This is a genomic window from Pseudooceanicola spongiae (assembly GCF_014899185.1).
GTDB classification, from domain to species: domain Bacteria; phylum Pseudomonadota; class Alphaproteobacteria; order Rhodobacterales; family Rhodobacteraceae; genus Pseudooceanicola; species Pseudooceanicola spongiae.
The window spans coordinates 169334-224545 of the sequence record NZ_CP045201.1; the positions used below are offsets into that span (position 1 = coordinate 169334).

Below are 55212 nucleotides of genomic sequence, written 5' to 3' on the forward strand. Positions count from 1 at the left end.
CTGTGGTGGCTTGCAGGCCTTAGTTGCCGCAGATGCTCTGCAGGCGCAGCCAGTCGGAATCGCGCAGCACCGGGGTCGGGGCGCCATTCGGAAAGGGGTCCGCTTCGATGAGCTTCAGCATGTCGTTGGCACGGGTGCCTTGCACGCCAAGGTCGTGCGCCGTGGCGTAGGGGCGGGTCTGGATGCCCGCTGCTGCAAACCCTGCGATCAGCGTGTCATCCGAGAGTTTCACCGGAATCGCCTTGAGCAGAGAGCTGGCGTGCAGGCGCAGGATGTCGTCTGAGATATCGCCGGTGGTCAGCAGGCGCAGCACGGCGGCGGTGCCCGCTTCGTCCAGCAGCCGGTCGATGGGATCGCGGGCATCGGCGCGCAGACGCTCGGCGACGATGAACCCGGCCGTGACCTCAGGATCCTCAAAATCCTCGACCATCTTGCGGTTCAGCAGGATGATGCCACCGGGCAGATGCGCGGTGTCGGGGACGCCGCTGCGCACCACAAACAACTTGGGCAGGGCGCCCGAGGGGCCGCGCAGGCGCTCTGCCAGCCGTTGCAGGGCGATATCACCACCGCCGGCGCTACAGGGCGGGCCGGTCAGCGCCTGAACCTTGGTGAACAGCTTGGCCCCGATCTCGTCCCGCTTGACCTGCGGCAGCACCGCAAGGGCCTGCCGCTCCAGCGCTTCGGGCAGCCAGATGAAGCCGCAAGAGGCGATCACGCCGAGAAACGCCAGAACCATCCAAAGGCGCAGGCGGCCTTTGCGGGGGCGGCGGCGTTCGACGGTGCTGCGCAGTTTCTCAAGCGCCTCGATCATCTCGGCCTCTTCGGGCGCGAGGTGCAGCGTCTCGCCGGAATCGCCGTCGGGGTGATAAATTGCTGGGGTTTCCCCGGGGTTGGCACGCGCCAGAGCGGCTATCGACCAATGCGTCAGGGGCCGATCCTGAAGGTCCGAAATGACCACAGTCGCCTCGCCGATGGAAACAATGACGTCCCGAGGCTCGGTGCCCGCAGCCTCCCGCCACTGGGCGGCGGCTTCCAGCCGCTGATACTTCTCCAAGGCTGTCATTCAGGTCTGCTCTTCCGGATCGTTCTGCGGGGGCTCTGTCTGGGACATGTGCCAGCCTTCTGATTGCCCGACAGATTAGCACGGGGTTTGACGGGGCCGCAATCATGCGAAGAAACGTAGGCAATCGGACTCTTGTTTACCTAGCGTTAAGGTCTGAGCGGTCAGGTCACTGTCAGACGGGCAGGGACGTTGCGCACCGAGGTGGTGCCATCCTTGCCGGTTTTATCTGCAGGAGGTGGGTCTTGGATCAGGTGCTGACCGTTGTTGTTTCAGGTCTGGTGTGTGGTGGAGTGATGCTGCGTTGGGGGTATCCGCAATTTCGGGTGCGCACGAGTGCATTGCGGCGTTTGCGGTCGCGGGCCCGATAGCGCCTGGGGCGCTCGCTTGTACACATTCTATGGCTCGCGCACAGGCGGAGCGCTCTGCCTGTATGGGCGACGAGGGCCGCTCCGCCAGGCCACAGGCGATTCGCGGAGCATAAGAAAAGCGAAGCCATTTTTGCGGTTTCGCTATGCTTGTCGACATTGTGACGCTTTTTAGCGCCATTTCCTACGTATTCGATGCCGGCGCGCGCTACCCCACGACGCCGGTTTGATGGATGCAGACATGTCGAAATCCGGCTTGAACGGAATTTTAGGGTCTCTTTTGGAGTAATCGGCGTAAATCGTTCTGAATCCTGACTGACCTGTCGCAAAAGCGATGCAGCTTACTCGACAGACTCTCATCCTAATGCGAAAATCTGAGCAAGTGATGAAGGGGCCCTGTATATCTGCCCCGATGTTGTCTGTGCGGCTGGCGTTCCAGCCGGTCCTTGTTCTGTACCGAGTTCGGGTTTTGCGCCAAGAGAGCCACTGACGTGGGCGAGCCAGACGGGATTGCCGGACATGTTTGATATCAGTTTGCTGCGAATCCAGAGCCATGAGGCCCGGCCAGACGAAAACGTCCGGCTGCCTCATCACACGTTTGCCCCTGAAATCCGCTTTCGCGACCATGAAAGCGCCCTGTCGGGGATGCTGGCAGGCACCCGCGTGGCCACGGTTGTCGGCTGGCAAAAGATCGAAACCCTGCAGGTCGGGGACGCGGTTCTGACCTTTGACAACGGGCTGCAACCGTTGCGCGCCATCACCCGACTCGATCTGTGGAGCGGCGCTGGCGACTGCCCCAAAGAGCAACATCCGCTGCATGTTCCCGCCGCAGCGATCGGCAACCGCGAAGACCTTATTTTGCTGCCCCGCCAAGGGGTTCTGATCGAGAGCGCCACTGCTGAGCGGGCCTTTGGCGACCCGCTTGTGCTGTTGCGTGCAGAGGTGCTCGACGGGCTCTGCGCCACGTCGCGGCGCCGGGCAACGCCGGGCCGTCAGGTCTATCTGCTGGAGTTCGATGATGATCAGCTGGTCTTTGCCAGCACCGGCGCGCTGTGCATCTGTCCGGCGGGCGGAGACCTGCTGAACCGCAGGTTTGCGCGCCCGACCGGCACAGGGGGTCAGTACACCGTTCTGAGCATGGAGAGCGATCCTGCGCTGATCGCCGAGATCCTGTGGGAGCTGGATGTGACCTGGGCCGGCATCGTGGCGCGCAAACGCCAGCAGGCGGACCGCAGGCCCGCTCAGGGCAGCCGTCTGGTCATCTGACCCGGGGTCTGGTCCTCACTCCCGCCATTTTGAATGGTTAACGGCTCGGAGCGGCGAAATCGCAATGTCGGTATTGCGTCGGTAACCCGTCGGTATTTGAACGGTGCGACATCCGCCCCCGGACCAAAGGTTAACGCAGCAGGACCATGGGCTGAACAGCAGTCGGGCCGGCCCGCAGTGCGGCGGCCCGGCCCGTTCGGTGGTCCTGTTCGGGGTGCCTCAGCTCGAGGCGGGCAGGGGCTGCATCCCGGCTTCATCGGAGAAGGTGGTCAGCGCCAGCACCAAAGCTGAGACCGTGGCCACGGTGATCACGACCACCAGTGCCATCGCGCTGCCGTCGGTCAGTAGGCCAACCGCCAGCGCGCCGAGGGCGCCAAAGCCAAAACCGCAGGCGCCCATCAGCGCCGAGGCGGTCCCGGCCAGCTTGCCCTGACGATCCAGCGCCAACAGCGAACAGGTCGGCATGACCAGCCCGAGGCTGCCGACGAAGAAGAAGCACGTCACCAGGAAGGCAGGCAGAGTCAGCTCTCCGATGACCAGCAGCAGTGTCATCACCAGCGTCACGGCGGCGCGAAACGCCATGGCGCGACGGGCGAGGGTCACAGCGCCGTAGCGCGCGATCAGCTTGTGCGAAAAACGCGCCATTAGTGTCAGCCCAATGGCATTGACGGCGAAGGCGGCCGAAAACTCCAGCGGGGTCAGCCCGTAGTAGCCGATCAGCACCACGGATGCCGAGGACAGATAGGCGAAGAACCCACCCTGGGTCAGCGCCATCGCCCCCGCGTAGGGCACGAAATCACGATTCACCAGCAGGCGACCATAGTTGCGCAGGGCGTGGCGCGGATTGCTCTGGGCGCGGGCCTCGGGCGAGCGCGGCTCGGGCATGAAGCGCCAGACGATGACGAAAACCACCGCCGACAGAAAGGCGAGGGCGTAGAAGATCCACTGCCAGGGGCCGAAGGTCAGCAGCGTCGCCCCAATGATCGGCGAGATGACCGGCGCAAGGCCGAGCACGATCACCACCATCGACATCATCCGGGCCGCCATCTGGCCGCTGAACTTGTCGCGCACCGATGACATGGCGATGACCATGCCGATCGAGCCGCCGATGCCCTGCAGCAGACGCCAGAGCATCAGGTCGTGCACGGAGCCGGCAAAGATGCAGCCGATGGACGAGATGAAGAACATGGCGAGGCCGAAATAGACCACAGGCTTGCGTCCGGTGCGGTCCGACAACGGCCCCAGCACCAGCTGCCCGCCGCAAAAGCCGACGAAGAAGGCCATGACCGACAGTTCGATCTCGCCTTCGGCGGCACCAAGGTCAGCCGCCATCTTGGGCATGGCGGCCAGATACATATCCATTGCAAATGGCCCGAGCGCTGCAATCGCCCCGAGACAAATGGCCAGGATGCGCGTTTCGCGATCCATGAAAAACTCCTGAAAAATACGTGACGACGTCCATTGCATGATGGACGCATGTGTTGTCACTTAAGAAACACTTGCGTTTCCTATAGTCAAGACTATTCTGCGCCGCAGCACGGCAAGCGGCTATGCAAGAACAGGGATGCTGAAGATGACGACATCAGGCACCGGGGACAACGCCAGCGCAGAGACGCTCTGCCCCGGGCAGGACGACGGCGCCCCCACGTCGCGGGACGCCCGCATCGGCCGCCCGCTCGCGCTTAGCCCGGAAGACAGGCGCATGGCGCTGGTGCGCGCGGCGGGGCAGGTGTTCCGGCGCGACGGGTTCTCGGGCGCCACGATGCAAAAGATCGCCGCCGAAGCCGGCATGTCCAAGCGCACCCTCTACCGGATCTTCCCCGACAAGCGTGCCGCCTTCGAGGCGCTGCTGGGCGTGCAACAACACGGCACCCCGCTCTCGCCCTATGGCTATCGCCCCGGCGACGACCCGCGAGCGGAACTGCAGCGTTCGCTGTTTTCGCTGACCCGCTACATCCTGTCGCCGAAACGGATCACCCTGACCCGACTGGTGATCGCCGACTCCCAGCAACACCCCGAACTCTCCGAGAGCTTTCATCGCCTCGAAGTCGCCGCCCTGATCGCCCAGAGCACCGAGCGCTTCAAGCGCTTGCGCGCCGATGGCGCCATCCTCACCGATCAGGCGGTCGACCTCTCCCGCCTGATGATCGGCGCGATCATCGGCTTCCGCCAGGTCGCGGCCATGTCGACCCATCCCACCCCGGAGCAGGACCCCGACGACCTCGCCGCCCGCGTCGCCCAGGTGATCGAGATCTTCGCCCCCGCCCTCGGCCTCTCGCCCCGCTGACCGGCTCTCTCATCTTGCCCGAAATACTTCGGGGGGCCGCAGGCGGGGGCAGAGCCCCCTCCGCACGTGCCACGAAAAAACCGCCCGAAGGTCTCCCCCCGGACGGTCTCAAATCAGCCAAAACCCTCAGATCACGCGGCTTTCGCCAAGTCTTAAATCACGCGGCTTTCGCCAGGTCTTAAATCACGCGGCTTTCGCCGCTGGCCCGAAGCGCTTGTAGAAGCTCTGGTTCTTCTCGGCCATCTCACGCAGCAGATCCGGGCAGGCGAACCGAGCGCCATAGCTCTCAGTCAGGTCGTCACAGCGCTCGGCCGCATAGGCCGCACCGATCATGTCGAGCCAGCTGAACGGCCCACCGGACCAGGGCGCAAAACCCCAGCCGAGGATCGCGCCGACATCACCTTCGCGGATGTCTTCCAGCACGCCCTCCTGCAGCGCCCGCACCGCTTCCAGCACCTGCGCGAACATCAGGCGATGCTGCACTTCGATCAGGTCGGGCTGTTCGTCTGCCAGAGGATATTTCTCCGCCAGACCCTCCCAGATCCCGGTGCGTTTACCCTTGTCGTCATAGGCGTAAAAGCCCGCGTTGGCCTTGCGTCCCAGACGGCCCTCGTCGAACAGCCAGAACATCAGATCATCGACGCCCTTGGAGTCTTTCGGATAGGCATCGCCCATGGCGGCTTTCGTCGCCTTGGCGATCTTCACGGCCAGATCGATCGAGGTTTCGTCGATCAGTTGCAGCGGGCCGACAGGCATCCCCAGCATCCGTGCGGCGTTTTCCACCAGCGTTGGCGACACGCCTTCGCTGACCATCCGCGCGCCTTCATTCAGGTAGGGAATGATGCAGCGGTTGGCATAGAAGAAGCGCTCGTCATTGACCACGATGGGCGTCTTGCGGATCTGGCGCACGTAATCCAGCGCTTTGGCGACGGCGATGTCGCCGGTTGCCTTGCCCTTGATGATCTCGACCAGAAGCATCTTCTCGACCGGCGAGAAGAAGTGGATGCCGATGAACTGCTCGGGGCGCGACGAGGCCTTGGCGAGTTCGGTGATCGGCAGGGTCGAGGTGTTGGAGGCAAAGATGCAGGTGTCGGGAATGACCGCCTCGACAGCCTTGGTGACTTCGGCCTTGATGCTCGGGTCCTCGAACACCGCTTCGATGATCAGATCGGCGTCGGCGAGGGCGTTGTAGTCGGTGGTCGCGGTGATGCGGCCCAGCACTTCGGCCTTCTTCTCGGGCGTGCCTTTCTTGCGGGCGATGCCCTTGTCGAGATAGGCCTCGGTGTAGGCTTTGCCCTTGTCGGCGGCCTCCTGCTTCTGGTCGATCAGCACCACTTCGATGCCGGCCTGAGCAGAGACCAGCGCGATGCCGGCCCCCATCATGCCGGCGCCCAGCACACCGACCTTCTTGACCCGTTGATCGGGGGCATCGGGGCGGTTGGCGCCTTTTTCCAGCGCTTCCTTGTTCAGGAACAGCGACCGGATCATGTTGCCCGAGGACGGGTTCATGATGACAGAGGTGAACCAGCGCGCCTCGATCTTCAGGGCGGTGTCGAAAGGCACCATCAGCCCCTCATAGACGGCCGAGAGCATTGCCTTGGGGGCCGGGTAGGCGCCCCAGGTGTTGACCATGATCATCGCATTGGCGCCGACGAAGGTCTGGAAGCCCGCCGGAGTATAGGGCGCGCCACCGGGCACCTTGTAGCCCTTGGCATCCCAGGGCTTGAGGATATCGGCGTCGGTCGCGCTCAGCACCCAGGCCTTGGCGGCGGCGAGCGGGTCTTCGACCACCTCGTCGATGATGCCAGCTTTCTGGGCCGCTTTCGGGTCGCTGAGTTTCGCCTGCAGCAGGAAGGGCGAGGCGTTCATCACGCCGAGCTTGCGCACCAGCCGCGTGGTGCCGCCCGAGCCGGGGAAGATGCCGACCTGAATTTCCGGCAGGCCGATCTTGGCCTTGGGAGTGTCGGCGGCAAAGATGCGATGGGTGGACAGCGGCAGTTCCAGCCCGATGCCAAGCGCGGTGCCGGTCAGGGCCGTCGCAATCGGCTTGCCGCCCTTGTTGGTCTTGGCGTCCATGCCCGCACGTTCGATTTTGCGCAGCAGGTGGTGCAGGGACATTATGCCGTCAAAAACGCCCTCAACCCCCTGTTCCTTGAAACCCGCAAGGACGTTCAGGTCCATCCCGGCGGCAAAGGTGTCCTTGCCCGAGGTGATGACGATGCCCTTGACGGCGTCATCGGCCAACGCATCGGTGATGGCGGCGTCCAGCTCGGCTGCGCCGTCCATCGTCAGCACGTTCATCGATTTCCCGGGCAGGTCCCAGGTGATCACGGCGACGCCATCGGCGCCTTTTTCCATGGTAAAGTCGGTCATGTCTCGCTCCCTTGAGCGGACCCTGATGCGGGCCCTTCAATCTCTGTGCCATCGCGGCGGATCAGCCGCCGCGTGCCGTTTTCGCGAATGAGGATCTTGTCGATCTCGGAGTAGTGGACGACGTCATCGGCCTTGCGCGTGCCCACGATCAGGAAAGAGCAGGGGGCATCGGAGGTGTTCACCACATGATGCCCGTTCGCCACCCCGGCAGGCCAGCAGGCAGAATCGCCCGCGTGCAGGGGGTAGCTTCCTTCGTCCTCGATCAGCGTCGCGGTGCCGGTCAGCATGTAAAGGAACTCGTCCTCCTGCTCATGCCAATGGCGGTCAGACGAGCGTGCGCCCGGTTGCAGCACCTCGACGAAGGCGCCGAACTGGGTCAGCCCGCCGGTGTCGGAGAACAACAGGTCCTCATACTCGCCAAGGACCTCGCGCGCCTCCGGCGTACCGGAGTCGCGTCTGACCATATCGGGGGTGACGCGCATGCCGGTTACACCAGTTCGATGATCGTGGCCGCGCCCATACCGGAGGCGACGCAGAGCGTGGCGAGGCCGGTGCCTTTGCCGGTCCGCTCCATCTCGTCCAGCAGGGTGCCGATGATGATCGCGCCGGACGCCCCCAGCGGGTGACCCATGGCGATGGCACCGCCGTTGACGTTCAGCTTGGCGTGATCGACGTCAAAGGCCTGCATGAAGCGCAGCACGACGGCCGAGAACGCCTCGTTCACCTCGAACAGGTCGATGTCGGCAATCGTCATGCCCGCGTCCTTGAGGATCTTCTGCGTCGCAGGCACGGGGCCGGTCAGCATGATCGTCGGATCGGTGCCGATCTTGGCGGTGGCGCGGATGCGGGCGCGCGGTTTCAGCCCGTGGGCTTCGCCGAATTCCTTGGACCCGATCAGGATCGCGGCAGAGCCATCGACGATGCCGGAGGAGTTGCCCGCGTGGTGGACGTGGTTGATCGCGGCGAGATGCGGGTACTTCAGCATCGCCACCTTGTCGAAGCCGGGCATGACTTCGCCCATGTCCTTGAAGGCTGGTTTCAGCCCGCCAAGCGCCTGCATGTCGGTGCCGGGGCGCATGTATTCATCGGTGGACAGGATCGGCAGGCCATTGATGTCACGGATGGTGATGATCGACTTCTCGAAGCGGTTGTCGGCCCAAGCGGCACCGGCCCGCTTCTGGCTCTCCATCGCGAAGGCATCGACGTCGTCGCGCGAAAAGCCGTACTCGGTGGCGATGATGTCGGCGGAAATGCCTTGCGGCACGAAATACCGCTCCATCGCGACGGTCGGATCAACGGCAACTGCGGCCCCGTCACTGCCCATCGGCACGCGCGACATGCACTCGACACCGCCCGCGATATAGGCCTGACCGGCGCCCCCCTTGATCTGGTTGGCGGCGAGGTTCACGGCCTCCATGCCGGACGCACAGAAGCGGTTGATCGACAGGCCCGGGATCGCCTCGTCGAGGTCCGAGGCCAGAACGGTGGTGCGCGCAAGGCAGCCGCCCTGTTCCATGGCCTGCGTGGCATTGCCCCAGATCACGTCCTCGATGACGTGACCCGACAGGTCCGAGCGTTCGCGGATCGCGTTCAGCATCTGCTTGCCGAGCGCGACGGACGTGACTTCGTGCAGCGACCCGTCAGCGCGGCCCTTGCCACGGGGGGATCGCACGGAATCGTAGATATAGGCTTCGGTCATGATGTCCTCAGTCCTCCTGGTTCTTCGGGAAAGCTCCTCCGCCCCCCGTTCACGTTTCAATGTCGTCAGCCTGCGGTGGGATTGCTACCGCGACGTTGCGTTCTGAAGGGGCGTTCCGCGACGTTGCGTTCAGGCACGTTCGGAAGGATTGCCGGGCATCAGATCATAGGGGTGCTTCCAGCCGGGCAGAGCTTCGATATTGCTCAGCCAGCGGTCGATGTTAGGCCAGTCACTGCGGGTGAAGGTGAAGGGCTCCGGGTAAAAAAGATATCCGCAGTTCGAGAAATCGGCATTGGTCGGGCCATCGCCCACCAGCCAGTCGCGCCCTTCAAGGCCCGCATCGAGGGTCTTGAAGGCACTTTTCAGACGGGCGGCAATGAAGCCGATGATGTCGGGGTTGCGCTTGTCCTCAGGCAGGAAGTTCATCTGAAAGCGCAGCATGCCCGCCTGGGACGAGACCTTGTGGTTGTCAAAGAACACCCAGCGCATGACATCGCGCGCCTCGGCAGGCGTTGCGCCGCCGAACTTTCCGGATATCTCGGTGATATACATCTGCATCACACCGGATTGGGTCAGGGTGACATCGCCATCCACCAGGACCGGAACTTCGCCCATGATGTTGAGCGCCTGATAGTCGGGGCTGCGCGTCTCGCCGCCGAAAAAGTCGACCTTCACCGGTTCCCAGGCAAGACCCGAGAGTTCCAGCGGCAGGGCCGCCTTGTAGGCATTGCCGCTTTCCCCGAAGCAGTAGAGCTTGATCGTCATGGTGTCCTCCCAGTTGACCTGTCGAAGCCGGGGGTTTCACACCCCCGGACCCCCGTGAAGTATTTCCCGCAAGATGAAGGAGCTTTAATCGAAAAGTAATCAAAGATTTGAAAAGTGATCTGACGTTACAGGCTGAAGAGCCGATGGGCGTGCAAGGTGACGCCCCGTCTTGATATATCTGGTAGCCAATCCGGTGAGGCGAGACGGGGTGGAGCTACTCTCAGGGGACACGTGTCGGATCTGAAAGCTCAGCGGCTCAACTCATCTTGCCAAAAATACTTCCGCCGGAGGCATCGGGCGGTTTTTGCCAGCGCAACGGATCCTGTTTTTTGGCGGCGGCGCAAATCGTCTTCGGCTTTGCTGGTGGGGGAGGCACTGAGAGGTGCGCTCCCCCTTTCCCTGCGGTGACGATCTGATCGCGCCGCCGCCGCTTCAGAAGTTGGCTGCGTCCAGAGCCATCACCGTGTCGGCGCCAGAGAGGATCCGTTGCAGGTGCATGGCGGTCGCGGGCAGTCGGCGGGCCATGTAGTAGCGTCCCGTCGTGATCTTGGTTTCATAGAAGGTTGCATCGCCCGTGCCCTCGGCAAGTTTCGCTTTGGCGGCGATCGCCATCTGAGCCCACATGTATCCAAGGCAGACGTGACCGAAAAGGTGCATGAAGTCGTAGGAGCCTGCGAGCGCGTGGTTGGGGTTCTTCATACCGTTCTGCATGAAGTACATCGCCGCCTCCTGCAGTTGCTTGGACGCCCCTTTCAGCGGCTCGATGAAGTGCTTGGCGATCTCCTCGTCCTCTGCGTTGTCCTTGCAGAAGTCCTTGAGGATCGCGAACAGGGTCATCGCCGGTTTGCCGCCCTTGGCGGAGAGCTTGCGGCCCACCAGATCAAGCGCCTGCACGCCGTTGGCGCCCTCGTAGATCATCGCGATGCGGGCGTCGCGGGTGAACTGCGACATGCCCCATTCCTCGATATAGCCATGGCCGCCGTAGACCTGCTGGGCCTGCACGGTCATGTCGTAGCCCTGATCGGTGAGGAACCCTTTCAGCACCGGGGTCAGCAGGGAGATCAGGCCCTCGGCTTCGTCATCGCCCATGGAGCGGGCCTTGTCGATCAGCGTGCCGCCCCAGAGACCGAAGGCGCGGGCGCCCTCGATGAAGCTCTTCTGGTCCATCAGCATGCGGCGCACGTCGGGGTGCACGATGATCGGATCGGCGGGGCCTTCGGGGTTTTCGGTGCCGGTGACGGCGCGCCCCTGCAGGCGGTCGTTGGCGTAGATCACCGCATTTTGGTAGGCGGCGACGGCCTGGGACAGGCCCTGCATGCCGACGCCGAGGCGGGCTTCGTTCATCATGGTGAACATGGCGCGCATGCCCTTGTGGGCCTCGCCGAGCAAATAGCCGGTGGCGCCGTCGTAGTTCATCACGCAGGTGGCGTTGCCGTGAATGCCCATCTTCTCTTCGATCTTGCCGACCGAGAGGGCGTTGCGATCACCGAGGCTGCCATCTTCGTTCACCATCAGTTTCGGCACGATGAACAGGGACACGCCCTTGATGCCGTCAGGGCCGCCGGGGATCTTGGCCAGCACCAGGTGGATGACGTTGTCGGCCATGTCGTGATCGCCGGCAGAGATGAAGATCTTCTGCCCGGTGATGAGGTAGCTGCCGTCGTCCCGGGGTTCGGCCTTGGTGCGCATGAGGCCGAGATCCGTGCCGCACTGCGGCTCGGTCAGGTTCATGGTGCCGGTCCATTCACAGGAGACCATCTTGGGCAGGAACATCTGTTTCTGCGCATCCGTGCCATGGACATGGATCGCGGAATAGGCGCCGTGCGTCAGGCCGGGGTACATCATGAAGGCCTGATTGGCAGCCGAGAACATCTCGCCCGTGGCCACGGTCAGGATGTAGGGCATGCCTTGCCCGCCGTACTCCGGGTCGCAGTCGAGGCCGGTCCAGCCGCCGTCGCGCAGCTGGTCAAAGGCCTTCTTGAAGCCCGTGGGGGTGCGCACGACACCATTCTCCAGGTGCACGCCTTCCTTGTCGCCGACCACGTTCAGGGGGGCGATGACCTCGGACGATATCTTTGCCGCTTCGCCGAGGATGGCAGCCGTGAAATCACGGTCCAGTTCCTCGTAAGCCGGGACATTCTGTTCCGTGATCCTGAGAACATCGTGAATGACAAATTGCAGGTCATCGACCGGTCCGGTGTAGCTAGGCATCGTTCCTCCTCCCGAGGTCTTTCAAATGGGCCCTGCGGCTTACTCAGCCGCCTTTTTCGCCTCCTGCATGGAGCCGATCATACGGGCCACCCAATCCATTTGCTCTTTCAATTCCGTTATCGCCGTATCAAGTTCTGCGCGCTGCGCTTCCATGATCTGGAGGCGGTCCTTGGCGACCCCGTAGGTGCGCGCCAGCTGGGTCTGCTGCTGGTCGCCCATGTCGTAGAGGTCGAGCAGCTGGCGGATCTCTTCCAGGGAAAAGCCGAAGCGCTTGCCCCGAAGGATCAGTTTCAGCCGGGCACGGTCGCGTCGCGTGAACAGGCGTTTCTGGCCTTCACGGATCGGAAAGAGCAACTCCTTCGCTTCGTAGAACCGCAGCGTGCGTGGGGTGACGTCATAGTCATCGCACATCGCGCGGATCGTCATGAGATCGTCTGTGTCTGGCATAACATACCCATCCAAATATTTATCGAGTGGTCAGGAATGTAGCGCACATTCACTGGATACAAGTCTCGGGAGGTTGACGTAAGTGATACGTCACGTCACTTTCGTGTTGACGTAAGATAAGGGTCGGTGACGCTGAGGCAGGCGCAATTTCGTTACCTGTAAAAATCCGCATTTGTCGCTCAGGGCGCGCGCCGTGCCCTCGGGGTGGTGTTCTGCGGCAGAGCCACGATTCGTCAGGTTTCGCGCCATAGGCCCGGAACTGCGCTGGAGCGCCGGACATGCCGCTGAACAGGCTCCGCCCGGCGCGCAAGGGCAGGCCGGGCAAAACCATGTCGGCCAAATTGTCAAAGATGCCCGGTCGGCACAATCGGAACGTGTGGAGTGGCGCCATAACGGCATAAAGACGCCTGTTGGACAGGGGCGTTGAGCGGGCAGTGCCGAGGGCGCGTCAGTTCTCGCTGAGCTCGCTGGCGGCGGTGTCGCGCAGGCTGCGCAGCTCGTCCATGGCCTCGTCGATCTGGCGGCGCTGTTCGGCGAGCTGGGCCATCTGACGGTCGGCCATTTCGACCCAGATCTTCAGCTGGGCCTCGGACCCGGCCTGTTCGCGCATCTCAAGCCACTGGCGCATCTCTTCCAGCGAGAATCCGAAGCGGCGACCGCGCATGATCAGCGTCATGCGGGCGGTTTCGCGTGGGCCATACCAGCGCGCACGCCCATCCCGCTCGGGCTGAAGCAGCTCGATATATTCGTAATAGCGAAGGGTCCGCGGCGTCACCTCGAACTTTTCGCACATTTCCTTGAAACTGAGTTTTTTCTCGGACATCGCTTCGGCTGAATTTATGGCCAACCGGGCGACGGTACGCATTGTCAGCGCGAAGGGCAACCGTTCTGAGCGGGACATCTGCGCGCACTGCCTTGCGGGGCGGGGCGATCCGTTATTCTATGCCGGGACAAGGAAAGTGATCATGACAAAAACAAACCAGTTGGAAATTGCCCGCCAGTTCGTGACAGCGCTGCCCCATGCCCGTGCGCTGGGGCTGGATGTCGAGTCGCTGGAGCCGGGGCGGGCCGTGTTCACCATGCCATACGACACGAAACTGATCGGCGACCCCGAGACCGGCGTGATGGCGGGCGGCGCGGTTTCGGCGCTGCTGGACACCACCTGCGGGGCGGCGGTGGCCAGTCATGCGCTGTCTGGGGCACCGACGGCGACGCTGGATCTGCGGATCGACTACATGCGCACCGCGACGCCCGGCCAGACCATCCGCGCCGAGGCCGAGTGCTATCACGTCACCCGCAGCGTGGCTTTCGTGCGCGCCGTGGCGCTGGATGATGATCGCGACAACCCGGTGGCGACGGCCACGGGGGCCTTTACCTTTCGCATGATCGAGGGAGCGCGCTGATGAGCCGGACCCGTCCAGAACCCGTTCAGGTGATCAAGCAACGCCGCGATGCCGCGCTTGAGGCGTTGGTCAGCGGCGTGCCCTATATCCAGTTCCTCGGCATCAGGTTCGACCGGCGCGGGGATGAGCTGACGGCAATCCTGCCGTATTCCGACATGCTGATCGGCAACCCTTTGCTGCCCGCCCTGCATGGCGGTGCGACGGCGGCGTTTCTTGAGGTGACGGCAGTCATCGGCCTCAGCTGGTCGATGCTTTGGCAGGATCTGGAGACGGGGGTTCTGGATCCGTCGCAGGTCAGCGAAGGACATCTGCCGCGCCTGCCCAAGACCATCGGGCTGACGGTGGATTACCTGCGCTCGGGCCTGCCGCGTGACGCTTACGCGCGGGCTGAGGTCACGCGGTCGGGGCGGCGCTATGCCAGTGTCCGCGTCGAGGCCTGGCAGGACAATGTGGCGCGCCCGATTGCGCAGGCGACGGGGCATTTCCGGATGCCGGTGCGCGGCGAGGACGCCGAGTGAGCCTGGCGGCCGAGGCTCCGCGCACCCGCCTGACCCATGGCCGGGTGCTGCGGATCGCGGTGCCGATCGTGCTGGCGAATGCGACGGTGCCGATCCTCGGCGCGGTTGATACTGGCGTCATCGGGCAGCTGGGGCAGGCGGCGCCGATTGGCGCAGTCGGCATCGGCGCGGTGATTCTGGCGACGTTTTACTGGGTGTTCGGATTTCTGCGCATGGGCACCACCGGGCTGACGGCGAATGCCGCCGGGGCCGGGGATACGCCCGAGGTCGCGGCCCTGCTGACGCGGGCTCTGATGATCGGGCTGAGCGCGGGCGTGGTGATCATCCTGGCGCAGGTGCCGCTGTTCTGGCTGGCGTTTCAGGCCAGCCCGGCGTCCGCCGAGGTGGAGGCGCTGGCGCGCAGCTACATGGGTATCCGGGTGTTTTCCGCCCCCGCCGCGATTGCGCTCTATGGTCTGACCGGCTGGCTGATCGCGCAGGAGCGGACCGGCGCCGTGCTGGTGGTGCAACTGGCGATGAACGGGGTGAACATCGGCCTCGACCTGCTGTTCGTGCTGCATCTGAGCTGGGGTGTCGAAGGCGTCGCGCTGGCGACGCTGATTTCGGAGTGGGCGGGGCTGGGCCTTGGTTTCTGGCTGTGTCGCGGGGCGTTCCGGGTGCCTGCGTGGCGTGACTGGGCGCGGGTGTTTGACCGCTTGAAGCTGACCCGGATGGCGCTGGTGAACCGCGATATTTTGCTGCGCTCGCTGATGCTGCAGGGGATCGTGGTGTCGTTCATGTTCCTCGGGTCCGATTTCGGCGATGTGCAGCTGGCCGCCAATCAAGTGCTGATGCAGTTCCTGATGTTCACCGCCTTCGCACTGGATGGCTTTGCTTTCGCTGCCGAGGCGCTGGTCGGGCAGAGCATGGGGCGGGGCGAGCGCGACAGCCTGCGCCGCTCGGTTCTGCTGAGCGGCGGTTGGGGGCTGGTGATCTGCGCCGTGATGGCGCTGGTGTTCTGGGTGTTCGGCGGCATGATCATCGACCTGATGACCAGCGCCCCGGATGTGCGGGAGGGCGCGCGGCGCTTTCTGCCGTGGATCATTGCGGCGCCGGTTGTCGGGGTCTGGGCCTGGATGCTGGACGGCGTGTTCATCGGCGCGACCCGTGCGGGCGACATGCGCAACATGATGGCGATCAGCCTGTTGGTCTATATCGCCTCGGTTATCGTGCTGGTGCCGATGTTCGGCAATCACGGGCTCTGGGCCAGCTATCTGATCAGCTTTGTCGCGCGCGGCGTGACGCTGGGCCTGCGCTATCCGGCGCTGGAGGCGCAGGTGCGCCGCGGGTGATCAGAGGAGCTCGTGCACCCGTTCGGGTGGGCGGGCGATCACGGCGCGGGTGTCGGTGATCAGCACCGCGCGTTCGATCAGTTTCGGGTGCGCGGCCATGGCGGCGAGCAGGGTCGCGTCATCGTCGGTCTTGCTGAGGGCGAGCTCCCTGAACAGCGCCTCGCCTGTTCGCATCATCTCGATCGCGGGCAGGTCGAGTTTGGCCTGCAGGGCGGTTAGCTCCTCCAGCGCGGGCGCGTCGTCGAGATAGAGGCGGGTTGTGAAGGGCTGGCCCGCCGCCTCGACCAGCGCAAGGGCGGCGCGGGATTTCGAGCAGCGCGGGTTGTGCCAGAGGGTGATCACAGCCAGTGCCCCCTTTGCGTGCCGACGGCCTCGGCCACGGTGGCGAAACCGTCGCGGGCCAGCAGCTCGTCGAGGCCATGCACGATGTCGGCGGCCAGAGACAGCCCACCATAGACCAGCGCGGAATAGAGCTGCACCGCAGAGGCGCCAGCGCGGATCTTGTCGTAGGCCTGCTGCGCGGTGGCGATGCCGCCAACGCCGATCAGGGGGATCTGATAGTCCGTCAGCTGCGACAGGCGGGCGAGCACGCGGGTCGATTTCTCGAACAGCGGGGCGCCGGACAGGCCGCCGGCCTGATTGCGGTGGGGGCTGGCAAGGTCGGGGCGATCCAGCGTGGTATTGGTGGCGATGATGGCGTCGATGCGGTGGGCCAGAGCGACCTCGGCCACGTCGCACAGGCCCGCATCATCGAGGTCCGGCGCAATCTTGAGGAAGATCGGCACGCGGTTGTCGAGGGCATCGCGCATCTCGATCACACGCGCCAGCAGCGCCGAGAGAGCGGCCTTGCCCTGCAGGTCGCGCAGCCGCTCGGTGTTGGGCGAGGAGACGTTGACGGTGGCGAAATCGATGTGCGGCGCACAGGTTTCCAGCACAGCGCAGAAATCGTTCGCACGGTTGCCGCTGTCCTTGTTGGCGCCGAGGTTGAGGCCGATGATCGCGCCGTAGGGGCGGTTGGCCAGACGGCCTGCAATCACCTGCATGCCCTGATTGTTGAAGCCGAAGCGGTTGATCACGGCGCGATCTTCGTTGAGGCGGAACAGCCGGGGCTTTGGGTTGCCGGGCTGGGCGCGCGGCGTGGCGGCGCCGACCTCCAGAAACCCGAACCCGGCGCGCGACAGCGGGCTGAGCGCTTCGGCGTTCTTGTCGTAGCCCGCGGCGAGGCCGATGGGGTTGGGCAGGGTCAGCCCGGCAACGCGGGTTCTGAGGCGCGGCGAGGTGATCTGGCGCGGCAGCGGTACAAGGCCGGCCCGCAGCGCGGCCAGCGACAGGGTATGCGCACGCTCGGGGTCAAAGCGATGCAGCAGACGCAGGCCAAGGCTTTCGTAGCGACGCATCACAAGGCCGGGCCATGCGGCATGGGCCGGGTTGCTCACAGCAGGCCGTCGGGGAACAGGTGTCGCCCGCCAGAGAGCGCCAGCGGCCAATGTTTGGTGACGTCTTCCAGCTTCAGCGCGCCATAGAGATGCGGGAACAGCGCGCCACCGCGGCTTTCCTCCCACTTCAGCGCCTCGCCGAGGGGGGCGGGGTCGACGGCGGCGAGGATCAGCGCGTCCTGCTCGGCGAAATGTTTACTCGCGGTCTCGGCCACCTGATCGGCGGTCGAGAAGTGGATGAAGCCGTCAGCAAGGTCGATGGGGGCGCCCAGAGTGGTGCCTTCGGCCTCAAGCTGATGCCATTGCTCGGTGGTGAAAATCTTGTAAATCATGATGCGCTCCGGATGCCCGTTTTGGGCCTAGGGGTCAAGGTAGTGCACGGCGGAGGTCTGGCGAATTGCCTGAGCTTACACGTCGCCGCAGATATGTAACAAAAAGATGACAGCTTGGGCGACGGTCCGTTTTTGGGCGCGGTGTCATCAGGGTGACGTAGAGATCGGCTTTGACATGGGGGGACGTGCCGGGGCAGCATCCTCGGCACAACAAAGAAACGAACAGAGAGGATTCCGCGATGCATGTCCGCCTGCTGACAAGCGCCGCCGTGCTGGCCCTGAGTGCCGGTTCCGCAATGGCCGATTACGACCTGACCATCCTGCACACCAACGACTTTCATGCCCGCTTCGAGCCGGTCAGCAAGTATGATTCGAGCTGCGGGCCCGAGGACAATGCCGAGGGCAAATGCTTTGGCGGCTCGGCGCGTCTGGTCACCCAGATCGCGCAGGAGCGCAAGGATTCCGGCAACTCGATCCTGGTCGACGGCGGGGATCAGTTTCAGGGCACGCTGTTCTACACCTATTACAAGGGCAAGCTGGCCGCCGAGATGATGAACAAGATGGGCTATGACGCGATGACCGTGGGCAACCACGAATTCGACGATGGCCCCGAAGTTCTGCGTGGCTTCATGGATGCGGTGAATTTCCCGATCCTGATGTCGAACGCCGATGTCAGCGCAGAGCCGCTTTTGGCCGACAGCCTGATGAAATCGACGGTGCTTGAGATCGGTGGCGAAAAGATCGGCCTGATCGGTCTGACGCCGCAGGACACCGACGAGCTGTCGAGCCCCGGTGAGCATGTGACGTTCACCGACCCCTCTGCCGCTGTGCAGACCGAGGTCGACAAGCTGGGTGCCGAGGGCGTCAACAAGATCGTCGTGCTCAGCCACTCGGGCTATAGCGTCGACCAGAAGGTTGCGGCCAATACCGTGGGTGTCGACGTGATCGTCGGCGGCCACTCCAACACGCTGCTGGGCGATATGGAGGGGGCCGAGGGGCCTTATCCCACGATGGTCGGTGATACGGCGATCGTGTCTGCCTATGCCTATGGCAAGTTCCTCGGTGAGCTGAACGTCACCTTTGACGACGATGGGCATGTCATCAAGGCCGTCGGCGCGCCGATCTCGCTCGACGGGACGGTGGCCGAAGATGGCCCTACGGTGGAGCGCATTGCCGAGGCGGCGAAACCGCTGGAGGAAATCCGCACCAAGGTTGTGGCCGAATCCTCTGAGGCGATTGACGGCTCCAAGGATGCCTGCCGCGCGGCCGAATGCCAGATGGGCAATCTGGTGACCGATGCCATGCTGGCGCGGGTTGCCGATCAGGGCGTGACGGTGGCAATCACCAACGGTGGCGGTCTGCGGGCCAGCATCGACGCCGGTGAAGTGACGATGGGCGAAGTGCTGACAGTGCTGCCGTTCCAGAACACGCTGGCGACCTTCGAGACGACGGGGGCCAATCTGGTCGCGGCGCTGGAAAACGGTGTCAGCCAGCTGGAAGAGGGCGCGGGCCGTTTCCCGCAGGTCTCTGGCCTGAAGTTCACCTTCGACAAGGCCGCCGAGGTTGGCAGCCGCATCAGCGACGTCATGGTGCGTGAGGGCGAAGGCTGGGTGCCGATCGATCCCGAAGGCACCTATCTTGCGGTCACCAACAACTATGTGCGCAACGGCGGCGACGGCTATGCGATGTTCAAGGACTCGCCCAAGGCCTATGACTTCGGCCCGGATCTGGCGGATGTGACGGCGGAGTATCTGGCGGTGAATTCGCCCTATGCGCCCTATCTCGACGGTCATATCACTGCGAAGTAATCGCCGACTCGTCGGTGAGGATATCCCCCGTCCGGGCAACCGGGCGGGGGTTTTTCGTGGCAGCCTCAGCTGCTGGGTTGCGCGCCTTTGGCGAACGCGAGCCCGAGCGCCCGGTTGCGCAGGCCCGCGTCGCCATGGCTGAGGTCCGCGATGGTCGAGGTCAGGCTGGCATCGCTGAAGCCCTGAGCCTGCAGGGTGGCGACAAAGGCATCGGGCTGTTTGCCGACCAGCTGCGCCAGCGCCGACACGGGCGCCGTGGTCAGTGCGCCGAACACCATCCCAGGATTGACGGTGGGCACATCGGGGTCCGTGGGGGTGAGGGTGACGCTGCTCAGCACCGTTGCCACGACGCCAAGGGCGAGGATCGCGGCGGGCAGCGGGCGTTTCAGATAGCCCTTGACGGGGCGCCAGTTCATCACGATATGCAGCACGGCGACGGCCAGCACCGCAAATCCGACCCAGATATGGGCATCGCGGCTGAGCGTGCCACCGCTATGGAAATAGAGGGCGACGCCGGTGACCCCGGTGATGAGGAAGGTGGACGCGACCATGGGCGTGGCCCATTTGCGAAGGGCAAGGTGCATTGGCTGAACTCTCCTGAGATGTGGCTTTGGGTTTGATACGGGGCGGCGCGGCGTCTCCGTCGCGGGAATTTGCGGTCTCTGGCGGATTGACCCGCGCGGTGGATTTCGGGACACTTGGGGCAACGACAGGAGCGCTTTCATGGATCACCCGCTGTTAGAGCTGATCAACGCCCGGATCGCGGAGGCCGAGGCGCGCGGCGATTTCGACAATCTGCCCGGCGCGGGCAAACCGCTGCCTGCTGAGGACGACCCCGAAAACGCGCTGATGAACCGTCTGGTGCGCGAGGCGGGGGGCGCACCGGCCTTCGTCTCTCTGTCGCGCGAATTGCGCCGGCTGCGCGAGGAGCTGCTGGGCGAGGGCGACCGAACGCGGCGGCGGGAGATCCTGAAGGAGATGTCGATGATGGAGGCCCGGATCGAGATCGCTCGCGCGGCCTGGGTGAAGTAGCGCGATGTGCGGGCGCTTCGCCATCACCCTGCCACATGACGCCATGGCGCAGCTGTTCGCGGCGCGCCTCGATAACACCTTGCCGCAGGCCGAGAGCTACAACGTCTGCCCGACGGCGCAGATCGCGGTGGTGCGCGCGGGCGAGACCGGGCGGCGTCTGGTGTCGATGCGCTGGGGCTTCGTGCCGAGCTGGTACAAGGGCGTCAGCGACGGGCCGCTGCTGATCAACGCCCGGGCCGAGACGATTGCCGAAAAGCCTGCCTTTGCCGCAGCTTGCCGGGCGCGGCGCTGCCTTGTGGCCTGCCGGGGATTCTATGAGTGGAACCGTGACGGCGCGCAAAAGCTGCCATGGTTCATCGCGCGCCGCGACGGCGCGCCGCTGGTCATGGCCGGGATTTGGCAGGACTGGACGCAGGGCGACACGCAGCTGACCACCTGCGCGCTGGTGACGACCGCCGCGAATGCGCTGATGCAGCCGATCCATCACCGGATGCCGGTGATCGTCGAGCAGGTGGACTGGGGCCTGTGGCTGGGCGAGGCGGGCAAGGGGGCCGCGCCGCTGATGCGGCCCGCCGCAGAGGACGTGCTGCAGAGTTACCGCGTCGCGCAGGACGTCAATTCCAACCGGGCGACGGGCGCGGGACTGATGGCGCCGCTGCAAGAGGCGTGACGGGCAGGAAAGGCGTGCAAGTGACACGTTAAGGTGGAACAATGCATCAGGCGGTGCGTTGATACATGAATTCAAATGTCTCCAAGGAGGATGACACGATGGCAACTTCCAACACGTCCAATGACGCTAAAGCCACCCCTGCAGCCGATGCGAAAATCAATGCAGAATCCGCGACCATTCAGATGCAGCTTGATGCTGTGCAGAAAGACGTCGCCGAGCTGACGCGCGCGCTGACCGAATACGGCAAGGCGCAGGGCGCACATTTCAGCGGTGCGGCCCGTGCCAAGGCTGAGCAATTGCGTGGCGAGGCCGAAGCCGGTCTGTCCTACGCCGATGCGCAGGCCCGTCAGGCCTATGCCACGGCAGAAGATCGGGTGCGTGAAAACCCCGCCGCTTCGGTCGCGATTGCCAGCGGTGTCGGCTTTCTGATCGGCATGCTGATGGCGCGGCGCTGAGGACTGAATGTTCGGATCCCTCAGATATTCACTGTCGCGGATGGTGCGCCGGGCGGGATATTCGCTCGGCGCGCTGATCCTGATGTCGATCGGCGCGGGCTTTCTGACCGTCGCGGGCTGGATCTATCTGGCGCAGACGCATGACACGCTGTTCGCCGCACTGGTGATCGGCTGCGTCTATTTCGGCCTTGGGCTGATCCTGCTGGCGTTGAGCAGCCGCACCCGTCCGGTGCCGATGGCACATCACGCCGCAGCACCGCCGCCGGCAGCGGCGTCGATGACCGGGCTGATTGCGGCGTTGATGCAGGGCGTCGGGGCAGGGGTCGCGGCAGGTGCTGCGCGCAAACCTGCGCCACCGCCTCCTCCGCCACCACCACCTCCCCCGCCGCCGGAATACCCCTACCGCTGAGGCTGATCCGAGCTGATGATCTGAAAACCGCCCGCGCAGCCAAGACTGCGACGGGCGGTTTCGTTTGTGTGGGGTGGCTTGAGCATGCGCTGCTCAGGTGCTGAAAGAAATTCGGCACGGACTCAGAGGGATGGCGCAAGCCGACTCTGTGTCCGTGCCGTCAGACTGTCAGGAGGGAAATCCTGGAGCGGGTAGCGGGAATCGAACCCGCGCGACTAGCTTGGAAGGCTAGGGCGCTACCATTACACCATACCCGCTCTTATGAGTTCGACATATTTCATGGGCAAAGCACGGTCAAGAGGCTCTCCGCGCGCTACATGCTATTGGGCAGAAACAAGACCAGTCCGGGGACCAGAATAAGCAGGATGATGCGCACCACATCCATCAGCACGAAGGGCACGAGGCCACGGAAGATCGTGCCGAGCTGGACGTCCTTGACGACAGAGCGCAGCACGAAAGCGTTCATGCCAACCGGCGGGGTGATATAGGAAATCTCGGTGATCACGACGACGAAGACGCCGAACCAGATCAGATCGAACCCCTGTGCTGCGACGACCGGATAGAAGATCGGCACCGTCAGCATGATCATCGACAGCCCCTCCAGCACGCAGCCGAGGACGAGGTAGATCACGAGGATCGTCAGGATCACGGAGGTCGGGCCGTCGCCGAAATAGGTGACGAAGGCCTGCATGTCGCCGGTCATGCCGCTGAAGTTGACGTAGTTGGTGAAGGTCAGCGCGCCGAACAGGATGAAGAACATCATGGCCGTCGTCTTGGCCGCGTCAAACAGCGTCACGAAGGCCGAGGAGATGGTGAACTTGCCCGACAGGATGGTCAGCAGCAGGGCGCCTGCGGCCCCCATGCCGGCGCTCTCGGTTGGGGTGAAGACGCCGAGGTAGATCCCACCCATCACGAAGATGAACAGGATGATCGCGCCGAGCGTACCCTTGAGCGCGCGCAGACGGTCGCGCAGCGGCAGCTTGGGTTCGGTCGCAAGCTCGATGCCGCGGAACCGGATCGAGAGCCAGACGGCGGTGGTATAGCCGAGGATGCCGAGGATGCCGGGGATGATACCGGCCAGGAACAGCTTGCCGATGTCCTGCTGGGTCATGATGCCGTAGAACACCAGGATCACCGAGGGCGGGATCAGGATGCCCAGCGTGCCGCCCGCCGCGATCGAAGCAGTCGAGAGGTCATCCGGATAGCCATAGCGACGCATCGAGGGCAGCGAGATCCGCGCCATCGTTGCTGCCGTCGCCATCGACGAGCCACAGACCGAGGAGAAGCCACCGCAGGCGATCACAGTGGCCAGTGCAAGCCCGCCTTTGCGATGGCGCAACCAGGCATGGGCGGCCTCGTAGAGTTCCTTCGCGATGCCCGATTGCACCACGAAATTGCCCATCAGCAGGAACAGCGGCAGGACGGAGAGCGAATAGTTCTTGCCCTGATCGAAGAAGGTCGTGCTGAGCAGCGAGAGCGCCGGGTTCCACCCGATGATGGACACTGTTCCGAGCAGGCCGATCAGCGTCAGGGCGATGGAGATCGGCAGGCCCACAAGCAGCAGGACAAACAGGGCGGCCATGCCGACAGGCCAGTTGGCGAGGAGTTCCATGGGGAAAATCGTCTCAATATGCAGGGCGTGAGGGGATCAGGACCCGAAGCGTCAGGTCCTGAGGGCGCGGCGCAGATCGCGGGCAGCGACATAGAGCGTCAGGATCACGGCGACACCGGCGCAGACCGAGCAGAGCCAGGCGACCGGACCGACCGGGATGCGCAGCGAATTGGTGACGCCGTTATAGGCGTAGATCTGGCTGCCGTAGACCCAGAGACGCCAGGAAATGACGCCAAAGATCGTGGCTGAGATCAGCGCCAGCAGCGCCTTGCGGAACGGCTGAATCCAGTCCGGCATCTGCGAGGTCACCAGATCGACAGTGACATGTTCGTCGTCCATGCAGACGGCGGGCAGGCCGATGAAGATCACCGAGACCAGCAGCACTTCGGTGAGTTCGGTTGCGCCGATCAGGGGCGAGTTGAACAGGTAGCGCCCGATCACGTCGACGACGGTCAGCGTCATCAGCAACAGCAGGATCAGCCCGCAGACCCAGGCCAGCACACGGCGGGGCCAGTGGCTGAGTGCGCGGGAGCGCTTGCCGGAAGCCGGAGGCATTGCTGCCTCCGGTCCCGCTGCGAAATGTTCGGCAGGATTGGGGCTCATTCGGCCTCGACCTTGGCAATTTCGTCTTTCATCATCTTCATCGCCGCGTCAGCATCCACACCGGCCGAGGAAATCTCGTCCATCTTTTCCTTGATGACGGGGGCGAGGGCATCGGTCCAGGCGACCATCTGCGCGTCGGTGGCGGTGGTCAGCTCGATCTTGCCGTCCATTGCAGCCTTGCCCTTGGCGTCGGCGCTGTCCCACATTGCACCGGCCATACGGGCGAGGGATTCACCGGTGACGCTGTCGATCTGGGTCTGCTCTTCCGGGGTCAGGCTGTCCCATTTCGCCTTGTTCATCACCACGAAGAACGAGGTGTTGTAGAGGCCGCCGGGGACGTCGATGCCCTTGGTCAGCTGCGGGATCAGACCGAAGGAGTTGACCGATTCGTAGGGAAAGAAGATCCCGTCGGCCACGCCCTGGCTCAGCAGCTCATAGGCCTTGGAGGAGGGGCCCTCGACCGGGACTGCGCCCAGTTTGGTGGTGATTTCGTTGATCAGCCCGCCGCCGACGCGCATTTTCTTGCCGTTCAGCACTTCGGTGGCAGAGGCGTCGCCTTCCTTCATGAAGATCTCGCCGGGGCCGTGGGTGAAGACGCCCAGAACCTTGACGCCGTCATATTCGCCGGCCTGTTTCAGCATCGCGTCCCAGGTGCGCCAGTAGGCGACGGACATCGCGGTCGCGCTGTTGCCGAGGAAGGGCATTTCCGCGACGCTGGTGGTCTTGAAGCGACCGGGTGTGTAGTTCTGCACGCCGAAGGTGATGTCGGCCACGCCATTGACGGCAAAGTCGAAATGCGCCGGGGGCGGCCCCAGGGGGGCGGGCAGGATGTTGGTGGTGACCGAGCCGCCGGTGGCTTCCTTGATCGCTTCGGTCATCGGCACGATGACTTCGGAGACGAGGGGGTGCGAGGGCGGCAGCCAGTTGGCTACGGTCAGCGTCGTATCGGCCATTGCGGCAGCGGCAGACAGCGCCAGAGCGGCCGTTGTGGTCATCGTCAGCTTCTTGAAGAGCATGTTTGGTTTCCCTGTTGAGTTGCTGTTGTTCTGGTAATTGTCGTAATGTTCACGTGACTATTCTTGGTTTTTCTGGCGAAAGTCAGCGACCTTCAGCAGATTGGTGTCACGATGCACGGTGCGCGGGTGTTAAGGGCGAGAAAAGAGGCAGTATGAGCGATCCCATCAACGACAAAGACGCAGCCGAGGGCGAGGGCCGGTTTCGCAAGCAGGACTGGCCGTTCTACTGGCTGACCCGGACCTCGGCGCGCTATTTCATGACGATGGAAAAGCGGTTGAAAAGCGTCGGTCTCGACGTGCCGCGCTGGCGTGTGCTGATGTCCCTGTTCGAGGACGAGCATATGAGCGTCTCGGAGATTGCCGAGGTCTGCATCATCAAGCTGAACACGGCCACGAAGATCATTCAGCGCATGGTGGCCGATGGTCTGGTCACGACCCGCGCCCGCCCGACGGATGCCCGCGTCACCGAAGTGACGCTGACGCCGCTTGGCGATGCGCGCCGCCGCGAGGCGCGCGCGATTGCCGATGTGGTGTTCGCCGGGGCGTTTCAGGACCTCGACGCTGAGGAACAGCGCGTCCTCAACACCCTGATGGAACGCGTTTTTCACCGATTGGGGGATTACTGAGCGCGCCCGGGTCATCAATCAGACGGCCGTGATGTGGTGGAAGTCACGGCCGAACCAGATCAGCGTTTCGGCCTGACCCTCGGCCAGCTCCATCGCCTGCACCTCGCAGAAGAACACGGTGTGCGAACCAACGGAGTTGCTGTCGGTGATGCGGCAGTCAAAGGCGACCGGTGCATCCGCCAGCAGCGGGCTGCCGGTCGCCATGGTGCGCCAATCGGCCCCGGCAAAGCGTTCTTCCTCATCTTTCTTGCTGGCGAACAGGCCCGCGACGTCGCGGTGACGCCCGCCGAGGACGTTGACGGCAATGACGCCGTTCTTCTCGATGATGTCGTGGCTGCGGTTCGATTTGTTGATGCAAACCAGCAGGGTGGGCGGGCTGTCGGTGACAGAGCAGACAGCCGAGGCCGTCATGCCGTGTTTGCCCGCAGGCCCGTCCGTGGTCAGGATGGTGATGGCCGCACCGAGGCGGGCCATGCCTTCGCGAAAGGTCTGCACCTCTGCAGCGGTGGCTTCGGTCTTCGCAGGTTGGGTCATGATCATTCCTCAGATATCCAGTACCAGTCGCGCCGAATTCGCGCGCGAACAGCACAGGCACATCTCGCTGTTGTCTGCCTTTTCGTCGTCCGTGAGGAAGTGGTCGCGGTGATCCGGCTCGCCCTCAATCACGTCGGTCAGGCAGGTACCGCAGATGCCTTCCTCGCACTTTACCTCTACCGAGACGCCGACGCGTGCAAGGGCCGTCACGATGGATTCCCCCTCGCCCACGGTGACGGTCAGGCCAGAGGCGCGGGCCTCAACCTCAAACGTGTCGCCGGTGATGTCGACATCGGCCGAGAAATATTCTCGGTGGATGTGGTTGGTGGCGTGGCCACGGGCCTCGGCTTCGCCAATCAGCCAGGACATGAAGCCCTCTGGCCCGCAGATATATAGATGGGTGCCGGGGGCGGCGTCGGGCAGGGCCTCGGCGCTGAACTTGCTGTCGGCGTCGTCGTGGTGCAGGTGGATGCTGTCAGCGAAGGGCGCGGTGCTGAGCACATCGTCGAAAGCGGTACGATCGGCGCTGCGGGTGCAGTAGTGCAGCTCAAACGGTGCGCCCTTGGCGTGCAGCTCATGCGCCATGGCCAGCATCGGGGTGACACCGATGCCACCGCCGAAGAGGTAGGTCTTGTCGGCCTCGACCAGCCCGAAGTGGTTGCGCGGACCGGTGATGCGCAGCTCGGCGCCCTTGCGGGCGATGTCGTGCAGCGCGACGGAGCCACCACGGCTGGCGGGTTCCTTGAGGATACCAAGCTGCCAGACAGCGCGGTCCGCGGGATCGCCCGCCAGCGAGTACTGGCGCCACATTGTCTCGCTGTCGGTGGCAACCAGCACGTCGATATGCGCGCCGGCAGTGACGGCGGGCAGGGGCGCGCCAGTCGGATCCGACAGGGTCAGCCGCATGATATCGCCTTTGTCATCAAGGCGTTCTGCGATGGTCAGGGTCAGGGTCTCGGTGGTCATGGGGTTCTTTCCGCCTCAGCGCATGAAGAGGCCGCCGTTCACGTCCCAGCAAGCACCGGTGACGAAACTGGCAGCGGGCCCGGCAAGCAGGGCCACGAGGTTGGCGACGAAGGCCGGATCGCCCAGCTGACCGGCCGGGATATTGGCCAGCATCCCGGGCATCTTGTCCGCCGGGACCAGGTCATGCACCATCGGGCTGTCGAGTGGGCCGGGGGCGATGGCGTTGCAGGTGATGCCAAAGGGCGCGAGGTCACGGGCGAACACCTTGGTCAGCGTCATGATCGCCCCCTTCGAGGCCGCGTAATGCGCCCCGGTGGTGGTGCCACCGTTCTGCCCGGCAAGCGAGGCCATGTTGATGATACGGCCATAGCCGCGCTCTTTGAAGTGCCGCCCGAAGATCTGGCTGCCGGCGAAGGTGCCACCGGCGTTGACGGTCAGGATCTTGTTGAAATCCTCAGGGGATATCTCCAGCACCGGCTGGGCCTTGGTCAGGGCGGCGTTGTTCACCAGCACTTCGCAAGAGCCCCAGCAGTCGACGACCTTATCCAGAACCTCTTGAAAATCCTCAGGCTTACTGACGTCGAGCGTGGCTGTGACGGCGGTTTCACCAGCCATGTCCAGCTCGGTCGCGAGCGCCGAGGCGCCTGCAGAGTCGATATCGGAAATCACCACCCGGAACCCTGCGGCGTGCAGGGCGCGGGCGATCTGGGCGCCGACGCCGCTGGCGGCCCCGGTGACAACGGCGGTCTGGATGACGTCTGGCAAGGGGGCCCCCATTTCAGAAAAGGTAGCTGATCGAGGTCAGCATGCCGTCAGAGTTCAGCAGGCGCACGACCTTCTGGGTGATGCGGATGCCGTTTTCGGTCGCGATCAGCTTGTGCTCGACGTTGGCCGCGAACATGCGCTGACGACCGAACTTGTCCTCGACCACATGCAATGCGGAGCGGATGGTGATGGCGCCCGGCGCTTCCTCGGTGATGACGAAGCGCGACACGGTGCGCACGGTGCGCGCAGGCGGGGCGGCGGAGATCGAAAAGCCCCCCGACAGACGCGCGGCGCGGGCCTTGCGCATATCGGCATCATCGTAAGCGATGTTGAGATTGTTGGCAAAATCCGTGACGTCATCGCCGATCGGGATGATGTAATGACCGCCATGCCAGAGCGGCAGCCAGGCGTCAAAATCGTTGCGATCGAGGATGTCGGCCTCCATCCAGAGGAACTGGACGGCGGCGTCGAGGGTGATCTTGCTGTCTGTGGTCATGTCTTTCACGCCATCATCTCCTGCCATTTGCGGTAGGCGGCACGCATGCCGGTTTCCGCGCTGATATCGCCTTTGGGCAGGCCATTGGGCGAGGTGTCTTCCAGGCCAACGCCACGGTTGACCATGACGTCAAGGTCGCCAGCCCCGGCCGAGCCGCGCTGAACCCGTTCCCAGACTTCTGCGTCATCGGGCGAGCCAAAGCCCATAGGGCCTTGAAAATGCTCATGAAGGCGCATGCGCATCTGGTTGGCAGCCTCGGGGCCGCCGTCCATGCCGAGGGCGATGTGGCGGATCTCGGTCTCTTGCACCGAAACCGGGCGCAGGATGCGGAAGAAGCTGAGCGAGCAGGCGGCATTGGGGAAGAGGTTGAGGTTGAAGCCACAGCCCCCCACAGCGCGCACGATGCGGCGCACCTGCGCTTCGTCGTAGTCGGCGCGCAGGGTCTCGGCCAAGGCCTCGAACCGCTCGGGGATCGGCGCGTCGAGGTTGTCGTCGAGGTCGTTCAGCTCGGGCATCATGACCATGACAGAGTGACCGTTGCCGAGGTCTTCGACCCAGCCGTCATCGTCTTCGAGGAAGGAGAACTGCTGCGTCGCCTCACCGTCGAGGGATTGCATGAAGCTCTTGTGAACAACGGGAAAATGGTAGGCGTCGGTGGTGTTTTCGAGCTGGATCTTCCAGTTCATCGGCACCTTGAACTGATGCTCGCCCAGGGTCTTCACCGGGAAGCCGCCGCCCTGTTTCATGAACAGGTCGATCCAGAGTTTGGCATTGCCGAGGAAGTCTTCCAGAGGCTCGACGTCCATGTTGAAGGAGGCGAAGATCATGCCCTGATAGGTCTCGACCTTCAGCTTCTTCAGGCCGTAGTCCTTCTTGTCGAAATCGGTGTTGTAGCCTTCGGTGTAGGGCACGCCACGCAAGCTGCCGTCGAGAGCATAGCCCCAGCCGTGGTAGGGGCACTGGAAGGAGCTGGTCTTGCCCTTCTTGATCTCGCAAACGGTCGCGGCGCGATGGCGGCAGCGGTTGACCAGCACGTGCAGAGCGCCCTTGCGATCGCGCGAAATGATCACCGGCTGGGTGCCGACGACGGAGAGCTTGAAGTTGCCCTTGTCGGGAACCTCGGACTCGTGTCCGACCCAAACCCATGTTTTGCCGAAGATTTTTTCCATCTCGACGTCAAAGATGGCGGGGTCTTCGTACATCGGCGTGGCAACGCGGTCGCCCTTCACCAGCGGTGCGTAGCTGGCGTCTTGCGGGCCTTGGGGGAAATGATCGAGGGTCATGTCCTGTCCTTCGTGAGAGGCTGGGAGGGGATGGTGCGCAGGGGCCGGAAGCGGGTTTGCGCGCTGGAAAGAGAGACGGAGTGGAGCGGACCTGCCGAATGCGTGCCGCCCGCAACATGGGCCAGAGCCCCGCGCAAAAACCGTGCGCGGGAGGCCTCGACAATCTGGCGGCGTTGGTCGGATTCGGCAAGTTCGGTCACTTTTTCCGTCTCTTTCTAAAGGCTTAGAGGTCGGGGATTTCGAGGGCGCGGCCCATGCGGGCCTCGACGGTCATGTACTTCCAGAGGCGGTCATTGCCTTCTCCGACGACAATCGTGCGCAGGAAATTGCAGGCGCCTTGCACGGCTTCGCGGTTGGGGAAGTCGGCGAGGATGTACCAGGTGTAGGGGAAGCCCTGCGACGCGCCGACCATGGTCTGATCGTCGTCGAAAGTGCCTACGATTTCAACGCCATCCATTTTCGCGATGGAGGACATCAGCTCTTGCGTGGCCTTCCAGACCGGGCCGATCTGATCGAAGGGCAGGCTGAAGAAGGTCGGGTGGTTGTTGAAGCAGAGCAGGGTGCGGAGGGGAGCAGTCATATCTTTTCACCGTGATTTGGGGTGTCGGTATCAGAGCGGTATCGCGTCGGTATTGCGTCGGTGCGATTTCGGGGCCGGGGCGGCCCCTCAGGTCATGGATAGCCCGGCGGCGTGGCTTCGCCAAACATGGCAGCGCCCGCGGCGGTCCAGGTGCCCTCGTTCATGAAGGCGTGTTGCGCGACGCAGGCGGCGTCGATCATGCAGCGACCCAGCGTGTGGCCGGTGCGCATGGCGTTGGAGCCGCCCATGACGAAGGCGATGCGGGCGGCCTCGGCGCCGTCACGCGCGGCCTGGCTGGCGACAAGGCGCAGACGGACGCGCACCTCGGGCTCGACCTCGCCTTTGGTCAGCAGCTGGTCCCAGGCTTCCTCGATCGTCTCATAGAAGTGGGCGCGGGCAGAGCGCAGCAGGGCCTCGGCGCGGGCGAGGTCCGCCTGCACATAAGGACGCGCGCCCGGGCTGGGAGCGCCGGTGATCGAGGCCTTCTTGGCGGCGTCGGATTTCACCCAGTCGAGGGCTTCGCGTGCGGCACCAAGGGCGACGACGGCCAGCACCTGCGCGGCCAGCGCCATGGCTGGGAAGCGGAAGATCGGGTCATCGAGTTGCGGCGCGGAGCCGCGGATGAAGGTCCAGTCCTCGTCCACCAGCTTGCCCTCGACCACGACATCATGCGAGCCGGTGGCGCGCAGGCCGACGGTGTCCCAGGTCTGGTCGATGTGCACGTCCGAGACGGGGAAGATGGCAGAGCGCGGCAGCGGCGAGGATTCGCCCTCGATCTTGATGCCGACGCCGATCAGCGAGGCCCCCATCGAGCCCGAGCACCAAGGCCAGCGGCCCGAAACGCGCAGGCGGTCGCCTTCGCGGGTGGCTTTCTGCGGCGGGAACATCGCGCCGGCAAAGACCGTGTTGGGGTTGGTGCCATAGATCTTGGCGAAGGTTTCAGGCGGCAGCGCCGCGAGATAGGTCGAGGAGACGCCGAAGCTGGAGACCCAGCCGGTCGAGGCATCCGCCATCGAGATCTTCTCGATCAGCTTGCAGAATTCGGCGGGCGACAGGGCGTCGCCGCCAAAGCGTTTCGGCACGAAGGCCCGGTAGACGCCGATCTGCTGCAGCTGGGCGACCATATCCTTGGGGACATGGGCGAGGCCTTCGAATTCGGCCCGGCGGGCGCGGATCTGGGTCAGCAGGTCGTCGAGGCTGAGGGCTGCGACGGGGGCTGCTGGGGCGTGTTCTGCGAGAGCTTGGGACATCAGGCTGTCTCCTCTTCAGGGGTGCGGGCGGCAATCCATTCGGCGATGGCGCAGAGGTGGGCATCTGCCCCCTTGGCACCGATCAGTTGCAGGCCTGCGGGCAGGCCGTCGGTCGTCAGGGTCGGGATCGCCAGCGCGGGGTGGCCGGACATGTTGAACTGGCGGATAAAACGGGTCATCGGCAGCACGGCTGTCGGATCGGCGGCTTCCTCCCACGTCGGGGGCGTGCGCGCGAGCAGCGGCAGCAGGATCGCATCGTGGGTTTCGAGCAGAGCGTCGATTTCGGCGACAAAGCGGGTGCGCACGGCCTCGGCTTCGGCCAGCTGCTCAGGTGTGATGCGGGTGCCGTTGAGGATGCGGGTGCGCACATCGGCCCCGAGCGTGGCGTCAGAGGCGGCGAGGGCACCGAATTCGGCGGCGATCTCATAGCCGATGATGGTCATGGAGGCGTGATAGGCATCCATCAGGCTGGGCAGCGTCGCCTCGGTGATCCGGGCGTCGTGCAAGAGTTTGGTGGCCGCGTCGAAACTGGCGGAAATATCCGGCGCGGCCTCGGGCGTCAGCCGCGCCAGCGAGGGGGAACTGGCGAGGCTTTCAGCCTGAAAGCTGGGGTCCATCAGCGTCATGGCGCGGGTCAGCATGGCGGCTGTCGCAGCAAAGGGGCCGATGGAGTCAAGGGAGGAGGCGACGGGGGTGGCACCGCGGCGGCTGATCCGCCCAAAGGTCGGTTTCAGCCCGAAGACACCACAGCAGCCCGCTGGCTGGCGGATCGAGCCGCCGGTGTCGGTGCCGACGGCGAAATCCACCGCGCCCTGTGCCACCAGAACGGCAGAGCCAGACGACGAGCCACCGGGAATGCGGTCGGGCCAGCGCGGGTTCTGCGGCGTGCCGGTGTGGCCGTTGGCGCCGGTCATCCCGTAGGCCAGTTCATGCATATTGGCGCGCCCGACGATGTTGCAGCCTGACTCGAGCAGGCTTTGCACGACGTCTGAATGGGCCAGAGCGGGGGGCGCGTTTTCCAGCGCGGCAGAGCCGGCGCGGGTCGGCAGGCCTTCGATGGCGAGGCATTCCTTGACCGCGACGCGCGGACCGCCCGGCGTGCCGAGGTCCAGCGACACCGTCATCGCGGCGTCTGGACTGAGACCTGGAGGGAAGTCGGGGGTCATGGAACGCTCCGTCTGTTGGGTCAGGATTCTGTCGTCTTTATTACGTCAATATTACCGTATTAATTCTGATTCACGAAGGAAAATCGACAGCCGGCGCCAGATAAACGGGAATATGCACGTTTTTCAGGCGCCGGGTCGTGGGTCAGCTGCGCCCCTGATCGCGCTTCATCTTGCGCACCATGCCGTCGAACAGCAGCGTGGCGAAACTGGCGCTGTCTTTCAGCCGCTGGGCATCTTCGGCGCACTTCTGCTTGATGACTTCGGGCAGCGTGGTGTTGGGGCCGGGGATGCCTTGCGAGGCGCACTGGATCTCAGCCGCGCGCTGCACGGTCCAGAGCAGGAAGAAGGTCAGGGGGATGTCGGACTCGCACACGGCGATGCCATGGTTGCGCAGAACGAGGACGTGCTTGTCGCCGAGCGAGTCGAGCATACGGGGGCGTTCGTCGTCATAGAGGGTGATGCCCTCGAACCCGTGATAGCCGACGCGACCATAAAGCTGCGCGCCATAAAAGCTGTCGTGGTCGATGCCGAAAGCCTTCATGGTGATGGCGGAAATCGGCGTCGTGTGGGTGTGGGCGATGCAGCCGACGTCGGGGCGGTTTTCGTGGATCGCACCGTGCAGGGCAAAGCCGGCGGGGTTGGCGTTGTAGGGGCTGTCCTCGACCTTCTTGCCGTCGACGCCGACCTTGATCAGGTTTTCGGGCGTCACTTCGTCATAGTGCAGGCCGAAGGGGTTCACGAGGTAGGCGTGGGTTTCGCCGGGCACGCGCACGGAGATGTGGTTGAAGATCAGCTCGGTCCAGCCAAGGTAGCTGACGAGGTGATAGAAATCGGTGAGCTGGACGCGCAGCTCGGCCTCGGTCTTGCCCGCGAGGCGGTCGTTGGTCTGGATGTTCATCACAAGGCTCCTTGAGAGAGGGCGGGTGCGGATGTGCCCAGTGTGGCACGAAGTTCGGTGAGCAGGGCAAGGGTTTCGGGCATGGGGATGCCGCGGGCCTCGGCCAGTTCCAGTGGGGCGTCACAGATCGGTGCCAGCTCCAGCGGGCGGCCCGCCTCGGCGTCTTGCAGCATGGAGGTGCGGAACGCCCCGGCCTTGGCCAGTTGCGCGGGCATGTGGCGGGCGATGTCGATCGTGCAGCCCCAGGCGGCCGCGAGGGTTTCGGCCTCAATCGCGATGGCGGTGGCGCGGGCCATTGTGGCGGGGTCGGCGGCGATCTGTTCCAGCGTCATGCCGGTGAGGGCTGAGAGCGGGTTGGTCGCGAGGTTCAGCGCCAGCTTCTGCCAGACCAGCGGGCGGATATGATCGGAGCGGTCGAGCGTGATGCCTGCGGCCGTGATCTCGTCCGCGAGGTCGACCGGGCGGGGGCCATTCAGCGTGGTCGGGCCGAGGGCGAGCTTGTGCGGGATGGTCGAGACGACCGTGCCGTGTTCGTCAAACGCGCCGGTCATCATGGTGACCGAGCCGACGATCTGGTCGAAGGGCACCAGCTCGAACAGCGCCCCGTCGGGATCGACGGCGCGGACCGGGTGGCCGAGGTCATCGAAGAACCACCACGGGATGCCATTGACCAGCGGCACGACGCGGGTGTCAGGCCCCATCCCGGCGAGGTTGTCGCGCAGAGCGGCCTCGATCGCGGGGCCTTTGACGCAGAGGAACAGCACGCTGACCGGCGCGTCGAGGGCGGCGACGGCGGGGACATGTACCGTCACCTCGCCATCAAGATCGCGGATGTGCAGGCCATGTTGCTGAATATGAGCCAGACGTGCGCCCCGGGCAACAAGGCGCACATCGGCGCCAGATTGCGCGAGGCGCGCGGCGAGGATCGATCCGATGGCACCGGCGCCGATAATGGCGATGGAGGGACGCAGCATGGAATCTCCCTGAGAAAGTGAGTTGCAAGAAAAGTAACGTGATTATTGAAGTAAATTCCATGAAGGGCCTTTGACGCAAGGATTTTCACGCCGAAGGGTGCAAATAAATGCCCCCGGGCCTTGGGAATTGTCCAAAATTTCGGCTGCGGGGGCCGGGGGCGGGCCTGTGCTGCCGCTAGTCCCAGGCGGGCAGGTCAGGGGCGTAGCGGGCGCGCAGATAGCGGGCGAGGGCGGCAATATCGGCCTCGCTCAGCTCAGCAGCAAAGCCGGGCATGTCGCGCAGGGCGGTGCCGGTGGGGGCGCGCAGGCCGTCGCGGATTGTGGTCATGGCCGCTGCGGGCGAGGGCGCGCGGACCGCCGGGGCGCGGGTCAGCGGGATCTGCGCGGCGGTCAGCATGTCGGGGAACGCGGGCTCGTGGCAGCTGGCGCAGGCATTGGTGAAGATCCGGTCAATCCGGTCTGGTATGGTCGCGGCCTGCTCTGGCAGGGGCGCGGGTGCCTCGGTCGGCAGGGAGGCGAGGTAGGTCGCCATGGCGGTGATGTCGCCCTGTGGCAGGGTGGCGAGGCCGGCAATGACCTCGGCCATCGGGCCGGAGGCAGCGGCGCGGCCGGGGGCGACTCCGGTCGAGAGGTAGGCGGCGATGTCGTCGGTGCTGCGCAACTGCGCGGCAGGTCCGGCGAGGGCGGGGGCGAACCAGTCCTGCACCATCGCGCCGGTCAGCGCGGTCTTGGCCTGCGCGCCGAGGGCGGTGCGGGGGGTATGACATTCAGCGCAATGGCCGACGCTTTCGACAAGGATGCGGCCCCGGTTCCAGTCGGCGCTTTGCGTCGCGTCGGCGGTGAGGGTCTGCGGCCTGTGGAAGAGCGCGTTCCAGACGGCGAGAGCGGGGCGCGGCACGCTCATCTCAGCCTTCGGGGTGGTTTGCGCCACGGCGGGCAGGGTTTGCAGATAGGCGTAGAGGGCGAAGAGGTCGTCCTCCTGCATCTTCGCGAAGGAGGTGTAGGGGAAGGCGGGATAGAGGTTGTGGCCATCGCGGCTGATCCCGGCGCGCATGGCGCGGGCGAAGGCGGCAAAGGACCACTGGCCGAGGCCGGTGTCGGGATCGGGCGTCAGGTTGGTGGAATAGACCGTGCCGAAGGGCGTCTGGATCGCGCGGCCTCCGGTGTTCGCGGTTCCATCCGGGGCCGTATGGCAAGAGGCGCAGTTGCCGAGGGCAAAGAGGGTTTCGCCACGGCTCAGGGTGTCGGTGGAGAAGTTGGCGGCGGCGGGCGCGGGCGTCTTGGGGATCGCACGGGCCAGTGGAAAGGACAGAGCGCCGAGGCCGAGGGCGGCGGTCAGGCCGAGGGTTGTCGCCAGCAGGGTCTTGCGTTTCTTGCGTCCCGGCAGGGCGAGGGGCGCGGCTGTGCGCGGCTGGATGCCGAGGGCGTCGCGCATCTTTTCCGGGGTGAAGGGGGCTTCGCGCATGCGCACGCCGGTGGCGTCGAAGATCGCGTTGGCGATGGCGGCGGCGGCGGGGACGGCGGCGCTTTCCCCGACGCCGAGGGGCGGGTCATTGGGTCGCTCGATCAGCAGCGTCTCGATCTGCGGGGTCTGCGGGAAAGTGGCGAGGGGGTAGGTCGCCCAGCTTTGATCGGTGACGGTGATCTGGTCGAAGCTGACGCTTTCCTGAAGCGTGCGCGAAGCGGTCTGGAGGACGTTGCCATGGATCTGCTGGCGCACGTGATCTGGGTTGATGACGAGGCCCTGATCCTGGCCGACAAAAACGCGGGACAGCGTGACCTCGCCCGTGGTCATGTCGACGGCGACATCGACGACCCATGCGGCCGAGGCGGCGGCGGTGCCGGGAAAGGGCCCATGGACGTAGGTGGCGAAGGCGAAGCCCTGACCGTAGGCCATGCGCCCTTCGCGGCGGAGCTGCGGCGTGGTGCGGGGCTGCCAGTCGGCGGCCTCAGCCGTGCGGGCGATCAGGTCGGCCTGACGCGGGTCATCCATATGGCGCAGGCGGAAGGCGACGGGGTCTTCCTGCGCCTCCGCCGCCAGCTCGTCGACAAAGCTTTCATGCGCGAAGGTGTTGGGCAGGGCAGAGACGCCGCGCAGCCAGGCGGCGCGCACGATGGGGGCCATGTCGTGGACGGTGATGCGCTTGTGCGGGATGCGGTAGGGCGGGATGATCGTGCGGTCGCCCATGTCGGAGGGGCGCGGCTCAGGCGTGATCACTCCGGTCAGCAGCAGGGCGAGGTTGGGGCCGCGGTTCGAGGGATACCAGCTGTCGTAGGCATAGGCGTGGAAGTCTGCAGTGGCGGTGAGGCCGCCCGAGACCTCCATGATCTGCGCGGCGCCTTTCGGCTCCCACAGGTTTTCCTGCGCGCGGGTCAGTTGCACGCGGACGGGGCGGTTCAGGGCGCGGGCCAGCAGCAGCGCATCGCCGGCCACGTCATCGGCGCAGTTGCGGCCATAGCAGCCGGCGGCTTGGTGGCGGCGCACCTCGATCTGCTCGGGCGCGAGGCCGGTCAGGGTGGCGAGGTCGGCGCGCAGCATGTGCGGGTTCTGGGTGCCGGACCAGACTAGCGGCGCGCCTGCGTTCCAGTCGGCCACGGCGCAGGACGGCCCAATGGAGGCGTGCATGTGCCAGGGCCAGACATAGCGGCGATCCATACGGGTGGTGCATTCGCCCAGACCCGACGCGATGTCTCCGGTGGTGTCGAGGGTGCGCGGGGAGGAGGGCTGATCCTTGATCGCGGCGACCGGATCGGAGAGGTCGGGCAGGTCGGGGGGCTGGTGCCACTGGACGGGCAGCGCCTCGGCAATGGCTTGGGCGAGGTGGGCCTTGGTGGCGACGACGGCGAGGAAATCGCCCTGCTGCACCACGGCGACGAAACCGGGCATCTGGGCAACAGCGGGTTCGTCATAGCCGATCAGGCTGCGCCCGATGAAAGGGCCGGAGTCGCGGCCCGCGTAGGGGGGCCGGATGACATGGCCGTGCAGCATGCCGGGCAGGCGGATGTCGTGGATATAGTCGAAGGTTCCGGTCAGCTTGGCGGGCAGGTCGGTGCGCCCGGCCTTGTGGCCGACGACGCTGTAGCTGGCGGGGTCCTTCAGGGGCGCGTCGTCGTCGAGGGGCAGGGTTTCGGCGCCAGTGAGCAGGGCTGCGTAGGGCAGGCGTTGATCCTGCCAGAGGATATGGCCGTGCTCGGCGCGGACCTCCGAGAGTGGCGCGTTCAGGCGCAGGGCTCCGGCCTGCAGCAGCCAGGCGCGGGCGGTGGCGGCAGCGGCGCGCAGGGGGATGGCGGCGATCTGGATCGACTCCGACGCAATCGTCGGCCCCTGATCGGGGGTGCGGGCGGTGTCGCCGAGGACGATCTGCACGGCAGTGAGGGGCAGCTCCAGCTCCTCCGCCACGATCTGGGCGAGGGCGGTCTGCAAGCCGGTGCCAAGGTCGACGTGGCCGTTATAGCCGGTGGCCGTGCCCTCAGCCGAGAGGGTCAGGAAGGTGTCGCCGTCGCGGCGGATGGTCAGCGCAGCGGTCATTGTGGGGCGCTCTGCATCAGTTGGGCGGCGCGTTTCACCGAGGCGATGATCTCTAGCTGGGCACCGCAACGGCAGAGGTTGTGACGCAGGGCGTCGCGGATCTCGTCCTCACTGGGGTCGGGGGTGTGGCGCAAAAGGGCGAGCGCGCTCATCACCATGCCATTCAGGCAGTAGCCGCATTGCGCGCCCTCGGCCTCAAGAAAGCCTTGCTGGACAGGGTGCAGCGCGCCGGTGTCAGGGTGGGCGAGGCCTTCGAGCGTGGTGACGCTGCGCCCCTCGGCCAGAGCGGCGCGCAGCACGCAGGCGCGGGCAGGCGCGTCATCGACCAGCACGGTGCAGGCGCCGCATTGCGCCATGCCACAGCCGTATTTCGCACCGTTCAGGCCCAGCTCGTCGCGCAGAAGGTCCAGCAGGGTGCGCTCGGGGTCGACATGCAGCGTCACCGCCTGACCATTCACCACCAGCGCGAGATCGCGTGTCACCTGCTCTGCCCCCCATTCATCTGTGCGCGTCATTGAGGCACGGATTGCCCCGGCACCTCAAACGCTATTGTGCGATTTCGTATGTATGGAAACAGTTAAGCGGGGCGCGCCGTCAAGGGGCTGTCTTGAGGCGCGGCGCTCTGCGCGACAGCTGTTGAGGCAAATTGACCGTTTCGGGGGCATTTCCGCCCGGTGCCTTGACCGCAGGGAAGCGGGGGGTCATGTAGCCATGGCCCGCACAAGGGCCGCAACAGATGAGGTACGGCGTGGCCCGCAGACCGGTACGAGACAGTGAAGCGCAGAACCGAGAAACCTCTCGCAAGGTCGGAGCGCTGAGCGATCTCTGGCCTTTCGTCGCGCCCTACCGGGTGATGATGGCGGGCGCGATCTGTGCGCTGGTGCTGACCGCCTGTGTCTCGCTCGTGTTGCCGCTGGCGGCGCGCCGGGTGATCGACAACTTCAATTCCGGTCAGGTCGAGCTGCTGAACCAGTATTTCGCTGCCGCCATTGCCATTGCGGCGCTGCTGGCTGTCGGCACGGGGCTGCGCTATGCGCTGGTCACGCGGCTGGGCGAACGGGTCGTGGCCGATATCCGCATGGCGGTCTTTGGCCGCGTCATCGGGATGAGCCCGGCCTTCTACGAGACCACGATGACCGGCGAAGTGCTGAGCCGGATCACCACGGATACGACGCTGATCCAGTCGGTGATCGGGTCATCGGTGTCGATCGCGCTGCGCAACATGCTGATCTTTTCCGGTGGCTTCGTGCTGATGATGCTGACCTCGGCCAAACTGACCGGGCTGGCGCTGCTGATCGTGCCGCTGGTGGTGGTGCCGATCCTGACGCTGGGCCGCAAGCTGCGCCGCCTGAGCCGCGAAAATCAGGACTGGATCGCGCAATCCTCGGGCAATGCCAGCGAGGCGCTGCTGTCGGTGCAGACGGTGCAGGCCTATACCCATGAGGCGCTGAGCCGGGCCAAGTTCGACCGCGTCACCGAGGCGAGCTATCGTTCGGCCCTGACGCGGATCTGGACGCGGGCGATGATGACCGTCATCGTGATTTTCCTGATTTTCTCGGGCGTTGTCGGGGTGTTGTGGATCGGGGCGCATGATGTGCGCGCGGGCGCCATGACCACCGGGGCGCTGGTGCAATTCGTGATCTATGCGATCATGGTCGCAGGCTCTGTCGCGGCCCTGTCCGAGATCTGGGGCGAATTGCAGCGCGCCGCCGGCGCAACCGAGCGTCTGGTCGAGCTGCTGCATGCCGAGGACCGCGTCAACGATCCGGCCCAGCCTGTCGCGCCCCCCGCAACGGTGCGCGGCGAGATCACGTTTGAAAATGTCACCTTCCATTACCCCTCACGTCCCGATGCGGCGGCGCTGGAGGGCATCAACCTGACCATTCATCCCGGCGAGACGGTGGCGGTTGTCGGCCCCTCGGGCGCGGGCAAGACCACCATCATGCAGCTGATGCTGCGCTTTTATGACCCCGAACAGGGGCGCATTCTGCTGGATGGCGTCGATCTGGCGGCGATGTCGCGACCTGCGTTCCGCCGCTCGATCGCGCTGGTGGCGCAGGATCCGGTGATCTTCGCCGACACCGCGCGCGAAAACATCCGCTTTGGCTGGCCCGATGCGGGCAACGACGAGGTTGTCGCTGCGGCGCAGGCGGCGGCGGCGGAAGAGTTCATCCTCGCGCTGCCCGAAGGCTATGACAGCCCGGTGGGCGAACGTGGCGTGATGCTGTCGGGCGGGCAGAAACAGCGCATCGCCATTGCCCGCGCCATCCTGCGCGACGCGCCGGTCTTGCTGCTGGACGAAGCCACAAGTGCGCTGGACGCCGAGAGCGAGCGTCTGGTGCAACAGGCCATCGAGACGGTGGCCGAGGGGCGCACCACGATCATCATCGCGCACCGCCTCGCAACGGTGAAGAAAGCCGACCGGATCATCGTGATGGAGCAGGGGCAAATCGTGGCGCAGGGCACCCACGATCAGCTGGTGGCGCAGAACGGCCTCTATGCGCGGCTGGCGCGGCTGCAGTTCACCGACGGGGCCGCTGACGCCGCCTGAGAGCCTTGCCGCGCCGGCCATGCCGGCCCGGCAAAAAGGCTTTGTAAACCGGGCGTTTACTCTCATACTCGTATCTGGTCCTGATCCTTGCGACCCGCTATAGGGGCCCTGCTTCACGCGACGTCGGAGGCGCTCAACGCAGCGTCACGCTTGTCATTGCGCCGGGGCGTGAAAATCTAGGGTCAACCGCGCGAAACTGGCGCGGAAAGGACATGGGAGGAGAGAGCATGACCTTTTCAGGCGTTTCTGACGCATTGAGACTGACGAACGAGATGCCCTGGGAGGAGCGTGACGTGCCCAAGACCGTGCTGGGCATGGTCGCCCGGACGGCCGCAGCCTTCCCCAGCCACAACGCGGTGTCGTTTCAGCTGCAATCGGGGCCGAAAGACCCCTCCGAGACGGTCAGCTGGGCGCAACTGCTGGACAAGGTCTGCCAATCGGCGAACCTGTTCCGCAGCCTTGGCGTGGGCGAGGGCGACGTGGTCGCGCTGGTGCTGCCGAACGCGATGGAGACGATCTATGCCACGCTGGGTGGCATGGTGGCGGGGATCGTCAACCCGATCAACCCGATGCTGGACAGTGAACAGATCGCCTCGATCCTGCAGGAGACGAAGGCCAAGGTCGTCGTGACGCTGAAGGCGTTCCCCAAGACCGACGTGGCGCAGAAGGTGGCAATGGCCGTACGCGATTGCCCCGGTGTCGAGACGGTGCTGGAGGTCGACCTCAACCGCTATCTCAGCCCGCCGAAAAGCTGGCTGGTGCCGTTGCTGCGCCCGAAGATGCCGGTGACGCATCACGCCAAGGTGCTGAGCTTTGTCCCCGAGATGGCGCGCCAGCCGAAACAGCTGAGCTTTGAGGATCGTCAGGTGGACCGGGTGGCGGCGTACTTCCACACCGGCGGCACCACTGGCATGCCGAAGGTGGCGCAGCACCTGAACGAGGGGATCGTGTACAACGGTTGGCTGGGGGCCACGCTGCTGTTCAGCGAGACCGACAACATCATGTGCCCGCTGCCGATGTTCCATGTCTTTGCCTGTCAGGTGATGCTGATGGGCGCGGTGATGTCCGGCGCGCATGTCGTTTTCCCGACGCCTGCGGGCTATCGCGGTGACGGGGTGTTCGACAATTTCTGGAAGCTCTGCGAGCGCTGGAAGATCACCTTTATCACCACTGTTCCCACGGCTGTTTCGGTGCTGATGCAAAAGCCGGTCGATGCCGATCTGTCGAGTGTGAAGCTGGCGTTCTCTGGCTCTGCCCCGTTGCCGCAGGAGCTGTTTCGCCGCTTTGAGGCGGCGGCTGGCGTGACCATCCTTGAGGGCTACGGGCTGACCGAGGCGACGTGCCTTGTGTCCTGCAACCCGGATTCGGGGCCGCGCAAGCTCGGCTCGGTCGGGGTGCCGTTTCCCTATACGGATGTGCGGATCTTTGACAACTCCGGCGGGGCCCCGCGCGAATGCGGCGTCGACGAGGTGGGCGAGATCTGTATCGCCAACCCCGGCGTCTATGCCGGCTCGACCTATACGGAAGAGGTCAAGAACCACGATTTGTTCCATTACGACAGATACTTGCGCACCGGCGATCTGGGGCGGCTGGATGTCGATGGCTATCTGTTCATCACGGGGCGTGCCAAGGATCTGATCATCCGGGGCGGCCATAACATCGACCCGGCGATGATCGAAGATGCCCTGCTGGCGCATTCCGCCGTCGCCTTTGCCGGGGCGATCGGGCAGCCGGACGAGCGTGCGGGTGAGATTCCCTGCGCCTATGTCGAGCTGATCGACGGTGCCGAGGTCACGGTCGAGGAGCTGCTGGCGCACTGCAAGGTCTACGTCCACGAGCGCGCGGCGATCCCGAAGTATGTCGAGATCCTGGAAGAGCTGCCGAAAACCGCCGTGGGCAAGGTGTTCAAGCCGGATCTGCGCAAGATGGCGATCAAGCGCGTCTATAACGAAGCGCTCTCCGAGGCCGGTCTGGCCTGTGAGGTGCGCGAGGTCGTCGACGACAAGAAACGCGGCCTGACCGCGCGTCTGGTGCGCACGGGGACGGTGGATGAGGCCGCGCTGGCGACGTTGTTGGGTAGTTACACCCGGCCCTGGGAGTGGGCCGAGGGGCAGGAAGCCGCGTAAGCTGCGGGGCGTTTTGAGGGGGGAGGGCGTGGCCGTGGGCTGCGCCCTTTTCACGTCAGGAGAGGGTGCATCGCGGGGTTCGGGCAGGTGCGATATTTTTGCCAATTCAAGGAACGCATCGCGCGCACCCATCTTGGCAAGGCGCGGAAAATTCGTCCATATGACCGCGACGCGCTGCCTGCCGGACCCGACGGGGCTGTTTTTCATGGCCCAGACCCTCGGGTTTGATCCGCAGGTGGTTTGCCGTCGCACCACTTCAATGACGGGCGATCGGATTGAAATGACTTCGGACTTCTATTCGTGAGCGCCGCGAAGACCGGCCAGACCGCGCCTGAGACCAACCCCTCCAAGTGGGAGGTATTTCGCAATCCGGGCTACGGCTATTTCATGGCGGCTCTGTTTCTGACAGGTTTTGCCATTCAAATTCAGACAGTTGCCGTGGGTTGGCAGGTCTATGACCTGACGCGCAATCCCTTCGATCTGGGGCTGGTGGGGCTGTCGCAGTTTGCACCGGCGCTGGTGCTGGTGCTGGTGACAGGCACCGTGGCGGACCGGTTTTCGCGCCGGGGTATCATGACGCTTTGCATGTGGATCGAGGCGCTGGTGGCCGGGGGCCTGCTGGTGCTGACGCTGCGCGGCAATGCCGATGTGCGCATGGTCTTCATGGTGATGGTGCTGTTCGGCACGGCGCGGGCGTTTTATAATCCGGCGCGCAGCTCGCTGATCACCAATATCGTCAAGCCTGCACACCTGCCGAAAGCGCTGGCGATGAACTCCAGTGTCAACGAGGTCGCCACGATCTGCGGGCCTGTTGCGGGGGGCCTGCTGTACGGTCTGGCACCCGAGGCGGCCTATGGCGTTTCGGTGGTTTTCCTGTTCGCAGCCGGTGCTCTGGTGGCCATGGTGCCGCGTCAGCCAAGGCGCGGCGCACCGGCCGGGCGCAGCTGGGGAGAGGTCACGGCGGGCTTTCGTTTCATCCGCGCGCGGCCGATCATTTTCGGCGCTATCTCCTTGGATCTGTTCGCGGTTTTGCTGGGCGGGGCGTTTGCCATGCTGCCGGTTTATGCCCGCGATATCCTTGATGTCGGGGCGCTGGGACTGGGCCTGCTGAGGGCGGCCCCGGCGGTCGGAGCGGTGGGTGTGGCGGCGCTGCTGATGTACTACCCGATCCGGCGGAATGCGGGAAAAATCATGTTCGCGTCGGTGGCGGGCTTCGGGATTTTCACGCTTGTGTTCGCGCTGTCCAAGGTGGTCTGGCTATCGGTTCTGGCGCTGGCCTTTATTGGCGGGTTCGACATGGTTTCGATGGTGATCCGGGGCACGCTGGTACAGCTGAATACGCCGGACGGGCTGCGCGGCCGGGTCAATGCGGTCAACATGATTTTCATCGGCGCTTCCAATGAGTTGGGCGAGTTTCGCGCGGGCAGCATGGCGGCGCTGCTGGGCACGGTGCCCTCGGTTGCGCTGGGGGCTGTGGTCTGCATGGGCATCTGCGGGCTGTGGTACAAACTGTTCCCCGAACTGCGCGAGGTGCAGGAGCTGCGCGGCGAAGAAGAGACATAAATCGGCGTGTCGGTAGCGCGTCGGTATCGCGTCGGCAACCCGTAGGTGCGATATGGACGCAACGCGGGCCCGCGGTTCAAAGACAATTGCCTGTACCCGGTGCCGGGTATAGGTCAGGATGACCCTACGCTGCAGAGCAGCACAGCAGGCTGTGGCGAAACGGCAGACGTCAATTTCGGGGGACGTGCGTGAACTTCGTGATCTTCGTGAACGGCCTCGTGCTGCTGTTCTCTGCGGCACTGATGGGCGTCGACGCGCTGTTCTTTCCCGAGACGGCGGCGGCCTTTGCCTTGTCCGGGGTGCTGACCGGATTTGTCGGCATGGCGCTGACGCTCTCCTCCAACTCTTCGTTCGAGAACATGCACCGGCTGCACGGCTTTCTGCTGACCTCCTCCGTCTGGGTGACGGCGGCGCTGGCGGGGGCGGTGCCGCTGTATATGACGACACTGTCGCCGGTGGACGCGCTGTTTGAATCGATGTCGGGGATCACCACGACCGGCTCGACCGTGATGTCGGGGCTGGACAGCACGCCGCGCGGAATCATCCTGTGGCGGGCGATCCTGCAGGCGGTCGGCGGCGTCGGGTTCATTGTCACCGGCATCGCGCTGCTGCCGATCCTGAAGGTCGGCGGCATGCAGCTGTTTCGCACCGAAAGCTCTGACAAGAGCGAGAAGGAGCTGAGCAACGCGGCCAAGTTCGCCTCGGCCACGCTGATGGTCTACCTCGGGCTGATGACGTTTTGCGCGCTGGTCTATGCGGTCGGCGGGATGAGCATTTTCGACGCCATCACCCATGCCATGACGACGCTGTCGACGGGGGGCTATTCGGGCTACGACGCCTCTTTCGGACATTTCCAGAGCCCGTTCCTGCAGTGGTCGGGCACGTTCTTCATGCTGATGGGCGGCTTGCCGTTTGCCTGGTATATCCGCGCCTTTCACCGGGGCGCGTTCCGCAGTGAGCAGGTGATCATGATGCTGTGGAGCCTGGGCGCGGTGATTTCCGTGCTGACGCTGTGGTTGACCCTGACCAGCGGGATGAACGTCTTTGTCGCGGCGCGGCTGGTGGCGTTCAACGTCGTCTCGGTGGTCACGACGACGGGCTTTGCGACGACGGATTACCTTGTCTGGGGGTATTTCGCGGCGGCGGTGTTTTTCGCGCTGACGGCTGTCGGGGGGTGCACAGGCTCGACCTCGGGCGGGGTGAAGGCGATGCGGTGGATCATGTTGTTCCGCGCCACCAAGTCCGAGATCGCGCGGGTGCATTCGCCGCATTCGATCCAGACGCTGCGCTACGAGGGGCGGCAGGTGCAGCCCGACGTGCTGAGCGGTGTGATCGCCTTTTTCGTCTTCTATGTCGCGACCTTTTCCATCATCGCGGTGATTCTGGCGTTTCTGGGGCTGGATCTTGAGACGGCGACCAGCGGCGCGATCACGGCGCTGGCCAATGTCGGCCCCGGCGTCGGCAGTGTCATCGGACCGGCTGGCAATTTCGCCAGCCTCAGCGCGCCGGTGAAGGTGGTGCTGGTGGTGGCGATGTATCTGGGCCGGCTGGAGATGCTGACGGTCTTTGCGCTGCTGACGCCGGTGTTCTGGCGCGAGGTCATGCCCGCGCGCGAGGCCTGAGAACTCAGCTTTTGCAGCTGCGCAGCCCGAACATCGCATAGAGCGGGCAGAGCTGCATCAACCCGGTGATCGCCAGGATCAGGCCGAGAATCACCGCGCCGTATTTCATCACACTGTCCTGCATCAGGCTGAGGCCGCCGAACAGCGCCAGCGCGATCAGGGCGATGCCGAGCAGCAGCCGAATGGCGCGGTCAGTCGTTCCAACATTCTTGCTCATGTCGTGCACTCCGGGGTCAGGCAGCCCGTCGCGGGGCCGCGGTTTGCGTCAGAGCCACGGGAGCGGCCCTGAGAGCGCTGTGCCACGGGGCGCGCGCTCTGTCCCTGACATGGATCAGGTCGGGCGGTGGTCGGAGCGCGGGGCCGCCCTGAGCCAGAGGCCGAGGCCGAGGGTGACCGCCCCGGCAGCGAGTGTGCCGCTGAAGTTCGCGGCGAGGCTGGCGACGGCCTCGATCTGGCCGGAGAAGGTATAGCCGAGGCCGAGGTAGAGCGTGATCCAGACGGCCTCGCCCGCGATGTCCCAGAGGGTGAAGCGCAGCCAGGCCATGCCCGCCGCCCCGGTGACGAGGTTCATGTAGGGGCCGAGCGGGCTGAACAGCCAGCGGCTGAGAAAGACGGCGCTACCGCCATGGGCGTCGGCGAGGTGGCGCGCGCGCACGATCAGGGCGGCGGGGGAGCCGCGCAGCCGGTCGAGATGGCGCGAGCCGGCCCGCCCCATGCCATAGCCGAGCTGATCGCCGAGCACCGCCCCCAGCAGCGCAAGGGCGGCGGTGGTCGTCAGGGGCAGGTCGCCCGTGGCCATGAAGGCCCCGGCGGTGAGCATGATCAGCGACGAGGGAATCGGCACCGCAAGGCAGCTGAGGAAGGTCGACAGCGCCACGACATAGAGGCCATAGGTCGGCACCAGTCGCAGCAGCGTCTCGATCATCGCTCGGCCCCGGTGTTGCGCCGCTGCGCGGCGATGGCGTCTTCGATCATCCGGGTCAGGGTGGGCAGGGGGATGCCGGTGCGTTGGGAGACCTGCTCCAGCGTCTGACGTTGGCCGGGGTGCAGCACCTCGCCGAGCGAGTCGAACAGCGCCTCGCGCGGGATATCCCACGATCGGGCGATGTAGCCGGGGGTCATCCAGCTCTGCACGCTCTGATCGCGGTGGCTCGGGTCGGCCCAGTAGATCGTGAAGAACACCATGCGGCTGGCAAAGACCAGCGTGACGGCCAGAGCCACCACAAAGGCGCTGAGCAAACGGGGGTGGCTGTGCCAGGCGCGCGCGAGCCGCCTCATGTCAGGGAAGGGGGGTAGAGAGGCCGGTCGGGACTGTGCATGGCGCGAGAGTATACCGGGCGGCTGCGCCACGCCATGTGGCAAAGGCGCGAAAGGGCGCACGGCGCGGGGTGATGCATAAGCCTATGATATCGGGGAGATATTTGATGGTGCCGCAGGGGAGGATTGAACTCCCGACCTCGTCATTACCAATGACGCGCTCTACCACTGAGCTACTGCGGCGCCGTTTGCCGGGGCGTCTGCTTGCGCGTCTTCCCCTGTGCCGTGGGCGGCTGATTAGACGCAATCCGCGGGGGGTGCAAGCATAAACTGGACGGTTTTTCAGCCGTGCTTTACAGAAGGCGCATGACAGACAAACCAGTTAAGGCAAAAGGCGCGAAAACGCGGGATGACAGGCTGAAAGCGGCGCTGAAGGCAAACCTGGCCCGGCGCAAGGCACAGGCCCGCGCCAGAAGCACGCCAAATGACACGCCCGGCGGGACAGATGAGGCTGGCGCACTAGATGACAGCCTCGCGCCCCCTAATGAAAAGAATGAGGACTGAGAGCAGATGGATTCGATACTGGTGACGGGCAACGGCCCTCTGAACGGGCAGATCCCGATCGCAGGGGCGAAGAACGCCTGCCTGACGCTGATGCCCGCGACTCTGCTGAGCGAGGAGCCGCTGACACTGACCAATGCGCCGCGCCTCAGCGATATTCGCACGATGACGGCCCTGTTGCAGTCGCTGGGGGCCGAAGTGACCAGCCTGCAGGGCGGCAAGGTGCTGGCGATGTCGAGCCATGACATCAACAACCACAAGGCCGACTACGAGATCGTGCGCAAGATGCGCGCCTCGATTCTGGTGCTGGGGCCGATGCTGGCGCGCGATGGTCATGCAGTGGTGTCGCTGCCCGGTGGCTGCGCCATTGGGGCGCGCCCGGTCGATCTGCACCTGAAGGCGCTGGAGGCTCTTGGGGCCGAGCTGGAGCTGAAAGAGGGCTATGTGCATGCAAAAGCGCCCGGCGGGCTGAAGGGCGGCACCTTCGAGTTTCCCATCGTGTCGGTCGGCGCGACAGAGAACGCGCTGATGGCGGCGACGCTGGCCAAGGGCACCACGGTGCTGAAGAACGCCGCGCGCGAGCCCGAGATTGTTGACCTTGCGCAATGTCTGCGCCGCATGGGCGCGCAGATCGATGGCGAGGGGACGTCCACGATCACCATTCAGGGCGTCGATCGGCTGGGCGGCGCGACTCACCCGGTTGTCACCGACCGGATCGAGCTGGGCACCTATATGCTGGCCCCGGCGTTCTGCGGTGGCCGGGTTGAGCTGCTGGGCGGCAAGCGGTCTCTGCTGGAGGCCTTCTGTCAGAAGCTGGAGCAAACCGGCGTCACCATCGAGGAGACCGAGAAGGGTCTTCTGGTCAGCCGGGCCGAGGGCGTTCGAGTGCAGGCGGTGGATGTGACCACCGAACCTTTCCCCGGTTTCCCGACCGATCTGCAGGCGCAGATGATGGCGCTGCTCTGCACGGCCGAGGGGACGTCGGTGCTGGAAGAGAAGATCTTCGAGAATCGCTTCATGCATGCGCCGGAACTGATTCGCATGGGCGCGAAGATCGACGTGCACGGTGGCCATGCCACGGTGACGGGTGTTGATCGTCTGAAGGGCGCGCCGGTGATGGCGACGGATCTGCGGGCCTCGGTCAGTCTGATCCTGGCCGGGTTGGCGGCGGAGGGCGAAACGGTGGTTAGCCGGGTCTATCACCTCGACCGCGGGTATGAGAGGGTTGAAGAGAAACTCTCCGCCTGTGGCGCAAAGATTGAACGGATTGCTTCGACATGAGTGAAGATGCACGGTTTGAAGATGGCCGCGAGGCACCGCTGAACCTCGGCGCGTTCGAGGCGGACGACCTCGGGGTGATTTCGGCGCTGGTGCAGGACGCGGTGTTTCCGGCAACGGAGATGCGGTTTGCCAAAAGCGACAGGCGCTTTGCGCTGCTGCTGAACCGGTTCCGCTGGGAAAACGGCGCGCAGCTGGAAGCCGAGCGGGTGCAATCGGTGCTGTCGTTCGAGACCGTGCAGAGCGTTGCCTCGCAAGGGGTCAGCCGGGCCGACAAGGACACGGTGCTGTCGGTGCTGGCGGTCGAGTTCGTGCCCGGCGATGCGCCAAGTGGTCAGGTGCTGATCACGCTGGCGGGGGACGGCGCGATCCGTCTGCAGGTCGAGGCGCTTGAGGTCGTGCTGCGCGACGTGACGCGGCCCTACCGCGCGCCCTCGGGCAAGGTGCCGGATCACGGTGCCTGAATAGATGCGGGGTGGCGGGGCAGGGTCCTCGCCATCCTTGCACGCCGCGTCGCGCCAAGGGGTGCTTGAGGCGGGGCGGACATCGGTCTAATGAGGTCGCGCACCTCTGGAGGGTTCGATGCCGCAATTTCTGTCCATATCCGATGCCGATTTTGAAAGCCGTTTCACCGCTCTGCTGAGTGCAAAGCGCGAGGACAGCCCCGACGTCGATGACGTGGTGGCGGGCATTATCCGGGACGTGCGTGCGCGCGGCGACGCCGCCGTGATCGAGCTGACCACCAAGTTCGACCGCATGGAGCTGACGCCCGAGACACTGCGATTCTCCGAAGCCGAGATTGACGCCCATTGCGCGGCGGTGCCGGCGGCTGAGCGTCAGGCGCTGGAACTGGCCGCCGAACGCATCCGGGCCTATCACGTCCGACAGGTGCCGCAGGATGCCTTCTGGACCGATCCCGATGGCGCTTCACTCGGCTGGAGGTGGTCGGCGGTGTCGGCGGCGGGGCTCTATGTGCCCGGCGGTCTGGCGTCCTATCCCTCCTCCGTGCTGATGAACGCGATTCCGGCCAAGGTGGCGGGGGTAGAGCGGTTGGCGATCTGCGTGCCGACGCCTGATGGCAAGGCCAACCCCTTGGTCTTGCTGGCGGCGCGGCTGTCTGGCGTTGACGAGGTTTACCGCATCGGCGGCGCGCAGGCGATTGCCGCGCTGGCCTATGGCACCGAGAGCATCGCGCCGGTCGACAAGATCACCGGGCCGGGCAATGCCTTTGTGGCGGCGGCGAAACGGCGGGTTTTCGGCAAGGTCGGTATCGACATGATCGCGGGACCGTCCGAGATTCTGGTGATTGCCGACGGCGACAACGATCCCGACTGGCTGGCGTTGGATCTGCTGAGCCAGGCCGAGCATGACGAGAGCGCGCAGTCGATCCTGATCACCGACAGTCCCGAGCTGGCGAGCGCCGTGACCGAGGCGGTCGAAAAACGCCTTGAGACGCTGGAGCGGCGGGTGATTGCCGGGGCCAGCTGGCGCGACTTTGGCGCGGTGATCATCGTCGATGACATGGATCAGGCGGCGGCTCTGTCGAACCGGATCGCGCCCGAGCACCTTGAGCTCTGCGTCGCCGACCCGCAGGCGCTGTCGGAGAAATGCATCCACGCCGGGGCGATCTTCCTTGGCGCCTGGACGCCCGAGGCGATCGGCGACTACGTTGGCGGGCCGAACCACGTGCTGCCCACGGCGCGCTCGGCGCGGTTCTCCTCTGGTCTGTCGGTGATGGATTTCATCAAGCGCACGACGCTGGCACAGATGACCCCGGCGGCGCTGGCGGCGATTGGCCCGGCGGCCGAAACGCTGGCCACCTCGGAAAGCCTTGAGGCGCATGGACTTTCGGTGCGCGCAAGATTGGATCGCCTGAACCGGCACTGAGCCCTTGCTCCGCAACCTGCCACGATATTAACCTGACGTTAAGATTTTGTGGCGTTTTTCTGCGTTGCAGCATAATATGTGGGGCGAGGTGAGACTCGCCTGCAGCCTGAAGGGGATCCGATGCTTATGTCGCGGATTACGCATATCGAACTGGACGACCGCAACTTGCCGGCTCCGACCCCGGAGATCGAGCAGGAAAGACGTGTCGCCATCTTTGATCTGATGGAAGAAAATTCGTTTTCTCTGCCCAAACGGGATGATCGCGTGGCCCCCGACGGCCCCTACAAGGTGGGCCTGTCGATCCGCGAAAAACGGCTGGTCTTTGATATCCGCACCGAAGCCGGAGACGAGGCGGCGCAGTTTCTGCTGTCGCTCGGGCCGTTCCGGCAGGTGGTGAAGGATTATTTTGCGATCTGCAAAAGCTACTTCGATGCGGTGAAGAATTTACCGCCCTCGCAGATCGAGACCATCGACATGGCCCGGCGGGGCATCCATGATGAGGGTGCGCGCATCCTTGTTGAACGACTCGAAGGCAAAGCCATCGTAGACCACGACACTGCGCGTCGTCTGTTTACGCTCGTATGCGTGTTGCACTTCGGAGGCTAAGTCTGTTTTGACAGCGGAACGTCCGCAATCGGTGTTGTTCTGCTGCGATCACAACGCGGTGCGCTCGCCCATGGCCGAGGGCTTCATGAAGAAGTTCTACGGTGCCGAGACCTACGTGCAGTCCGTCGGCGTCCATAACGATCTGGAGATCGACGGGTTCGCCATCGCCGTCTGCGCCGAGATGGGCGTCGGGCTGGCGCGGCATCGTTCGCGCAGTTTCGAGGAAATGCAGCAGTGGGGCGATGACCTCAGCAGCTTCGATCTGGTGGTGGCGCTGTCGCCGGCCAGTCAACGCTCGGCACTGGAGCTGACGCGGTTTTTCCATCTGACCGTAGAATACTGGCCGATCATGGACCCCACCGGCATTGGCGAAACGCGGGATCAGAAGCTGAATTCCTACCGCCAGAGCCGTGACCAGATCATTAGCCGCCTGCAGCAACGCTTTGGCGCACCGCGCACTGATCTCTGACATCCCGAAGGATTTCCCATGACCGATACCATTCAGCGCTATTTCGCGGCTTTCAATGCAGGCGATACGCCCGCCATGCTGGCCTGTGTCTCTGACGAGGTGGCGCATCACGTCAATGAGGGCAATATTCGCCGCGGCAAGGCGCAGTTTGCCGATTTCTGTGCCCATATGAGCCGCTGCTACCGCGAAGAGCTGACCGATATGGTGGTGTTCAGCGCAGAAGGCGGGCGGCGCGGGGCGGCGGAATATATCGTCAACGGCACCTATTTGGAGAGCGACTCCGGGCTGCCGGAGGCGCGGGGCCAGACCTATCGTTTGCCTGCGGGGTCGTTCTTTGACCTAGACGAGGATGGGCTGATCAGCCGGGTGACGACCTATTACAACCTGGCGGATTGGGTGGCGCAGGTCTCGGCCTGATGCGGGTTGAGGTGCTGACGGGCGCGGGCCTCAGGGACGCGCTGGAGGATGTGGCGCGGCTGCGAATCGAGGTGTTTCGTGACTGGCCGTATCTTTATGACGGCGATGTTTCTTATGAGCTGAGCTATCTCGACGCCTATCTCGCGCCAAGCGCGGTGGTGGTCGCGGCCTTTGACGGGCCGCGAATCGTCGGGGTGGCGACAGGTATGGCGATGGAGGCGCATGCGGATGATTTCGCCGCTGCCTTTGCCACGCGGACCGAGCCGCTGGAGGATATCTTCTACTGTGCCGAATCGGTCCTGTTGCCAGAGTATCGCGGGCAGGGCCTTGGCCACGCCTTTTTCGACGCACGAGAGGCGCATGCCCGTGCCCTCGGGCGCAGCTATAGTGCGTTTTGCGGCGTGATCCGGCCTGAGGACCATCCGATGCGGCCTGAGGCCGCGCGCTCCTTGGCGGCGTTCTGGGCGAAGCGTGGGTATGCGCCATTGCCCGGTGTGATTGCGCAGTTTCAGTGGAAAGACATTGGCGCGGTTGAACAATCCCCCCATGATCTGCAATTCTGGATGAAGGCGCTGTAAGCTGCGCTTTGAGGAGAGATGATGAAAATTGCCACCGCCGCCTATCCGCTGACCTGGTTCGATGACTGGGCCGCCTATGAGAGCAAGCTGAGCACCTGGGTGGCCGAGGCCGCAGGGCAGGGGGCGACGCTGCTGGTGTTTCCCGAATACGGCGCGATGGAACTGGCCTCGCTCGCCGGGGCAGAGGTGTGCCGCGATCTGCAGAAGGCGTCGCAGGCGATTTCGGATCTGATGGGGCAGGTGGGGGCGCTGCATCTGGCGCTGGCGGCCGAGCATGGCGTGCATATCCTCGGAGCATCGGCCCCTGTGGTGCTGGAGGACAAGCGCATCGTCAACCGTGCCGCGCTCTATACGCCGACGGGGCAGGCGGGGTTTCAGGACAAGCAGATCATGACCCTGTGGGAGCGCACCCCCTGGGGCGTCGAGGGGCTGGCGCCGCTGAAGATCTTCGACACGGCGATCGGCAAGATCGCCATCAACATCTGCTATGACAGTGAATACCCCTTGCTGGCGCGCGCGCAGCGCGAGGCGGACCTGCTGCTCGTGCCGTCCTGCACCGAGGCGCTTGAGGGCTATTGGCGGGTGCGCATCGGCGCGATGGCGCGGGCGCTGGAAAATCAGTTCGTCGCGGTCATGTCCTCGACCGTCGGGCCGTGCGACTGGCTGGAGGCGGTGGAGAGCAATTGCGGCATGGGTGGCATCTTTGCGCCCCCTGATCGCGGCTTTCCCGGCACAGGTGTGATTGCCGAGGGCACGCTGAACCAGCCCGGCTGGACCTACGGCGAAGTCGACCTTGCCGACATCAATCGCATCCGAACCAGTGGCAATGTGCGAAACCGGGCCCATTGGAGCGAGCAGGATAGCACGGATACGGTTGAACTTTGCCCGCTCAAATAGTTTTTTCTTGAATATCCCGCGCGAAAGGCCCATTTAGCCGCCTATCCGCCACGCGTTGGCGGTTTCATTGTTTCAGGAGACCACATGGCCAAGGAAGATATTCTCGAATTCCCCGGCGTCGTGAAGGAACTCCTGCCCAATGCGACGTTTCGGGTCGAGCTTGAGAATGGCCATGAGATCATCGCACATACGGCAGGCAAGATGCGCAAGAACCGCATCCGTGTTCTCGCAGGCGACAAGGTGCAGGTCGAGATGACCCCCTATGATCTGACCAAGGGTCGGATCAACTACCGCTTCAAGTGATATCGCGCTGTTGCGCGGTACTGCAAAACTGAGTGAGGACCGGATTTGAAACTTGTCCTCGGATCGGGAAGCCCCCGGCGGCTTGAGCTTCTGGCTCAGCTGGGGGTGACGCCCGACGATATTCGTCCCCCCGACATTGATGAAACGCCCTATCCGGCCGAGCTGCCGCGCCCCTATTGCGCGCGCATGGCCCGCGAGAAGGCCGCCGCCGTGGTGGCGCAGCAGGACGAGATTGTCCTGTGCGCCGATACCACGGTCGCGCTTGGCCGTCGTATCCTCGGCAAGCCTGAGAATGCAGGGCAGGCGGCAGAGTTCCTCTGGGCGCTGTCGGGACGGCGGCACCGGGTGATTACCGCGATCGCCCTGAAATATGGCGAGCGGCTGTGGCTGCGTGACGTGGTGACCACGGTGCGCATGAAGCAGCTCTCGGATGTCGAAGTGAACGGCTATCTTGCCAGCATGGACTGGCAGGGCAAGGCCGGGGGCTACGGCATTCAAGGGCCTGCGGGGGCGTTCATCCCCTGGATCTCCGGATCGTTTTCGGCCGTCATGGGCCTGCCGGTGACCGAGACTGCACAATTGCTGATGGCGGCAGGCTGGCCGCTCTGGAAGGAAGAATCATGAAGGGTCTGCAGATTGTTCTGGACCATCTGCCCGACGGGCAGGGCGGTCAGGTCGAAGTTGCGGCATTGCTGGAAGACGGGCGTCTGTCGGATCTGCTGATCGACGATGCCGACCAGCCGCGCCCCGGCACGATCTATCGCGGCATCTGCGACCGGCCTGTCAAAGGACAGGGCGGGATCTTTCTGCGCACCCCCGAGGGCAATGGTTTCCTGCGTCAGATCAAGGGCATGAAGCCGGGCGAGCCGCTGCTGGTGCAGGTCACCGGCTACGCCGAGCCGGGCAAGGCCCTGCCGCTGACGCAGCGC

General features: G+C 64.6%; 59 protein-coding genes and 2 tRNA genes (1 of these 61 running past the window's edge). 28 read left to right on the forward strand and 33 right to left on the reverse strand.

The features are described 5' to 3' along the window. Positions 1–19: 19 nt before the first annotated feature. Positions 20–1063, reverse strand: coding sequence for a hypothetical protein (locus tag F3W81_RS00765; RefSeq protein ID WP_193081706.1), 1044 nt, complete (start codon positions 1061–1063; stop codon positions 20–22). Between the two features lie 884 nt (positions 1064–1947). Between F3W81_RS00765 and F3W81_RS00770 the strand changes: the two genes are divergently transcribed. Then, positions 1948–2694 carry a Hint domain-containing protein gene (locus tag F3W81_RS00770; protein WP_193081708.1) on the forward strand — a complete coding sequence of 249 codons (747 nt, stop codon included), beginning with the start codon at positions 1948–1950 and terminating at the stop codon, positions 2692–2694. Positions 2695–2913: 219 nt separating this feature from the next. Here F3W81_RS00770 and F3W81_RS00775 read toward each other — a convergent pair whose 3' ends face one another. Continuing rightward, positions 2914–4122, reverse strand: coding sequence for a multidrug effflux MFS transporter (locus F3W81_RS00775; RefSeq protein ID WP_193081710.1), 1209 nt, complete (start codon positions 4120–4122; stop codon positions 2914–2916). Between the two features lie 145 nt (positions 4123–4267). Here F3W81_RS00775 and F3W81_RS00780 point away from each other — a divergent pair, with 145 nt between their 5' ends. Beyond that, positions 4268–4981 (forward strand): TetR/AcrR family transcriptional regulator, encoded by a 714-nt coding sequence (locus F3W81_RS00780; protein ID WP_193081712.1) that lies wholly within the window; start codon positions 4268–4270, stop codon positions 4979–4981. A gap of 183 nt (positions 4982–5164) precedes the next feature. Here the strand turns inward: F3W81_RS00780 and F3W81_RS00785 are convergent, their stop codons facing one another. From F3W81_RS00785 to F3W81_RS00815, 7 genes are all read right to left on the reverse strand, one after another. Then, positions 5165–7354, reverse strand: coding sequence for a 3-hydroxyacyl-CoA dehydrogenase NAD-binding domain-containing protein (locus F3W81_RS00785; protein ID WP_193081714.1), 2190 nt, complete (start codon positions 7352–7354; stop codon positions 5165–5167). After that, positions 7351–7836, reverse strand: coding sequence for a cupin domain-containing protein (locus F3W81_RS00790; protein ID WP_193081716.1), 486 nt, complete (start codon positions 7834–7836; stop codon positions 7351–7353). Before F3W81_RS00790 ends, F3W81_RS00785 begins: the two co-directional genes overlap by 4 nt. Before the next feature lie 5 nt (positions 7837–7841). Beyond that, complete coding sequence (locus F3W81_RS00795; RefSeq protein WP_193081717.1) at positions 7842–9053, reverse strand: acetyl-CoA C-acetyltransferase; 1212 nt, start codon at positions 9051–9053, stop codon at positions 7842–7844. Positions 9054–9182: 129 nt separating this feature from the next. Beyond that, the gene (locus F3W81_RS00800) at positions 9183–9818 is read right to left on the reverse strand and encodes a glutathione S-transferase family protein (RefSeq protein ID WP_193081718.1); all 636 of its coding nucleotides are present in this window, start codon (positions 9816–9818) and stop codon (positions 9183–9185) included. A gap of 432 nt (positions 9819–10250) precedes the next feature. Next, positions 10251–12029, reverse strand: coding sequence for an acyl-CoA dehydrogenase C-terminal domain-containing protein (locus F3W81_RS00805; protein ID WP_193081719.1), 1779 nt, complete (start codon positions 12027–12029; stop codon positions 10251–10253). 39 nt (positions 12030–12068) lie between these two features. Next, the gene (locus F3W81_RS00810) at positions 12069–12476 is read right to left on the reverse strand and encodes a MerR family transcriptional regulator (RefSeq protein WP_193081720.1); all 408 of its coding nucleotides are present in this window, start codon (positions 12474–12476) and stop codon (positions 12069–12071) included. Between the two features lie 448 nt (positions 12477–12924). Then, the gene (locus F3W81_RS00815; RefSeq protein ID WP_193083522.1) at positions 12925–13299 is read right to left on the reverse strand and encodes a MerR family transcriptional regulator; all 375 of its coding nucleotides are present in this window, start codon (positions 13297–13299) and stop codon (positions 12925–12927) included. 142 nt (positions 13300–13441) lie between these two features. On the opposite strand from F3W81_RS00815, the gene F3W81_RS00820 reads away from it, so the two are divergent. Genes F3W81_RS00820 through F3W81_RS00830 form a run of 3 tightly spaced genes read left to right on the forward strand, consistent with a single transcriptional unit; the run spans position 13442 to position 15728 of the window. Continuing rightward, on the forward strand, positions 13442–13879 hold the full coding sequence (locus tag F3W81_RS00820; RefSeq protein WP_193081721.1) for a PaaI family thioesterase: 438 nt from the start codon (positions 13442–13444) through the stop codon (positions 13877–13879). Then, positions 13879–14397, forward strand: coding sequence for a PaaI family thioesterase (locus F3W81_RS00825; RefSeq protein ID WP_193081722.1), 519 nt, complete (start codon positions 13879–13881; stop codon positions 14395–14397). The genes F3W81_RS00820 and F3W81_RS00825 overlap by 1 nt, the downstream gene beginning before the upstream one ends. Further along, positions 14394–15728: an MATE family efflux transporter gene (locus F3W81_RS00830; protein WP_193081723.1), complete on the forward strand. Its 1335-nt coding sequence runs from the start codon at positions 14394–14396 to the stop codon at positions 15726–15728. Before F3W81_RS00825 ends, F3W81_RS00830 begins: the two co-directional genes overlap by 4 nt. On the opposite strand, the gene arsC is transcribed toward F3W81_RS00830, so the two are convergent. Genes arsC through F3W81_RS00845 form a run of 3 tightly spaced genes read right to left on the reverse strand, consistent with a single transcriptional unit; the run spans position 15729 to position 17499 of the window. After that, the gene (gene arsC, locus F3W81_RS00835) at positions 15729–16070 is read right to left on the reverse strand and encodes an arsenate reductase (glutaredoxin) (protein ID WP_193081725.1); all 342 of its coding nucleotides are present in this window, start codon (positions 16068–16070) and stop codon (positions 15729–15731) included. Beyond that, complete coding sequence (locus F3W81_RS00840) at positions 16067–17125, reverse strand: quinone-dependent dihydroorotate dehydrogenase (RefSeq protein WP_193083524.1); 1059 nt, start codon at positions 17123–17125, stop codon at positions 16067–16069. The genes arsC and F3W81_RS00840 overlap by 4 nt, the downstream gene beginning before the upstream one ends. A gap of 35 nt (positions 17126–17160) precedes the next feature. Continuing rightward, a complete protein-coding gene (locus F3W81_RS00845; RefSeq protein ID WP_193083526.1) occupies positions 17161–17499 on the reverse strand; it encodes a DUF952 domain-containing protein in 339 nt (112 codons plus the stop codon). A 236-nt stretch (positions 17500–17735) separates the two neighbouring features. Between F3W81_RS00845 and F3W81_RS00850 the strand changes: the two genes are divergently transcribed. Continuing rightward, a complete protein-coding gene (locus F3W81_RS00850; protein ID WP_193081727.1) occupies positions 17736–19304 on the forward strand; it encodes a bifunctional metallophosphatase/5'-nucleotidase in 1569 nt (522 codons plus the stop codon). A 65-nt stretch (positions 19305–19369) separates the two neighbouring features. Here the strand turns inward: F3W81_RS00850 and F3W81_RS00855 are convergent, their stop codons facing one another. Further along, on the reverse strand, positions 19370–19888 hold the full coding sequence (locus tag F3W81_RS00855; RefSeq protein ID WP_193081729.1) for a DUF4405 domain-containing protein: 519 nt from the start codon (positions 19886–19888) through the stop codon (positions 19370–19372). Between the two features lie 139 nt (positions 19889–20027). Here F3W81_RS00855 and F3W81_RS00860 point away from each other — a divergent pair, with 139 nt between their 5' ends. The 4 genes from F3W81_RS00860 (at position 20028) to F3W81_RS00875 (ending at position 21870) form a co-directional block, all read left to right on the forward strand. Further along, the gene (locus F3W81_RS00860; RefSeq protein ID WP_193081731.1) at positions 20028–20336 is read left to right on the forward strand and encodes a DnaJ family domain-containing protein; all 309 of its coding nucleotides are present in this window, start codon (positions 20028–20030) and stop codon (positions 20334–20336) included. A 4-nt stretch (positions 20337–20340) separates the two neighbouring features. Next, on the forward strand, positions 20341–21006 hold the full coding sequence (locus tag F3W81_RS00865) for an SOS response-associated peptidase (RefSeq protein WP_193081733.1): 666 nt from the start codon (positions 20341–20343) through the stop codon (positions 21004–21006). A 98-nt stretch (positions 21007–21104) separates the two neighbouring features. After that, the gene (locus tag F3W81_RS00870) at positions 21105–21461 is read left to right on the forward strand and encodes a DUF883 family protein (RefSeq protein WP_193081735.1); all 357 of its coding nucleotides are present in this window, start codon (positions 21105–21107) and stop codon (positions 21459–21461) included. A gap of 7 nt (positions 21462–21468) precedes the next feature. Then, positions 21469–21870 (forward strand): phage holin family protein, encoded by a 402-nt coding sequence (locus F3W81_RS00875; RefSeq protein WP_193081737.1) that lies wholly within the window; start codon positions 21469–21471, stop codon positions 21868–21870. A gap of 183 nt (positions 21871–22053) precedes the next feature. Here the strand turns inward: F3W81_RS00875 and F3W81_RS00880 are convergent. The 4 genes from F3W81_RS00880 to F3W81_RS00895 all read right to left on the reverse strand — a co-directional run bounded on the left by F3W81_RS00880 (position 22054) and on the right by F3W81_RS00895 (position 25101). Further along, positions 22054–22127, reverse strand: a tRNA-Gly gene (locus tag F3W81_RS00880). A gap of 56 nt (positions 22128–22183) precedes the next feature. Next, positions 22184–23482 (reverse strand): TRAP transporter large permease, encoded by a 1299-nt coding sequence (locus F3W81_RS00885; protein ID WP_193081739.1) that lies wholly within the window; start codon positions 23480–23482, stop codon positions 22184–22186. Positions 23483–23533: 51 nt separating this feature from the next. Next, the gene (locus F3W81_RS00890; RefSeq protein ID WP_193081741.1) at positions 23534–24037 is read right to left on the reverse strand and encodes a TRAP transporter small permease; all 504 of its coding nucleotides are present in this window, start codon (positions 24035–24037) and stop codon (positions 23534–23536) included. A 44-nt stretch (positions 24038–24081) separates the two neighbouring features. After that, positions 24082–25101 carry a TRAP transporter substrate-binding protein gene (locus F3W81_RS00895; protein ID WP_226941781.1) on the reverse strand — a complete coding sequence of 340 codons (1020 nt, stop codon included), beginning with the start codon at positions 25099–25101 and terminating at the stop codon, positions 24082–24084. 152 nt (positions 25102–25253) lie between these two features. Between F3W81_RS00895 and F3W81_RS00900 the strand changes: the two genes are divergently transcribed. Next, positions 25254–25727: a MarR family winged helix-turn-helix transcriptional regulator gene (locus F3W81_RS00900; RefSeq protein WP_193081743.1), complete on the forward strand. Its 474-nt coding sequence runs from the start codon at positions 25254–25256 to the stop codon at positions 25725–25727. An 18-nt stretch (positions 25728–25745) separates the two neighbouring features. On the opposite strand, the gene F3W81_RS00905 is transcribed toward F3W81_RS00900, so the two are convergent. The 12 genes from F3W81_RS00905 to F3W81_RS00960 all read right to left on the reverse strand — a co-directional run bounded on the left by F3W81_RS00905 (position 25746) and on the right by F3W81_RS00960 (position 38650). Beyond that, entirely contained in the window at positions 25746–26261 is a 516-nt protein-coding gene (locus tag F3W81_RS00905; protein WP_193081744.1) for a flavin reductase, read from the reverse strand. 9 nt (positions 26262–26270) lie between these two features. Further along, the gene (locus F3W81_RS00910) at positions 26271–27227 is read right to left on the reverse strand and encodes a PDR/VanB family oxidoreductase (protein ID WP_193081746.1); all 957 of its coding nucleotides are present in this window, start codon (positions 27225–27227) and stop codon (positions 26271–26273) included. A 15-nt stretch (positions 27228–27242) separates the two neighbouring features. Continuing rightward, positions 27243–27992 carry an SDR family NAD(P)-dependent oxidoreductase gene (locus F3W81_RS00915; RefSeq protein WP_226941782.1) on the reverse strand — a complete coding sequence of 250 codons (750 nt, stop codon included), beginning with the start codon at positions 27990–27992 and terminating at the stop codon, positions 27243–27245. A gap of 13 nt (positions 27993–28005) precedes the next feature. Continuing rightward, a complete protein-coding gene (locus tag F3W81_RS00920) occupies positions 28006–28488 on the reverse strand; it encodes an aromatic-ring-hydroxylating dioxygenase subunit beta (RefSeq protein ID WP_193083530.1) in 483 nt (160 codons plus the stop codon). 5 nt (positions 28489–28493) lie between these two features. Then, positions 28494–29771, reverse strand: coding sequence for an aromatic ring-hydroxylating oxygenase subunit alpha (locus F3W81_RS00925; RefSeq protein WP_193081749.1), 1278 nt, complete (start codon positions 29769–29771; stop codon positions 28494–28496). Positions 29772–29994: 223 nt separating this feature from the next. Continuing rightward, positions 29995–30351 (reverse strand): hypothetical protein, encoded by a 357-nt coding sequence (locus tag F3W81_RS00930; protein WP_193081751.1) that lies wholly within the window; start codon positions 30349–30351, stop codon positions 29995–29997. A gap of 92 nt (positions 30352–30443) precedes the next feature. Then, positions 30444–31601, reverse strand: a complete 1158-nt coding sequence (locus F3W81_RS00935) for an acyl-CoA dehydrogenase family protein (protein ID WP_193081753.1) — start codon at positions 31599–31601, stop codon at positions 30444–30446. Next, positions 31601–32767 (reverse strand): amidase, encoded by a 1167-nt coding sequence (locus F3W81_RS00940; protein WP_226941783.1) that lies wholly within the window; start codon positions 32765–32767, stop codon positions 31601–31603. Before F3W81_RS00940 ends, F3W81_RS00935 begins: the two co-directional genes overlap by 1 nt. Before the next feature lie 142 nt (positions 32768–32909). Further along, positions 32910–33665 carry a class II aldolase/adducin family protein gene (locus F3W81_RS00945; protein WP_193081755.1) on the reverse strand — a complete coding sequence of 252 codons (756 nt, stop codon included), beginning with the start codon at positions 33663–33665 and terminating at the stop codon, positions 32910–32912. After that, positions 33665–34639 (reverse strand): ketopantoate reductase family protein, encoded by a 975-nt coding sequence (locus F3W81_RS00950; RefSeq protein WP_193081757.1) that lies wholly within the window; start codon positions 34637–34639, stop codon positions 33665–33667. The genes F3W81_RS00945 and F3W81_RS00950 overlap by 1 nt, the downstream gene beginning before the upstream one ends. A gap of 175 nt (positions 34640–34814) precedes the next feature. Next, positions 34815–38168: a molybdopterin cofactor-binding domain-containing protein gene (locus F3W81_RS00955; protein ID WP_193081759.1), complete on the reverse strand. Its 3354-nt coding sequence runs from the start codon at positions 38166–38168 to the stop codon at positions 34815–34817. Next, positions 38165–38650, reverse strand: coding sequence for a (2Fe-2S)-binding protein (locus F3W81_RS00960; protein ID WP_226941784.1), 486 nt, complete (start codon positions 38648–38650; stop codon positions 38165–38167). The genes F3W81_RS00955 and F3W81_RS00960 overlap by 4 nt, the downstream gene beginning before the upstream one ends. A gap of 254 nt (positions 38651–38904) precedes the next feature. Here F3W81_RS00960 and F3W81_RS00965 point away from each other — a divergent pair, with 254 nt between their 5' ends. The 5 genes from F3W81_RS00965 (at position 38905) to F3W81_RS00985 (ending at position 46030) form a co-directional block, all read left to right on the forward strand. Next, entirely contained in the window at positions 38905–40719 is a 1815-nt protein-coding gene (locus tag F3W81_RS00965; RefSeq protein ID WP_193081762.1) for an ABC transporter transmembrane domain-containing protein, read from the forward strand. 227 nt (positions 40720–40946) lie between these two features. Continuing rightward, positions 40947–42845 (forward strand): acyl-CoA synthetase, encoded by a 1899-nt coding sequence (locus tag F3W81_RS00970; protein WP_193081764.1) that lies wholly within the window; start codon positions 40947–40949, stop codon positions 42843–42845. 160 nt (positions 42846–43005) lie between these two features. Continuing rightward, positions 43006–43149, forward strand: coding sequence for a hypothetical protein (locus tag F3W81_RS00975; RefSeq protein ID WP_193081765.1), 144 nt, complete (start codon positions 43006–43008; stop codon positions 43147–43149). Next, positions 43146–44408: an MFS transporter gene (locus F3W81_RS00980; RefSeq protein WP_226941785.1), complete on the forward strand. Its 1263-nt coding sequence runs from the start codon at positions 43146–43148 to the stop codon at positions 44406–44408. Before F3W81_RS00975 ends, F3W81_RS00980 begins: the two co-directional genes overlap by 4 nt. A 188-nt stretch (positions 44409–44596) precedes the next feature. Then, complete coding sequence (locus F3W81_RS00985) at positions 44597–46030, forward strand: TrkH family potassium uptake protein (protein WP_193081767.1); 1434 nt, start codon at positions 44597–44599, stop codon at positions 46028–46030. 4 nt (positions 46031–46034) lie between these two features. Here F3W81_RS00985 and F3W81_RS00990 read toward each other — a convergent pair whose 3' ends face one another. From F3W81_RS00990 to F3W81_RS01005, 4 genes are all read right to left on the reverse strand, one after another. Beyond that, the gene (locus tag F3W81_RS00990) at positions 46035–46247 is read right to left on the reverse strand and encodes a YgaP family membrane protein (RefSeq protein WP_193081768.1); all 213 of its coding nucleotides are present in this window, start codon (positions 46245–46247) and stop codon (positions 46035–46037) included. Positions 46248–46361: 114 nt separating this feature from the next. Continuing rightward, entirely contained in the window at positions 46362–46955 is a 594-nt protein-coding gene (locus F3W81_RS00995) for a DedA family protein (RefSeq protein WP_193081770.1), read from the reverse strand. Then, a complete protein-coding gene (locus F3W81_RS01000; protein ID WP_193081771.1) occupies positions 46952–47308 on the reverse strand; it encodes a hypothetical protein in 357 nt (118 codons plus the stop codon). Before F3W81_RS01000 ends, F3W81_RS00995 begins: the two co-directional genes overlap by 4 nt. Before the next feature lie 147 nt (positions 47309–47455). After that, positions 47456–47530: transfer RNA gene (locus F3W81_RS01005), tRNA-Thr, on the reverse strand. A 123-nt stretch (positions 47531–47653) separates the two neighbouring features. On the opposite strand from F3W81_RS01005, the gene F3W81_RS20665 reads away from it, so the two are divergent. The 12 genes from F3W81_RS20665 to F3W81_RS01060 all read left to right on the forward strand — a co-directional run. After that, positions 47654–47851, forward strand: a complete 198-nt coding sequence (locus F3W81_RS20665; protein WP_226941786.1) for a hypothetical protein — start codon at positions 47654–47656, stop codon at positions 47849–47851. A 6-nt stretch (positions 47852–47857) separates the two neighbouring features. Then, complete coding sequence (gene murA / locus F3W81_RS01010) at positions 47858–49129, forward strand: UDP-N-acetylglucosamine 1-carboxyvinyltransferase (RefSeq protein WP_193081772.1); 1272 nt, start codon at positions 47858–47860, stop codon at positions 49127–49129. Beyond that, positions 49126–49590 carry a DUF2948 family protein gene (locus F3W81_RS01015; RefSeq protein WP_193081774.1) on the forward strand — a complete coding sequence of 155 codons (465 nt, stop codon included), beginning with the start codon at positions 49126–49128 and terminating at the stop codon, positions 49588–49590. Before murA ends, F3W81_RS01015 begins: the two co-directional genes overlap by 4 nt. 118 nt (positions 49591–49708) lie before the next feature. Next, the gene (gene hisD / locus F3W81_RS01020) at positions 49709–51013 is read left to right on the forward strand and encodes a histidinol dehydrogenase (RefSeq protein WP_193081775.1); all 1305 of its coding nucleotides are present in this window, start codon (positions 49709–49711) and stop codon (positions 51011–51013) included. Positions 51014–51139: 126 nt separating this feature from the next. Then, positions 51140–51619, forward strand: a complete 480-nt coding sequence (locus F3W81_RS01025; protein WP_193081776.1) for a UPF0262 family protein — start codon at positions 51140–51142, stop codon at positions 51617–51619. A gap of 7 nt (positions 51620–51626) precedes the next feature. Next, on the forward strand, positions 51627–52088 hold the full coding sequence (locus F3W81_RS01030; RefSeq protein ID WP_193081778.1) for an arsenate-mycothiol transferase ArsC: 462 nt from the start codon (positions 51627–51629) through the stop codon (positions 52086–52088). 18 nt (positions 52089–52106) lie between these two features. Beyond that, positions 52107–52505, forward strand: coding sequence for a ketosteroid isomerase-related protein (locus F3W81_RS01035; protein WP_193081779.1), 399 nt, complete (start codon positions 52107–52109; stop codon positions 52503–52505). Further along, complete coding sequence (locus F3W81_RS01040; RefSeq protein WP_193081780.1) at positions 52505–53083, forward strand: GNAT family N-acetyltransferase; 579 nt, start codon at positions 52505–52507, stop codon at positions 53081–53083. Before F3W81_RS01035 ends, F3W81_RS01040 begins: the two co-directional genes overlap by 1 nt. Before the next feature lie 21 nt (positions 53084–53104). After that, on the forward strand, positions 53105–53980 hold the full coding sequence (locus F3W81_RS01045; RefSeq protein WP_193081782.1) for a carbon-nitrogen hydrolase family protein: 876 nt from the start codon (positions 53105–53107) through the stop codon (positions 53978–53980). Between the two features lie 84 nt (positions 53981–54064). Next, a complete protein-coding gene (gene infA / locus F3W81_RS01050) occupies positions 54065–54283 on the forward strand; it encodes a translation initiation factor IF-1 (RefSeq protein WP_010137880.1) in 219 nt (72 codons plus the stop codon). A 45-nt stretch (positions 54284–54328) separates the two neighbouring features. After that, positions 54329–54907 (forward strand): Maf family protein, encoded by a 579-nt coding sequence (locus F3W81_RS01055; protein WP_193081783.1) that lies wholly within the window; start codon positions 54329–54331, stop codon positions 54905–54907. Beyond that, positions 54904–55212: the beginning of a ribonuclease E/G gene (locus F3W81_RS01060; protein WP_193081784.1), read on the forward strand. It continues 765 nt past the right edge of the window; the window shows 309 of its 1074 coding nt (coding positions 1–309); it begins with the start codon at positions 54904–54906; its stop codon lies beyond the right edge, outside the window. The genes F3W81_RS01055 and F3W81_RS01060 overlap by 4 nt, the downstream gene beginning before the upstream one ends.

Coding starts and splice junctions, on each gene's coding strand:
- F3W81_RS00765 (WP_193081706.1), bottom strand. CDS start 1,063: ATGACAGCCTTGGAGAAGTATCAGCGGCTGGAAGCCGCCGCCCAGTGG.
- F3W81_RS00770 (WP_193081708.1), top strand. CDS start 1,948: ATGTTTGATATCAGTTTGCTGCGAATCCAGAGCCATGAGGCCCGGCCA.
- F3W81_RS00775 (WP_193081710.1), bottom strand. CDS start 4,122: ATGGATCGCGAAACGCGCATCCTGGCCATTTGTCTCGGGGCGATTGCA.
- F3W81_RS00780 (WP_193081712.1), top strand. CDS start 4,268: ATGACGACATCAGGCACCGGGGACAACGCCAGCGCAGAGACGCTCTGC.
- F3W81_RS00785 (WP_193081714.1), bottom strand. CDS start 7,354: ATGACCGACTTTACCATGGAAAAAGGCGCCGATGGCGTCGCCGTGATC.
- F3W81_RS00790 (WP_193081716.1), bottom strand. CDS start 7,836: ATGCGCGTCACCCCCGATATGGTCAGACGCGACTCCGGTACGCCGGAG.
- F3W81_RS00795 (WP_193081717.1), bottom strand. CDS start 9,053: ATGACCGAAGCCTATATCTACGATTCCGTGCGATCCCCCCGTGGCAAG.
- F3W81_RS00800 (WP_193081718.1), bottom strand. CDS start 9,818: ATGACGATCAAGCTCTACTGCTTCGGGGAAAGCGGCAATGCCTACAAG.
- F3W81_RS00805 (WP_193081719.1), bottom strand. CDS start 12,029: ATGCCTAGCTACACCGGACCGGTCGATGACCTGCAATTTGTCATTCAC.
- F3W81_RS00810 (WP_193081720.1), bottom strand. CDS start 12,476: ATGCCAGACACAGACGATCTCATGACGATCCGCGCGATGTGCGATGAC.
- F3W81_RS00815 (WP_193083522.1), bottom strand. CDS start 13,299: ATGTCCGAGAAAAAACTCAGTTTCAAGGAAATGTGCGAAAAGTTCGAG.
- F3W81_RS00820 (WP_193081721.1), top strand. CDS start 13,442: ATGACAAAAACAAACCAGTTGGAAATTGCCCGCCAGTTCGTGACAGCG.
- F3W81_RS00825 (WP_193081722.1), top strand. CDS start 13,879: ATGAGCCGGACCCGTCCAGAACCCGTTCAGGTGATCAAGCAACGCCGC.
- F3W81_RS00840 (WP_193083524.1), bottom strand. CDS start 17,125: ATGCGTCGCTACGAAAGCCTTGGCCTGCGTCTGCTGCATCGCTTTGAC.
- F3W81_RS00850 (WP_193081727.1), top strand. CDS start 17,736: ATGCATGTCCGCCTGCTGACAAGCGCCGCCGTGCTGGCCCTGAGTGCC.
- F3W81_RS00855 (WP_193081729.1), bottom strand. CDS start 19,888: ATGCACCTTGCCCTTCGCAAATGGGCCACGCCCATGGTCGCGTCCACC.
- F3W81_RS00860 (WP_193081731.1), top strand. CDS start 20,028: ATGGATCACCCGCTGTTAGAGCTGATCAACGCCCGGATCGCGGAGGCC.
- F3W81_RS00865 (WP_193081733.1), top strand. CDS start 20,341: ATGTGCGGGCGCTTCGCCATCACCCTGCCACATGACGCCATGGCGCAG.
- F3W81_RS00870 (WP_193081735.1), top strand. CDS start 21,105: ATGGCAACTTCCAACACGTCCAATGACGCTAAAGCCACCCCTGCAGCC.
- F3W81_RS00875 (WP_193081737.1), top strand. CDS start 21,469: ATGTTCGGATCCCTCAGATATTCACTGTCGCGGATGGTGCGCCGGGCG.
- F3W81_RS00885 (WP_193081739.1), bottom strand. CDS start 23,482: ATGGAACTCCTCGCCAACTGGCCTGTCGGCATGGCCGCCCTGTTTGTC.
- F3W81_RS00890 (WP_193081741.1), bottom strand. CDS start 24,037: ATGCCTCCGGCTTCCGGCAAGCGCTCCCGCGCACTCAGCCACTGGCCC.
- F3W81_RS00895 (WP_226941781.1), bottom strand. CDS start 25,101: ATGCTCTTCAAGAAGCTGACGATGACCACAACGGCCGCTCTGGCGCTG.
- F3W81_RS00900 (WP_193081743.1), top strand. CDS start 25,254: ATGAGCGATCCCATCAACGACAAAGACGCAGCCGAGGGCGAGGGCCGG.
- F3W81_RS00905 (WP_193081744.1), bottom strand. CDS start 26,261: ATGACCCAACCTGCGAAGACCGAAGCCACCGCTGCAGAGGTGCAGACC.
- F3W81_RS00910 (WP_193081746.1), bottom strand. CDS start 27,227: ATGACCACCGAGACCCTGACCCTGACCATCGCAGAACGCCTTGATGAC.
- F3W81_RS00920 (WP_193083530.1), bottom strand. CDS start 28,488: ATGACCACAGACAGCAAGATCACCCTCGACGCCGCCGTCCAGTTCCTC.
- F3W81_RS00925 (WP_193081749.1), bottom strand. CDS start 29,771: ATGACCCTCGATCATTTCCCCCAAGGCCCGCAAGACGCCAGCTACGCA.
- F3W81_RS00930 (WP_193081751.1), bottom strand. CDS start 30,351: ATGACTGCTCCCCTCCGCACCCTGCTCTGCTTCAACAACCACCCGACC.
- F3W81_RS00935 (WP_193081753.1), bottom strand. CDS start 31,601: ATGTCCCAAGCTCTCGCAGAACACGCCCCAGCAGCCCCCGTCGCAGCC.
- F3W81_RS00940 (WP_226941783.1), bottom strand. CDS start 32,767: ATGACCCCCGACTTCCCTCCAGGTCTCAGTCCAGACGCCGCGATGACG.
- F3W81_RS00945 (WP_193081755.1), bottom strand. CDS start 33,665: ATGAACATCCAGACCAACGACCGCCTCGCGGGCAAGACCGAGGCCGAG.
- F3W81_RS00950 (WP_193081757.1), bottom strand. CDS start 34,639: ATGCTGCGTCCCTCCATCGCCATTATCGGCGCCGGTGCCATCGGATCG.
- F3W81_RS00955 (WP_193081759.1), bottom strand. CDS start 38,168: ATGACCGCTGCGCTGACCATCCGCCGCGACGGCGACACCTTCCTGACC.
- F3W81_RS00965 (WP_193081762.1), top strand. CDS start 38,905: ATGAGGTACGGCGTGGCCCGCAGACCGGTACGAGACAGTGAAGCGCAG.
- F3W81_RS00970 (WP_193081764.1), top strand. CDS start 40,947: ATGACCTTTTCAGGCGTTTCTGACGCATTGAGACTGACGAACGAGATG.
- F3W81_RS00975 (WP_193081765.1), top strand. CDS start 43,006: ATGACCGCGACGCGCTGCCTGCCGGACCCGACGGGGCTGTTTTTCATG.
- F3W81_RS00990 (WP_193081768.1), bottom strand. CDS start 46,247: ATGAGCAAGAATGTTGGAACGACTGACCGCGCCATTCGGCTGCTGCTC.
- F3W81_RS00995 (WP_193081770.1), bottom strand. CDS start 46,955: ATGATCGAGACGCTGCTGCGACTGGTGCCGACCTATGGCCTCTATGTC.
- F3W81_RS01000 (WP_193081771.1), bottom strand. CDS start 47,308: ATGAGGCGGCTCGCGCGCGCCTGGCACAGCCACCCCCGTTTGCTCAGC.
- F3W81_RS20665 (WP_226941786.1), top strand. CDS start 47,654: ATGACAGACAAACCAGTTAAGGCAAAAGGCGCGAAAACGCGGGATGAC.
- murA (WP_193081772.1), top strand. CDS start 47,858: ATGGATTCGATACTGGTGACGGGCAACGGCCCTCTGAACGGGCAGATC.
- F3W81_RS01015 (WP_193081774.1), top strand. CDS start 49,126: ATGAGTGAAGATGCACGGTTTGAAGATGGCCGCGAGGCACCGCTGAAC.
- hisD (WP_193081775.1), top strand. CDS start 49,709: ATGCCGCAATTTCTGTCCATATCCGATGCCGATTTTGAAAGCCGTTTC.
- F3W81_RS01025 (WP_193081776.1), top strand. CDS start 51,140: ATGTCGCGGATTACGCATATCGAACTGGACGACCGCAACTTGCCGGCT.
- F3W81_RS01035 (WP_193081779.1), top strand. CDS start 52,107: ATGACCGATACCATTCAGCGCTATTTCGCGGCTTTCAATGCAGGCGAT.
- F3W81_RS01040 (WP_193081780.1), top strand. CDS start 52,505: ATGCGGGTTGAGGTGCTGACGGGCGCGGGCCTCAGGGACGCGCTGGAG.
- F3W81_RS01045 (WP_193081782.1), top strand. CDS start 53,105: ATGAAAATTGCCACCGCCGCCTATCCGCTGACCTGGTTCGATGACTGG.
- infA (WP_010137880.1), top strand. CDS start 54,065: ATGGCCAAGGAAGATATTCTCGAATTCCCCGGCGTCGTGAAGGAACTC.